Genomic DNA, 52,275 nt, shown 5'->3' with positions numbered 1-52,275 from the left:
CTGACGGCGCAGGATAAGGAATGGGTAGAGCGCATGCTCAGCGCCCTGTTCTGGAAAGAACGCAACAGCCGCAACGGATAATTCCGGGCAGCCGCCTCCCGTGACAGCAGACCTTACATAAGCAAATCAAACTACCCGCGGGAGCCCAGGTCCCTGCGGGTTTTATCTTGGTTTATATGAATCCGGACGGCTAAGCGATTGAATTGGGTTTGGCCAGCCCTCCGAGATTTGCCTGTATCTCCTGGATCCGTTCGTTTTCCTGCCGCAGCTTGTCCTCTATACGTTCCGTCAAATGAGCGATCTGTTCTGCAACACTGTCCGGCACTTCAACTTCGGACAGCGACTTGATAATATACAGCAGACACTGCAGCGTATCTTCCATCACTTCTTTTTTGCGGCTTGCGATTACGACCTCCGCCAGAAAGATAAGGTGCGTCAGTTCATTTTGCAGGACACTCATTCAAGTTCCACTTCCTTCCACTTCCGATTATGACTGAAATTGTCGAATGTGAAAAGTTGCTCTTGACAGTTTGAACTGTAATATTTATTATACTAGATATAGCGTAACTAATTTAGTTACAGTTTAGTCCATCCAGACGGCATCCGTTATGCCCGGATACCCGTCCTTCTGCCGGCGGGCCTGTCAGGTTCTCCATGTTTGCCGGACGGCCGGCAGCCCGCTTTTTTTACTTTTTGACCGGAACATGGTTGGCCTGAAAAAATTGACTACGCGGAATAAGCGGAAACCAGACATGTTTTCCGTAAAACCGCACACATTACCTATAACGTTTCGAACCGCCAAAAGGAGGATATTTATGACCCAGCAGCTTTTTCCCGAAACCTTGAAAATTATTGCGGAGCGCCACTCCGTAAAATCGTACGATCCCGATTTCGTATTCCCCGAGGAGCATAAGGAGCTTATCCTGAACGCGGCCAACCAAGCCCCGTCCTCCTGGAACCTGCAGCACTGGAAATTCCTTGTGATCGACGATCCGGCCGCCAAACAGCGTCTGCTGCCGATCGCAAACAACCAGAAGCAGATCGCGGAAAGCTCCTTTGTCGTCGCCGTCCTGGGCGACCTGCAGGCGAACCTGAACGCCGAGACGATCTACGGAGCGGCTGTAGAAGGCGGATTTTTGACGCCGGAAATCAAGAACACGCTCGTGTCGCAAATTAACGGCGCCTACGCAAGCGGCGGCACTATCCCTCGGGATGAAGCGATCCGCAACGCCTCGTTCGCGTCCATGCAGCTTATGCTCGCGGCTAAAGCGCTAGGCTACGACACGTGCCCGATGGGCGGATTCAATCCGGCCGCGTTCGTGCAGGAGTTTAACGTTCCCGAGCGTTACATCCCCACTCTGCTGATCTCCGTCGGCAAAGCGGCGAAACCGGCTTATGCTTCCGGCCGCTTCCCTCTGGAGCAAGTTGTCGTCAAAAATTCGTTCTGACCTGTTTATCCGGCGGCCCGAACCGTTTAAAGACACACAGATCTAAACCCGCTTGCTCCCATTTGGGGCGGGCGCGCTCTATGGCTTTTCGCATCATCCTTTACGAGCCAGTCAAACCGTCTTACACTCAAAATTTCACACATGGAGGGATTCCTATGTCTTTGCTAAACGTATCCGATCAAACTTTCCAGGAAACGCTGGATAACAACAACCTTGTTCTCGTCGATTTCTGGGCGCCATGGTGCGGTCCCTGCAAAATGCAGAGCCCGATCCTGGACCAGCTCACGGAAGAAGCCGGCGAAGCGGTAACGATCGCGAAAATCAACGTCGACGACAACCCCGAAACGGCTTCGAAATTCGGAGTGATGAGCATTCCTACCTTGAAGCTGTTCAAAAACGGCAGCGAAGTCAAAACGATGGTAGGCGTTCAATCGCTTCAAACTTTGCAAGATCTGGTTAACCAAAACAAGTAATTGTCCGATTGTCCGGCAGCTTTCCCCCCCAAAGCCCGGCACAAACCAAAAAAGAGAGGTCCCTTTCGTCATCCGGCGAAGAGGACCTCTCTTTTTTTAGGGGTAAAACGCGGAACGCGAGCGCCGCGCCGTATGGTTATCAAACCGTAACATTTTCGAACAATAGTTCATCGATCAGCTTGTTGCGGTACAGCATGGACAGATGCAGCGAATCGTAATCCTGCTCCTTGTCCAGCTCCTCCATCAGCAGCCGGGCAATTTCTTGCCTCTGGCGGGAATCGTCGGTTTGCCGGAAATCGATAAATCCGGTCAGCTGATCCTCGCTTACGTCAATAGTGGCCGTTCCGATGGGAATGCCGCCGTACTCCTGCTCGTAAATCTCATAGGTCAGCGTATCGCCGTCGTCCCTTGCCAGAATGATCGAGTATTCGTCTTCTCCACCGTCCAGCTCGCTCAGCTCGTCTGCCTCTTCCAGCGAGATTTCGATCGAATCCACGATTTCCCCGTCAAAGCGGCTGTGGAACAAAAAGTTTTCGGTTTCTTCTTCCTGAAAATCGGCGACAATCAGATTCGCCGCAAGTTCCATCTCTTCCTCAAGCGGATCGAATACCCAGTCGAGCATACAGACGGCTTCGCTGCCGTAGATCCGGCATGACGCTTCCGCCACCAGGCGGGAGCCCGGATCAAAAAGCTGGTATTCCACCCGGCCTCGCATATCCTCCAGAAGCACCAGCTCGTAATCCGGTTCGGTATCGTAGGCGTCCTCTTCCATGGAGATGTCATCGAGTCCTTCTTCCTCGTAGTCTCCGTATACGGAGTCGTCACCGGCCCACTCCGCCGTCGTTTCATCGTCCTCATAGTCCACCGCCGGGGATTTCTCCGGAAGCAGCGGGGTGCCGATAATATGGTCATAGCTGCCATAAGTCAGTACAACGTCGCATTCCCGGATATTCATCGCGTCGACCAGCCATTGAATATGGTTGCGCACGAATGCATCCACTTCTCTTTTGCCGGCGGGAGATAAAGCGGCATCTTCAAGCTGAATACCCCCGGTCATCCGGTCCCCTTCGCGGTACACCAAACTGATAATTCCGGCAAAACGGCCGTCCACCAAGATTTCCGTCACTTCTCCGCCCGCCGTTTTGAGGTCGGGTCTTAGTACTAGCTGGGCCATTCGCTCTGCCTCCCTTATCGGTATTTTCCGGACGATGCAGCAAGTTCTGGCCAGGCCAAAACGGCTTACCCGGAAGATTCTGCTCCTAGCGTACCCGGATTCCCGGAAATATATGTGACAAGCGGGAGGCAAGCCCATAGAAAAAAAGGCCTGCCCGGAGTCTGCAGAAGCAGAGCGGACAAGCCTTTTTGATCTATCTGAGCGGAAGGTGATCTCCTTTCCATCCGTCAGGACTGCCGGGACGGTTCCGCTGCCCCTGACGGCTCCGGCTCGTCTTCGACCTTGAAGCGTTTCGGCAGCAGCAGCGTAAGCACGATACCGATGGCCGCCAGAACGAGCAGGGACCAGAAGATGCGGCTCAAGCTGAACGCGAACAAATCGCGGATGCCCGCCATCGTTTCCGGCGAGAACGCGGAACGTCCGTGGGCGTCCAGCGCTTTGTTGAGGTCGACGCCTCCGACCTTTTCGGGATGGGCCTGCTGATACGAGTGCAGCGAGGTGTTGTAGAGCATCCCGAACACCGCGATCCCCAGCGTCTGGCCCAGCGTACGGATGAACGTATGCGAGGACATGGCGGCTCCGCGCAGCTTCCAGCCCACGGCGGACTGCATCGTGATCGTATACGCCGTGAAAGCGAAGCCGAAGCCGATCCCGAACAGCGCCGTGTACACTTCAAGCGCCCATCCCGGAGTCGCGGACGTCATCAGGGCCAGGGCGACGGAACCCGCCGTGATCGCTCCTACGCCGATCAGGACGGCGGTTTTTACGCCCAGGCGTACGAAGCCTCTTCCCGCCAGAGCCGCGCCGACGGTCCAGCAGATGGACAGCGGGATCAGCGCGAAGCCCGAGCCGGTTGCCCCGCCGCCGTTCACGCTCTGCACCCAGAGAGGCAGGTAAATCGTGACCGCAACGAGAATCGCGCTGAGAATGAAGCCCGACGAGTTGATGAGCGTAAGCAGCCGGTCCTTGAACAGGTCAAGCGGCAGCATCGGCTCCGGTGATTTTTTTTCGACCGCGATAAAAATAAACAGGAAGATGACGGAGACGAGCAGCAGGCCGAGAATGACAGGCGAGCCCCAGGCATACTGGACTCCGCCGCTAAGCAGGGCATAGATCAGAGCCGTCATACTGACCGTGAACGTCACGATGCCCGGATAATCGATCGGCCGCTTCGTTTTTTCCAGATTTTCGTGCAGATAGGCGGAAATAAGCAGCATGGAAATAATGCCGAACGGAATGTTGAAATAGAAAATCCATCTCCACGAAACATAATCGACCATAAGACCGCCCGCGAGGGGCCCGAGTATACCCGAAAGCCCCCAGATGCCGCTGATCCAGCCCTGGATCTTCGCGCGTTCTTCGAACGAATAAATATCCCCGACGATAATCATCGTAACGGGGAGAATGGCTCCGGCGCCGATCCCCTGGACCGCCCGGAAGAAGATCATCATTTCCATTGATTGCGCGATTCCGCACAAAGTCGAGCCGATCAGGAACAAGCCGGTTCCGATCATAAAAATTTTCTTGCGTCCGTACAAATCGGACAACTTGCCGAATATCGGGGTAGAAACCGCAGTCGTGAGCAGGTAAATGGAAATTACCCAGCTCATCAAGTCCAGGCCGCCCAAATCGCCGACGATGCGGGGAATGGCGGTCGACACGATCGTGCCTTCGATGGAAGAAAGGAAGGTCACGACCATGATCGCCAGCAGGACTTTCGTTTTGTCGGTGTTACCGGTCCGAGTCATGGGCAGCACCGCCTTTTCTTTTTTTTAGTAACCGCCACGGGATGTCCGTTCAATCGCTTAATCCCGAGGGACCGCATGCAGGACGTGCGTTTCCAGCGCTTGCGCCACGCCGTCTTCATTGTTGGACGCGGTAATTCCGTCCGCCTGCTCCAGAACGCCGGCCGGAGAATTGGCCATCGCGATTCCGAGACCCGCGAAGGAGATCATCTCCAGGTCGTTATAATAGTTGCCGATGGCAAGCACTTCGTCCGGACGGACGCCAAGGCTTGTGCACAAGCTGCGCAGCGCGTTGCCCTTCGTCGCGTCCGCGTGCATCACGTCGATAAAATGATCCCCGCTGCGGATCATGCGGAGATCGCCGTACAGCCGGGAAATCGACCATTCCCGCTCCACCCGGTCCATGACGGCCGGGTCCGCGCTGTAAAGCGTAAATTTGACAAGCGGGACCGTCAAAGCCGTAACGTCCGCAACGAGATGCGGAGTGACGAAAAACTTTTTGTACATCGCCTCTTCGATCTCGGTCAAACGCTCCAGGTACATGTCAAACGGGGCGCACATGTCGAAGTGGACCCCGTGCTCGCGGCAGTAAGCGATCATAGGGGCAATTTGGCTCACCTGAAAGGCATACTGGTGAATCAGTTCCAGCCCGGGAGATTGAACGGTGGCGCCCCCGTTGTGCGTAATAACCGTTCCTTCCAGTCCCAGCTCCTCCAGAACCGGAATGGCGCTTGCCGGCCCGCGGCCCGTACAGAGCACGATAGAGCTGCCCTGCTCGTGTACACGGCGCACGGTTTCCCGGGTCCGTTCGGTAAGGAGATAGTCGTCATTCAGAAGCGTGCCGTCAACATCCAGGGCGATCAGTTTGTAAGTCATGGGGCAGGTCTCCTTTCCACTCCGTTATCATCTGGTATTATCTCATCTGGTATTACCACTAGCCTATGCCGTGCCTCCCAGCGTCTCCGCTTCGTCTCACTTATGTAGATCGTCGTGGGCACCGGGGGCGGAATCAAGAGAAGGCTTGCCTTGAAGCAGATCCAGCTCCTCCCGGGTCAATTCCCTGTACTCGCCCAGTCCCAAAGCAGGATCGAGCTGAAGGGGTCCCATCGAGATGCGTTTTAAATAAACGACCCGTTTGCCCACTGCCTGGAACATCCGTTTCACCTGATGAAACTTCCCTTCCTGAATGGTCAGCTCAATCTCCGAGCGCACCGGTTCGGCAGTCGTATCGCATCCCAGAATGCGGAGCCGTGCCGGCATCGTCACATACCCGTCATCCAGCTCGACGCCCGCCTCAAAAGCCTGCCTGTCGCTATCTCCGACCGCCCCTTCTACCTTGGCGTAGTACGTTTTCGACACGTGTTTGCGCGGAGAAAGGAGATTATGGGCCAGCTTGCCGTCGTTCGTAAGCAGCAAAAGCCCTTCTGTATCTTTGTCCAGCCTGCCGACGGGAAATACGTCAAAAGGCGCATAAGCATCGCCGAGCAGATCCACTACCGTGCGGTCCCGGTTATCTTCCGTTGCGGAAACGACGCCCTGCGGCTTATTCAGAAGAAGATAAACGAATTCCCGGTAAACGATTTTTTCCCCGCTTACGGTGATTTCGTCCCCCTCCGGGTCCACCTGCATTCCGCTGTCTTTAATCCGGATGCCGTTCACTTCGATGAGGCCGTTTTTGACCGCCTTTTTCAAATCGGACCGTGAACCGTATCCGAGATTGGCCAGCACCTTATCGAGCCGCTGTGTTTTCCTTTTAATCGCCCTTCCGCCTCCTTCCAGGCCATATTTTGATGGAGCCTGCCTATATTTGCTGCTTTTCCGCCCTATGAATAAAAGCCCTCTCGCCTCCTTGAATCCGGGGCCGGGGCATGTTCGGTGGACTTCCTTTTATGCGAATCGGGGTCATCGGTCGAAGCGTTCTGGTAAAGCATACCGGGCGGAATTAGTGCGGCTCCCCGTATTATAGACTATTCCGGGCCTGCTTGCACCTTCGGTCTGACAAAAAAACAGGAAATCTTTCACGATTTTCTCACTTTTTCATGAAGTATAAGCAGGATTTGCGTTCTTTCGTCTCGAAATTATTCTAGCTAAACAAGTAACCTTATAAGGAGTGAATTATGAAAAAATTAGCGATTTACTTAGGCATTATCGTTGTCCTTTTCGCCGCTATCTTCATGGTCACGAAATCTTCCAACAAAGGCAACGACGAAGCGGCCAACAAGCTTTACGGCGTATCCGCCTCCAAGCTGAAGCCGGCCACTCAGAAACTGCTTGAAGATCCGAATTACCAGAACCTGATCAAACCCGAAGAGCTCGACAAACGCATCGCGAACAAAGAAAGCTTCTTCCTGTACTACTACGGCGCGGATTGTCCCCACTGTAAAGTAACGACGCCTGTACTTGTTCCGCTGCAAAAAGAGCTTGGCATCGACGTGAAGCAGTTTAACCTGCTTGAATTCCAGGACGGCTGGAAAAAATATAACATCGAATTTACGCCCACACTCGTATACTACAAAGACGGCGTAGAGGTAGAACGCATGGTCGGCGGCGTGCCGGAAAACGGCGGAACCGAAGGCAACACGCGTGAGAAGTTCAAAGAATTTTTCCTCAAACATAACGGCAAGTAAATCAAAGAAGCAGCGGAGCTTATCCGCTGCTTTTGTTATTTTATTCCCGCTCCCCGGAGCGGCTGTTCAAAAATCTTTCTTTTTCATGATTCCGAGCGAAATCAGATAAGAAACGAAAAATGCAGACACTCCCGCCAACGTGATAACCGTGACTGCCGCCGGGGAAGGAAGCCCCCATTTGTCCGTCGCTCCTACAATGAAGCCCAGCATGGAAGTCGACGCGAACAGCAGAATCATCATGATGACGCTGATTACCTGAAGGTACTTGTCACCCAGCCAGTAATGCAGCGGAAGGTAAATCGCCGCATACATGAGCAGCATAATGCCGAGAAGCCCCGAGGTTCCCCAGTAGAAAGCGGATACGCCGCCCATTCCCCGGATCATCGACGTTGCCGTGCTTACGACAAAACCGATCCCCGCTCCCAGTACACCGAACAGGAGAACGCTCACATACCTGGCGCGCACGATGTCCGAGCGCCGCACGGGAAGGCTGCCCAGCAGGATGAAATTACGGTTCTTCACGTCGTGATTCGCGGAAATAAACAAGAGCATGATGGAGGGAACAAGCTGGACCACTACACCGCCCATCCGGGAACCGGAAAAAGAGACGGCAAAGAAAACGACATAGACGGCCATCCACAAGAGCTCTTTTCTCATCACGCGGAAATCTTTGCTAAGCAGTGCCAGCATGGCTGTTCCCTCCTTTGACCGTGTAGACCATGATATCTTCCAGTGTGGCGGGCTCGATGACCGCGTAGCCTCCGAACAGCTTTTCCGCCTGCGGCCGGTTATAAACCAGGCCTTGGAAGCCTACGGACGTTTCCCGGATGGAAACGAACTGCCTGCGGATGTCCGCATCGAGCAGCTCTGTCCCTCCTTTTACGATGGCATACCGTTCCTGGACGTTATCCTTGCTTTCACTGAATACGAGCTTCCCCCGGTTCATAAAAGCGATGTAATCCGCGACCCGGTCCAAGTCCGTCGTAATGTGCGTGGAGAACAGAATCGTATGCTGTTCATCCTGCATCAGATCGGCCAGCAGATCGAGCAGCTCTCGCCGGAAAACCGGATCGAGCCCCGCGGTCGGTTCGTCCATCACCAGAAGCTTGGCCCCGTGGGATAGAGCCGCGGCCAGGCCGAACTTCATCTTCATACCTTTGGATAAGTCCGAAATCTTCTTGCCGGACGGGAGCTCGAACTGCTCCAAATACGTTTGAAACTGGGCTTCGTCCCATTTCGGGTAAAAGGAAGCGAGAAGCCTGCCGGTCTGCCGGACGGTCAGATGCTCGTAGAAATGGCTCTGATCCGATACAAAACCGATCATTCCCTTGATCTCCTTCTCCCGCTCCGGCATCTCCATTCCTTCTATGAAGACGCGCCCCTGCTCCGGAATAACGAGATGGAGCAAAATTTTGATCAGGGTGCTCTTGCCCGCGCCGTTAGGTCCGATCAGACCCGTAATGTATCCTTTCGGAACTGCAAAGGACAAATCCTGAATGTTGAAATTGGGATACGTTTTGGAAATATGCTGAAATTCCACCGCATTCATCGAATGTCTTCCTCCTCTTCATACAGCGCTTTGACGGTCTCGACCGTTTCTTCCACCGTTATTCCCAGGCGCTTTGCTTCCCGGACGGCTTCCGACAATTTCGCTTCGAACTGCTTCAGCTGCTGTTCCCGGATATATTCCCGGTTAAGACCGGAGACGAAGGAGCCTTTACCGACGACCGAGTCGATCAGCCCTTCCTTCTCCAGCTCCTCGTAGGCTCGCTTCGTCGTGATTACACTGATTTGCAGGTCTTTGGCCAGCTGCCGGATCGACGGCAGACCTTCACCGGGAAGCAGCTCCCCCTGCAGAATTTGGCGCTGAATCTGCTGCCGGATCTGCTCGTAGATCGGCTCGCCTGAACTCTGCGAAAGAATAATGTTCATAGTTCACCCGCTTCGCATTCGATCTGTTTATATTGTATATGTATACTATATACAATATGTACAATAGTGTCAATGTCCTTTTGAGCCTATAAAAAAACGGCAGACCGCTTGGAGCAGTCTCCGTTTTTTGTCTGACGGCCGCCGGTGCAGGAGGCATTAGCGGACTCCGTAACGTCCCAGCTCCTCCATGAGCAGCCGGATCCCTTTGCGGATTTCATCCTCTCCCGCTTGGGAGACATTCAGCTTCAAATAATTGTCGCGCGGAAAACCCGGCAGATAGTGCTTGCCGATCGGTTCGATCACCACCGATTTTTTGCGCAGCCTCTCCGCCAGCTGCGTTTGGGGCACGGACGCGTTCAGCAAAAGGTGCGTATGGACGGGAGACTGCGCCTCCCCTTCCACCATTTCCTGTACTGCATCGCATGCAAGCGGTCTATACTCCTCAAGCATTCGCCGGAGCACCCGCGACCTGGCCGCGTAGGCGGCTTTGATTTTATGCTTGTGACGTTCGAACATACCGCTTCTCAAATAAATTTCCAGCGCACCCTGGGAAATCATCGAGCTGTCGATGTCGGCAATCCGTTTATAGCGGCTGAAAAGGTCCACAAGGCTTGCGGGGATAACTGCCATGCCGATGCGGAGACCGGGGAACATGATTTTGGAAAAGCTTTTCAAATAAATCACGCGCGCCCCTCCATCGTAAGCATGAATCGGATCGGCTTTGCCGTCCGGCTCCAAGTCGGCCAGATAGTCGTCCTCCACCACATAAACATCGTACTTGCGGGCAAGGGCCGCGATTTTCTTCTTTACTTCCGTAGGGTATGAGCTGCCTAGCGGGGCGTGAAACCTCGGCATCGTATAAAAGAACTTGACCGGCTCCGTCTTGAAAAGCCGCTCCAGCTCGTCCAGATCGATGCCTTCCCGCGAACGCCGTATTCCCATGACCGGAACTCCGTGCGTCACGAGCTGTTCGATGAACAGGTGGTAGCCGGGCTGCTCGATCAGCACCTTCGTCTTCCCGTTCGGGAAAGGAAGCGCGGCCAGAATGGCCAGCGCCTGCTGCACGCCGGATACGACAAACAGGCTTCCGACGCTTGTGAACACCTGATAATCCGCAAGCAGCTTCTGCATCCTTACGAGCAGCTCAGGCAGCCCTTGAGGCGTCCCGTACACAAACAAATCGTTTTTGTACGTATCGATCGCTTTGTTTATGCAGTGCTGGAAATCCAGATATGGGAAAAAGGCCGGATCCGGAGCCGAGACGGCAAAGTTGATATCGTCCGCCGGGACCGGAACGGAATCACACGACATTTTAACGACAAAATATCCGCTTCTGGGCATGGAATAAATCAGATGCCGGCTCTCCAGCTCCTCCAGCGCACGGATAACGGTGCTTTTGTTGACCCGGTAGCTTTCGGAAAGCTGCCTGATGGAGGGAAGTTTGCCGCCTTCCTTATAGCGCCGGTCCGCGATCTGCCGCTCCAGATCGGTTAAAATTTCTTCATATTTGTGCATGCTTCCCCTTCTTCATTGAATCTGTACCGGTACAGATCATCTTTTTCACCTATTGTAGCACAGGTACAATCCCCTTAAAATCTAGATAAGGACCTTAATAAACCGCTCTGCATGCAAGCTCTAAGGAATAGATCGCCATGAAAACAGCACCGCTCGCCAAAGCTTATCTGTCCGCCGTACTTTACGCCCTGATCATCGGGTTATCCTTTATATTCGTAAAAACCGCCCTCGTTTCCACGGGGCCGTTCGACCTGCTGGCTCACCGGTTTACGGTTTCCCTGGCCGCCCTGCTTGTGTTCCTTGCGATCAGCGGAAAGCGGCTGAACATCCGGAAGCGGGATTATTTAGCCATCCTCCCGATGGCCGTGCTGTATCCCGTTCTGTTTTTTGCTTTTCAAACCTTCGGCCTGGTACAGACGTCCGCTGCCGAAGCCGGAATCATTCAAGCCGCAGCTCCCGTGTTCACCATGATGCTCGCTTCGGTTATGCTGAAGGAACGAACAACCACCCGGCAGAAGCTGTTCATCGCCCTCTCGGTGGCAGGCGGTGTTTATATTTTCGCCATGAAGGGGCTGGACTTTCGCACACTGAACGGGGCCGGGCTGTTCCTGATCCTGCTGTCCGCTCTTTCTTCCGCCGGATACAGCGTGCTCGCGAGAAAATTAAGCCGCAGCTATTCGCCGCTCGACCTGACGTTCGTATCGCTGCTTTTCGGCTTCATCGCGTTTAACGGATTTGCGGTCATCCGCAGCACCGCCCAAGGCACGCTTCCGCACTATTTCGAGCCTTTCGGCGATCTCACGTTCACCGTCTCGGTCGTTTTTCTGGGCGTGCTGTCCTCGCTGGCGAGTTCATTTCTGTCCAATTACTCCCTCTCCAAAATGGAGGCTTTCAAAATAAGCATTTTCAGCCAGTTGGCCACGATCGTAACCATGGCGGCCGGTGTGCTCATTCTTCATGAGAAACTGGCGTATTTCCACTTGATCGGAGCCGCTCTGATGATAGCCGGAGTGGTCGGCGTATGCCTCCCCGCTTCTCCCCGGAAGATGTCCGGACAGCCGGCAAAAAAATCGGAGGCTTAATTCCGCAGATTCCGCAGATTTCACAGACTCCGCAGACTCTGCAGACTCTACTGACTCGACAAAGTCCGCAGGCAAAACAAAAAGGCCGTGACATTCACGGCCTTTTCTTCGTCTTCCTTGTTCCGGGTTGTCGGCTTCCGGCCGGATGCGAAGTACCGGCTCCTCGTCCCGGACCCCGCCTTAAAGAGAGACGCGCATATGTATGCCCGCCAATCGCTCCCCGTCCGGTCCCGTTTTCTCCGACACGTCATAAAGGCGGAAACCGAGCTTCGTATACAAGAGAAGCGCGGGTGTGTTCGTATTGTGGCAGATGAGGTTAAGATACGGGGCATGGAACTCCCGTTTCGCTTTGTCCATCATCGTCCGAATCAGATAGGAGGACGCTCCTTTACCCCGGTAGCCCGGCGCCACAATCACGTTTCCGAGCCAGCATTCCGCCCCCCGGACACAGTCGTACAAATTGGCGTATGCCGCGATTTCCCCGCCTTCGGCTGTTATAACAGTCGGGCAAAACCGGGTTTTCAGCGTTTCGCGAATCTGCTCCGGCGTTAACGGATACACACCCTTCGGATACATGTAAAACAGCTCTCCCGCATGCCGGGGCAGCCCGCTTATCACATCCAGATCGTCTGGCGACAAGGGCCTGTTTTGATAATCCGCCATACTCCCCCACTCCTTTTCGTATGTAACGTATCACTCCGCGCACCGCATACCGGGTACTGAGTACCACGTAACACGCAGCGAGCACGCGTAACACCTGCCGGAGAACGCCGCTTTCCCGCCCGTTCCGGGTCTCTGTCCCCGCTTGCAAAAAAACCGGCCGGGCCTTGTGCCTGCCGGTTCCTTTTCCGCCGCTTCGTTCAGAATCCGAGCCGCCTCATAAACTGTATCCCGTTTCCGAAACGGGTCGCTGCATGAAAACAGCCCGAAGCGGGAAATCATCATCGTAATTTGCGTATGATGCCAGCCGGGAACCATCACGATTCCTCCCTGTCCGTTTCCGGTCCGGCTTGAAGCTGACTGACGCGCCCCGCAAGCTCCTCACCCACGATGCGAATATCCAGGGGATACGGTTCGAACGGTCTCTCCCGGTTATTCCGGAGCTTGATGAGATAGGCCTCCGCATCCCGCAGCAGCAGGGCGAGATTTATTCCGAGGAGCATGTCCGGGTACCCCTGCAGCTTCGCGATCCCCGATTCCATCAGTTTAACGGCTCCCGACACGTTAGCGTTCTGATGATGATACAGCCCTACGGCAATCTGGAGCAGCCCCTGGTAAAACGGCTTCCTGCCTTCCTCCAGCCAAAGGGTTTCCATCACTTCGTGGCATTCGTAGTAATCCCGGTTCACATTAAACTCGCGCAAAAAAGCGATGTACAAAGGATCGTAGGGACGCAAATCAGCGCTCCCCTTTTTTCGCCCGCTTGATGGCTTCCTGGATTTCATCCTGGAGTTCGCGCATGGCCCGCGTATCGTCCTTTTCGAAAATTTCATTAAACCGCATCTGGAATTGGACCGCTTCCCGAACCCGGTGATAGAAGTACAGCACCTGGATGCAGTTCAGAATGACGGTAACCAGATTCGAATTGTCTTCGAACAGCTTCTGCGCTTCGACGATTTCGCCGCGGATGTTGGACATTTCCTGATCCAGCAGATAAGCGGCTTCGGCCGCCCGGCTTAGTCTTGTGCGGACCTCCTCCGGGAGCATACTTTCCTTGTATTTATAATTCAGGGAATGCTCGATGGTCGCCCAGAAATTCATCGCCAAAGTACGCAGTTGAATTTCGCCAAGCACCTTTTTCATCCCAAGAGAGGTCTGAACCGGATATTCGATAATAATATGAAAGCTGCGATAACCGCTTTCCTTCTTGTTGGCGATATAATCTTTCTCGTAGAGCACTTTCATATCTTTACGCTGGTGAATCAGCTCGCGCATCGTTTCGATGTCTTCCACGAACTGGCACATGATGCGGATGCCCGCGATATCCTCGATGCCGGTTTCGAGTTCGTCCATCGGCACGTTCAGCTTTTTGGCTTTATCCAAAATGCTGGAAATTTTTTTAACCCGCCCGGTCACGAATTCGATCGGAGAATATTCCTCGCGGTTTTTAAGTTCCGCCCGGAGCGTTTTGAATTTAATTTTGAGTTCTTCTACGGTCTGTTCATAAGGAAACAGAAATTTCTTCCAATCTCTTCCATCCATAAGAACTGCCTCCACTTCCGGTCAAAGTCGACGTTGATCTGCCCCGATCGCCTCGGAAATATGGGTAAAGCCGTCTTTTTTAAGCAGGGTCGACAAACCTTCATTCAATTTCTTCAAAAGTCCCGGACCTTCGTATATAAGCGCCGTATATACCTCGACGAGGCTCGCTCCCGCCCGGATTTTGTCATAGGCATCCTGCGCGGTGAAAATCCCGCCGGAACCGATAATCGGGATGCGTCCTTCCGTCATCCGGTACACGCGCGAAATAAGCTCGGTCGACCGGTTTGTCAGCGGACGTCCGCTCAGGCCCCCTGCCTGATCCCGATTGGGATGATTCAAACCGTCGCGTCCAAGCGTCGTATTCGAAACGATAATTCCGGAAACCCCGCTGCCGCCGATGACGGCAATCGTATTTTCCAGTTCGGTGTCGGTCAGGTCGGGCGCGATTTTGACGAGAACAGGCTTGGCCGCGCCGCCGTTACGCTCGTGTTGAATCTTCATCTCGCCCGTAACCGCATGAAGCAATCTCTGCAGATCATTGCCATGCTGCAAATTACGCAGATCGGGCGTATTCGGTGAAGAGATATTAACGACGAAAAAGTCGCCGTGCCCGTACAAAGTCCGGATGCAGGAGCGGTAATCTTCCTCCGCCTGCTCGTTGGGCGTCGTCTTGTTCTTCCCGATGTTGACCGCCACCGGAATCGGACGGCTGCCGAGGCGGCTCATATTTTGCGCCATCGCCTCCGCGCCGATATTGTTGAAGCCCATCCGGTTAATCAGGGCTTCATCTTCCGGAAGCCTGAAAAGCCGCGGCTTGTCGTTGCCGCTCTGCGGCTTGGGGGTAACGGTCCCCACTTCCATAAATCCGAATCCCATTCTGGAGAACCCCTCCACCGCCTGGGCATTCTTATCCAGTCCGGCGGCAAGTCCTACCGGATTAGGGAACGCGATTCCCCACAGCGTGCTGTGCAGTTCCGGAGCATGCCCGAACCCCCAGGCAGCGCCGATAACGGATGACATGCCAGGAATTTTGGCAGCCGTTTTAAGTCCGTTAATCGTCAAATGGTGCGCCTTCTCCGCGTCCAGGCGAAACAGGACCGGCTTGGCGATCTTCTTGTATACCATATAGTTGACACTCCGTTCCTCAGTACTCTCATCTGTCAGTTTATCGCGTTCCACGCGAGAATGCAAAGATTTTTACCCGTACAGAAACCTGTGACGAAGGTGCATAACTCCCTTTAAACCGCATTAAACACGAACGAAATATATTATAACACATAAATCGTTCGTTTTATCACTCGTTCCGTACAAACGTTTGGTTATTTTGAGCGTTAATTGCGGCAGAACCTATTTCTACAAAACGGATCGCTTTAATCAGCTTTAAAAAAGGCGTATTTAAGCGGCGCTCCCCCGTTTCCCGTGCCGCGCAGAATTTGCCTCCCAATGACAAAAAAGCGCCTTCCCCGCACTGGGCAGGGAAGGCGCTCTCGCATCCGCCTTAACGGACGGGATTTAATCCAGCCAGCGGTACACTTTACCCGGATTGGTTTCCTGAACCTCCGAAGGAAGCTTGAATGCTCCCTTCGGGCCGAATCCGGCCCCTGGTGTTCCGCTTCCTTTAGCTGCACCCGCGCCTCCGGGACCGTCTCCAACGAGCCCCGCGGGGAGCAGCCCGCTGCCGATGGTGACCTTCGTCCCTTTCGGCGCCATATCGAAAAGCTCCTCCACGTCTTCCTGTTTCATCCGGATGCAGCCCAGCGATTCGTCCTTGCCGATCGAGGACGGGTGCCTGGTCCCGTGGATCGCATAGTCCGTATCGGACAGCGTCATCCCCCGCGTGCCGAACTCGCCTTTCGTCCGCCCCTTCGGATTGCGGACTTTCTCGGAGACGGCGAATTCGCCGAGCGGCGTCCGAGCGCCTCCGAGACCGACCTCGTAGCTCCGCACGACGGTCCGGCCGCTCACGAGCGCCAGCCGGTGCAGCTTCGTGTCCACGAGGATGGCCAGCGGCTCGCTGAGCGCCGCCTCCGCGGCGGCGGAAGAGGCGGGCGGCTTCGTGCCGGGGCCCGCTTCCGTGCCGGCAGCCCCGGCTGTCCCGCCCGCGGCTCCTCCGCCCGCGGCAGCCGCCTCCCGTACAAGCGGGAACGCTTCCCGCATGTACGGCGTAAGTCCCGACATCACGTTGTCGGGATACGGCCTCAGCAGCTCCTCCGGGCGCTCCGGCAGCTTCCCGCTCGCCGCGCGGTAAGCCTCCATCGCCGAGCGCAGCACGAGGAGCTGCTCCTGGCGCTGCCGCCAGGCTCCCGCAGGCTCCGCGAAGCGGCCGGGGTCGTCCGGGCGGCAGTTGCAGGCGGCGGCGTCGAAATAGGCGATCGCCGCCGCTTCTGCCGGCCCGCCGCTTGCGACCGACAGGAGCGGCTTCAGCGGCCGGTGCCAGGCGATCCAGCCGCCTCCCGGCCCGTCCGCGCCCTGCGCGGACAAGAGGACGGCTTCGCCGCCTGCCCGCCTGTCGCGCAGCAGCATCTGTCCGAGCGATCCGCTCGCGGACTTTTCTGCGGCGGAGGAGCCCTCCGCCGCCAGGTAGACGCGAAGCTCCCCGTCCGCAGCCGGGAGTTCCGCCGATGCGGCGCCGCTTCCGCCGGGGCGCCCGTCTCCCGCGTCCGGTCCCGCCGGGGAAGGCAGCAGCATGATCAGCGCCAGCAGGGCGGCCGTCAGCGCCGCTTTTCTGCGGCGGCTCCGCTTGGCCGCCGTCTTCAGCTCCTGCGGCCAGGGGACGGAGGAATCGAGCGCCGACCAGTCGACGGTTATTTTCCGCTTTTCGAACGCTTCATAGATTTCGCCGGACTGCGCATAACAGTAAGCCGCTTTCCCCCGGTCTCCCCGGGCCGCATACTCCCTGCCGAGCAAGTACCACGCCATCCGCTGGTCCGGATGATCCCGGACATATTCTTTCAGGTAAACCCGGTCTTCAATGGGATTGTGCCTCAAAAATCGGGCCAGTTTCTCGTCCGGTTTTTCTGTGCTCACTTTTTTCACCGCCTGCTTCAAGGATTACCGGTGCTTCTTTTCCTTTTATCGGCAGGAGAACTCCTTCCGTTGAATTTCCTTTTAAAAATGTCTATTATTCTATTTTTTTCTCTCTTTTTGATCTTTTCCGACAATAACAGACAAAAAAGCCCTGTTTCCTATGGGGAAACAAGGCTTTATTTGTATAAAGAAAGAGATCTTACATATTGAAAGGAGTATCGGCCACTTTGATCGAATCGGTCGGGCAGCCGTCTTGCGCATCCTGCAGATCGTCGTACAGATCTTCCGGAATTTCGGTTACGCCGTGGTTACCGTCGTTTTCGTAAATCACTTCCGCAATACCCTCGTCATCGTAGTCGTAAATATCTGGAGCAGTTGCGCCGCAAGCTCCGCACGCAATGCAGGTGTCTTTTTCCACCCATGTATACTTAGCCATATATGAATTCCTCCTCTAATAGTCCTCCATTGTCCACTATAATATAAAGTATTCGAAAGTTCAACGGAAAGTACAAGTGAAAAGCCAGCCGCCGCGCGGTGTCCGGCTCTTCCCCTTTAAGATTTCATTCCGGGCCGGATGTTATTCGGCTTCCGGCTTTTATAACGGGAATGAATCTCCGTCGGGGTCTTTCTGCAAAGAAGTTCCCCTCCGTTTGCGGTTGCGGATATGCGCCGAAGGATTGTCTCCGATCATCCCCGCGGTGAGCACCGCATCTTCGCCGAATTTATCCCGGAGCGCGTCCATGATTTCGCTCAGTTTGTCCTTCTTCGGCTGCTGCTCGTAACTGAACAGATCGAGCTGAATGGCCGCCTCTTCCTTCGGAGTCAGGTTCTGGCCCGTGATGCCGAGGAGGCGGATCGGCTTTTCCGGCTCCCAGTGCCGCTCGAACAGCTCGCACGCGGCCTTGTACAGATCTTCGTGGTGATCGGTCGGGACGTTCAGCGTCACATTCCGCGTGATCGTCTTCATATCGGGGTCCCGGATCGTGATCTGCACAGTCGAAGCCATCAGTTTCTGATGCCTGAGCCGGCGCCCGACCTGGTCCGCCAGATTCAGGAAAACACGAAACACTTCCTTGCGGTCGGTATAATTGTATGGAAGCGTCGTCGTATGTCCGACCGATTTATTCGGCTCGCGCTCCGGGTTTACTTCCGAACGCGAAATGCCGTTGGCGGCCTGCTTGAGAGCGGGTCCGCTTATGCCGAACGACTTGCGTAGAAGCCCTTCGTCGGCGGCCGCCAGTTGGCCGATCGTGTGAATTTGCAGCTTTTGCAGCTTCTCGGCCGTCTTTCTGCCGATGCCGTACAATTCTCCGCACGGCCGGTCCCAGAGAACCTTCGGCACGTCCCGCAGACGAAGGACAAACAACCCGTTCGGCTTTTTCATATCGGAAGCCATCTTGGCCAGAAGCTTGTTGGGCGCCACGCCGACCGAACAGGGCAGTCCGAGCTCTTCGCGTATCCGGGTCTGAATCTCCTCCGCGATCTGAAGCGGGGTTCCGAACTGCTTGGAACCCGTTATGTCCACATAACATTCATCAATGGACATGGTCTCGACCATCGGTGAATAATCATAGACTATACGGCGGAAGCCCCGGGAAAACTGCCGGTACAAATCGAAGTTCGGCTTGATGAGCACCAGCTCCGGACAAAGCCTCATCGCCTGCCGGACAAGCATGCCCGTTTTGACGCCGCGCGCCCTGGCGGGATAGGAGGAGGTTACGATGATGCCTTTGCGCTGCTCGACGCTGCCCGACACCGCGATCGGCTTGCCTCGGTACAACTCGGGCTCCACGACTTCGTGTACGGAACAGTAAAACGCGTTCATATCAATATGTAAAATGACTCGTCCGTTTTTGGGATACCCTTCCTGTACCATCATCCCGGTTTCCTCCTTCCCGCGGGACGCTTAAAGTCCCGAATTATGTATCTAAAGCACGTGCGGCGCACTTTGTCCTCGTTATTTCTTCTCATTCTTAGTCTATTCCTGTCCGCTTTCGGAATCAAGAACGGCTATCGTCCAAAATTTGCGAAAATTCATTCTTTATGGGTGAAATTATGGTATAATCGTGCATTATACATTCGAGAAAACATTCAAAAAATGAACAGCCACACGTTTAGAGGGGGAGCACCGAAATGTCCGATTCAATCAAAATCTTTGACACTACGCTTCGTGACGGAACCCAGGGCGAAGGAATCAGCCTGTCCGTGGAGGACAAACTGAAAATTGCCCAGAAGCTCGACGAGCTGGGCGTTCATTATATAGAAGGCGGCTGGCCCGGAAGCAACGGCAAAGACATTGAATTTTTTAACCGTGTTCAGGAACTGAATCTTAAGCATGCGAAAGTAACGGCATTCGGCAGCACCCGCCGCAAGAACACCAGAGCCGAAGAAGATCCCAATCTGACGACGCTGGTGGCATCCGGCGTTAAAGTCGCGACGATTTTCGGAAAATCGTGGGATTTTCACGTTCACACCGCCATTCAGACGACGCTGGAAGAAAATCTGGCGATGATTTTCGATTCCGTCCGTTATCTGAAAAGCTGCGGTCTTGAAGTGATTTACGACGGCGAGCATTTTTTTGACGGCTACAAAAACAATCCCGACTACGCGATCCAGACGATCCGTCAGGCGCAGGAAGCCGGCGCGGACTGGATCGTGCTTTGCGATACGAACGGCGGATCGATGCCGGAAGAGATTTTCGAGATCGTCACGGAGGTCAAGAAACAGATCACGACTCCCGTAGGCATCCACGCCCACAACGACTGCGAGCTGGGGGTCGCCAACTCCCTGGCAGCCGTAAGGGCCGGCGCCCGACAGGTCCAAGGCACGATGAACGGATACGGCGAGCGCTGCGGCAACGCGAATCTGTGCTCCGTCATTCCGAATCTGCAGCTTAAGCTCGGCTTCGCCTGCATTTCCGATGAGCAGCTGGAATCGCTGGGGCCCGTCGCCCGTTACGTCAGCGAGATCGCGAACATGCACATGCCGATGAACCAGCCGTACGTCGGCAGCGCGGCTTTCGCCCACAAAGGCGGCATCCACGTGTCCGCTATTCTCAAGCACGCGAGCACGTACGAGCATATCGTTCCCGAGAAGGTCGGCAACAAACAGCGCGTTCTCGTTTCGGAGCTCGCGGGACAGAGCAATCTCGTGTCGAAGGCGGCCGAGCTCGGCCTCAATCTGGAGCAGCAGGACGGCAAAGCGAAAGAAATCATTTCGCGCATCAAAGACCTCGAACACGAGGGGTACCAGTTCGAAGGTGCGGATGCTTCGCTGGAACTGATGATGCGTGAAGCTTCCGGCGAGCTTCAGGAGCCGTTCGTGCTGGAATCGTTCAAAATTTTCGTGGAAAAGTCGGCGGAGCGCCCGGTAAGCTCCGAAGCTTTCGTCAAGGTGAACGTGCACGGCGAGTCCATGTACACCGCCGCGGAAGGCGACGGTCCCGTCAACGCGCTCGATAACGCGCTGCGTAAAGCGCTGCTGCCTTTCTACCCGGACATTCACAAGATGCACCTGTCCGACTATAAGGTACGCGTGCTTGACGACAAAGGAGCCACCGCTTCCAAAGTCCGCGTTCTCATCGAATCCCGCAATTTCGAGAACGAATGGAATACCGTCGGCGTTTCCTCCAATATTATCGAAGCCAGCTGGCACGCGCTCGTCGACAGCTTCCGGTATGCTCTGATCGGCAAGTCCTGCGTCGCGAGAGAATCGCTCGATCCAAGACCGGTCGGTCTTGTGAACCATTAATTAGTTTACTTTACAAAAAGATAAGCCCCGTTTCCTCCGTGCAGGCCAGCTTGGCCTGGACACGGACCCGAAACGGGGCTTTTTTGTTTTACGGAAAATCGCGACGGGACTAGACGCCAGAGATCCCCCTACCTTCTAGCTCCCCTTGATCAGAGCTTTAATTTTCTTCTCCCATTCCGCCTTTGGAAGAAGGTTTACCACTTCCCGGACGACTCCGTTCCTGTCTACGAGGAAGCTCGTCGGGATAGCCAGAAACTTGAACGATTCCGAAACTTTACCGGGTTCGTCGAGCAGCACCGGAAAATTGATGCCGTACTCCTTGGCGAACGCCCTCGCCTTTTGCTCGTCATCCTGACTCGTTACATTTATCGCCACCAGGTCCACTTTGTCCCCGTATTTTGTCTGAAGATCAATCAAATCCGGCACTTCCATCTTGCACGGACCGCACCAGGACGCCCAGAAATTCAAAATTAGCGGCTTATCGCGCGCGCCTCCGACCTTGTAAAGCTTACCTTCCAAGTCCGGCAGGCTGAAAGAAGGCACAAGCATGCCGGGCCGGGGGCCCGTTTGGGTAGGCGCAGCCGCTTGTTTTTCGTCTTTTTTGCCCATCTGGACAAGTATAGCCGCGGCCAGAAGAAACACGATGGCCAGAATCGCTGCATTCCGTTTCAATTTCAGCCCTCATTTCCGCATCATTCGCTTTTTATTCTATCACACGGGAAGCTCAAAATCAGGTACATACACTGTCAGTATCTCCATCTTTATCCGATTCCAACATTATGAACGGTTTAAAAAGTATGATCTTCCGACCCGGGGAAACCCTATCCGTACCAAGTCAGAAGAGAGGTCAACCACATGGAAAAATCGAAATCCCGAGGGCTTGACATCATTTTCGAGAGTGACCAGAACGACGATTACCAGTTTACCGCCGAACAGACGGCTGAAGGCGGCAAACAAGAAGGGGGCGGCAAAGGCCGGATTCTTGAATTTATGGCCATCGCGACCGTACCGCTTGTGCTGGTACTCGGCAACTCTATGCTGGTCCCTATTCTCCCCCAACTGGAGACCGAGCTGGGCATCACCCAATTCCAGAGCAGTCTGGTCATCACTCTGTTTTCGATAACCGCAGGACTGATCATCCCTATCTCGGGCTACTTGTCCGACCGGTTTACGAGGAAATCGGTGATCATCCCGTCGCTTATCATCTATGGGGCGGCCGGAGTCTTAGCGGCGTTCGGAGCGATCTGGAAATCCTATACGATCCTGATTATAGCCAGAGCCATTCAAGGAATCGGCGCGGCCGGAACGGCCCCCATCGCGATGGCGCTCGTCGGGGATTTATATAAAGGCGGTACGGAGAGCAAGGCCCTTGGCCTGACGGAAGCATCCAACGGGTTCGGCAAGGTGCTCAGTCCCATCCTCGGTTCCCTGCTTGCCCTTATCGTCTGGTATATGCCTTTTTTCGCCTTTCCCGTCTTTTGCGTTCTGGCCCTGCTGGCTATGATGTTCCTCATTCACGAACCTAAAAGCAAGAAGGAACCGACGAAGCTCAAACCTTATCTTCACAAAATCGGGACCATTCTGAAAAATAAGGGACGCTGGCTGATCACTTCCTTTTTCGCGGGCTCGCTAGCGCTTTTTATCCTGTTCGGCGTCCTGTTTTATCTGTCCAACATACTGGAAGAGCCACCCTACAACATTGATGGCGTCAAAAAAGGGCTCGTCCTGGCCATTCCTCTCCTGGGCATGGTTATTACCTCTTACACAACCGGAGCTCTAATCAAGAAAAACGGCACCCTGATGCGTTGGCTGATCAACATCGGCCTGTTAACGATGACGCTTTCCCTGGCATCCACGATTTTCGCTTTTCAGAACTTGTATTTGTTTATCGGACTGCTTACCTTGAGCGCTATCGGCACCGGATTGCTTCTCCCCTGTCTCAATACGATGATCACCGGATCCGTGGAAAAAAGCGAACGCGGTATGATCACGTCCATTTACAACAGCCTCCGATTCATCGGCGTGGCCTTCGGTCCGCCCATTTTCGGCTGGCTGATGGATAAATCCGACCGGCTCATTTTTATAACCGTCGCCTCTTTGGCGGGTGTGACGCTGCTTCTCGTGTTTTTCCTTGTTAAACCGCAGGGGAAAATAAGCTGATCCGTTGAGTGCGGCACGGGATTTCGCTATAATTAGCGCATGATGAACGCGAATCGGTTAACTGAAATCAAAGTAAGCCCGTCCCTGTATACGGAATGGCTGGAGCGCTTCGGCGGATTTCCCGCCGAAGAAGCGTGCGGGTTCGTCTACGGAAAAATTCGCAAGCAGACCGCATATGTCTCCTCTTTTGCGTGGGTTGCGAATGTTTCGGAGCACCCCACCCGCTCTTTCCGAATGTCTCCATCCGATATTATGATTCATTTGGGCGGCGGAACAACCGGGAATGACCGGCGGGCAGAGGCTTCGGAAGATCCCGTACTGCTGGGACTGTTCCACTCCCACCCCCGCACGCCCGCTTTGCCGTCTCACGAGGACGTTTCGGCCTTTCGGCTGTGGCCGGAGCTGCCCTCCTTCTGGATTGTCTCCCTGGAGCGCTCCGTCCCCCAAACCGCAGTTTACGCTTGGGAGGAGCCGCTGGAGAGCGGCAGCGGTGCTTCACCCGGGCCGTCCGAATCGTCTGTTTCCGCCAATAAGGCCGTGACAACTGTGGATACGGGACAGATCCGCATTGTGAGTCCCTCCGTCAAGGAGTGGAGGACCGATCGGATAGAGCCGGTTGAAGCAACCACTCCGTTTGACCAGTCCGATAAGACTACAAGCCTCTCAAGACTCCGCGTGGGGCCCGGCCGACCACCGCGCAGCGTCGCAGCGCGCGCCTGGGATTCGCGCTTGCTCCGTAAAATCCCGCTTTATATAGAAGCGCCATAAACCAAAAAAAGCAAGCAGATTTCGCGGCTTTCCGCAATCTGCTTGCTTTGTTCGTTCACGAGCCTTTATGGTCGCTTTTCTTTAAGTCCTAAGTTTTGCTGAGAAGGGCATACAGATCGCCAAGCGTATCCACACCCATTTCACGGATGTCTTCCAGAAGCTTCTTCCACAGCTCGGCGGTCATCAGAGAGTCGTCCAATGCGTGATGTCTTCTCAGCACAGGAAGCTTATAAATCTCAAGCAGAGAATCGAGGGTATAGTCTTTGCGCCGGGGCATCAGCCATTTGGCCACCATCATCGAATCCAGCACCCGGTGGGAGAGGCTGACTTTGGAGGTTTTCCAGAGCGCCGCATTCAAGAATGCTCTGTCATGGGCGGAGCCATGCGCCAGCAAAACCCGTGCGCCGACAAACTCGAAAAATTCACGCAGGGCCGTAATCAAGTCCGGCGCTTCGGCCGCCTCTTCCGTCCGGATTCCGGTCAACTCTTCGATATGAGGGGGAATCGGCCGGTTAGGATTCACAAGGGTGTAAAACGTCTTCTCTTCGAGCAGGCTCCCGGCCATCGATACGGCGCCGATCGAAATGATCTCGTCCCCCGACGAGGAGAAGCCCGTTGTTTCCAGATCAAAAACAACCACTTTAAGATTGTGCAGATGTGTGTCCAGCAGCGAGTGTCTGCGCTGATCCTTCAGAAGCTGGCGGATAAACGCCATCTGCTGGGCATTGCGCGGATTAAACACCGATGTAATCGCCGGAGTCAGTCCGCCCATCTTGTAAAGCCTCCACATACCGCCGCCGGGTCCGCTCTCTTTCATCGTTTTACTCCTTTCCCGTCCTATTGTCCGGCATGCCCGCGCGGCTTGGCGTCGGAAGCATCCCGGCCTTTGACGGAACCCCGCACCTGCCGGATAACCTTCCGCTGAAGCGCTCTCCCGAATTTAAGGCCGTTTTTCAGCTCCCTTCTGCATTCGCGGGTCAGCTTCTCGGCGGGCAGTATGCCCGCAGTCGCGAAATGTCCGTTTTTCCTGTAAAAAGGCGTACTCAGCCTCATCTTCAATGAGCTCAGAAACACTTCGCGGCAAGCGGTACCGGTCTCATCCGAAAGAGCCCCATTGTCCATGAGCGCAGCTATTCTTTTGAGAGTAGAGGAATGGGATACTCCGTTCTCCAGGGCCAGCAGACGAACCGCGTTCACGAGCGGGATATAAAGCCCGTATTTGATATCCACGCCTCCCGCGTAAGGTCCGTACCGCTCCGTAACCAGACGCCCCAGCAGGCCCATCGGCACTTTGTGGTGCAGCGTGTTGGCGAGCAGCGGCTGGAGCAGCCGGCGGTTGCGGGATATGGTCTCGTGGAAAGTCTGTTTAAGCCGGTTTGCCAGAGCTTCGCTGCCGTACACACATCTTAAGTCGGCCGCGATCAGCAAATAACGGACATTTTCCCAAACGGGCTCCGCAAACCAGCCGCCGAGCTGATCTTCCCAGCCTGACTCGCTTCTTCTCCACATCGAGTTCTCGGCAAGCACCCTCCCCGTACACGGAGGATATCCTGCCAGCTCCAAGCCTTGACGGATTCGTTGTGCCAGTTTGCTGAAATATCCGTCCGCCGCAGCTTCCATGCCTTCCGGGGGATTTTCATAAACCAGTCCGTTGTCCTGGTCGCTCCACGGCGTCTGTTCCTCACGTCCGCCGCTTCCCATAAGCAGGAACGCGTAAGGGAGCGGGGGTTCTCCCGCTCCTTCCGCCGCCAGGCGTTTTTCCGCCAATAAAATCATCTTCCGGATCATGGTATCGTGTGTGAAATTCAGCTCTTTGTACACTAAAACCGTCGTTCCCTCTCCGGCTTCCTTGCTGAATAAATCCTGCATATCCGCACGGATCAAAGCCAGTTCATCCGAACCTTCGGCACGGTTGATCCGTGTGCGGAGCATCTGCCAGGCCGAGCCAATTGTCAGTTCCATGACCATTATCTCCTTAGATGAGTCGGGTCCGGGACGGACTCGCTCACGAAACCGGCACCGAACGGCCGCCCTCATCGGACTGTTTTACCGGTGTGTGCGCTTCGATAACGTGGTTCATCTGCTCCGGATATCCGTAAGTGCCGTGCTCAGCCAAATCCAGCCCCATGATTTCTTCTTCTTCCGTAACGCGCAGACCCGTTGTCACCTTAATGAGTCCGAGAACGACGAAGGAAATGGCAAGAACGAAAATCAGCGCGCCAGCAACTCCGATAAATTGCACCCACAGCTGGTGAAAACCGCCCCCGTAGAACAAGCCCGCTCCGCCTACGTTGACCGTTTTGGCCAGTTCCGGCGTAGCGAAGAATCCCGTGGACAGCGTGCCCCAAATCCCCGCGATCCCGTGCACGGAAAATGCGTAGACCGGATCATCGATGCCTTTCTTTTCGAACCAGAGCGCCGTAAAAAAAGTGATTCCGCCCGCAATGGCTCCGATAGCGATCGACGCCAGAGGCGTAACGAACGCGCAGGAAGCCGTAATCGCGACAAGTGCCGCGAGCACGCCGTTCAGCATGCTTGGAATATCCGATTTGCCGAAATAAATCCAGGACACCACCATAGCGGCTACGCCGCCCGCCGCCGCCGCGAGGTTCGTCGTCAAGGCGATATAGCCGAAGAACCCGTCTCCCATTGCACTGAGCGTGCTGCCCGGATTAAAGCCGAACCATCCGATCCAGATGATGATGACGCCGAGCACGGAAAGCACCTGATTGTGACCCGGAATTTTATTGGGTGAGCCGTCTTTATTGAATTTTCCGATACGCGGCTTCAGGAGGATGGTTGCCACCAGTGCGGCAGTGGCTCCCTGCAGATGCACAACCGTGGAGCCTGCAAAGTCCTGCATACCGATCTTGGACAGCCAGCCGCCGCCCCAAACCCAGTGGGCCACGATCGGATAAATCACGACAGTGAAAAGCAGGCCGAAAATAAAGTAAACCGGCAGCTTGGCGCGTTCGGCGAAGCCTCCCCACGCGATTGCGAGAGAAACGCCCGCAAAGGCCAGCTGGAACAAAAACTTGATCGTGATCGGAACGTCCGAAGCGCTCAAAGAAACGAATGCATCGGCGTTAACCCCGTCCATGAAGAAACCGGACAGACCGAACAAGTTGTTGTTAAACAATCCGGCCCCGTCTCCAAAGGCAAGCCCGAAACCGAAGGCCCAGAATGCGATCGCGCAGATTCCGAAAGTGAGAATGGTTTTACCCGCCACGTGACCGGCATTTTTCATCCGGGTCGAGCCTGCTTCCAGCAAAGCGAAACCGGCCTGCATAAAAACGACCAGCATAGCGGCGACCAGCACCCAAACCGAGTTGATCGCGGCCTGTAATTGTTCCGGCGTCGGCCCTTCCGCAAATGCCAGAGTCGGAAAAGCCATACTGAGAAGCGCTAACCCGATCAGTGTCTTTTTAATCATAGATACCAGCCCTTTCATGTCAGGTTTATTAACACAATAATTGATTATTGTCATTATACGCGAACGATTCTTATAAATACAATAGGTTTCGTTCACTTTTCGGATGATTTTTTGTTGAAAATCTATTATTTTTCTAAATTTTTCAATATATTTATCATAATGTGTCATGTACATGTAAAGTATATTTATGTTCATCAAAATGTCAAAAGCATTACGTTTGACTGTACGGTTTAGGATCGGGTATCATTAGGCTGAGGTAAATACGTGCGAACAACAAATTTTAAAGGAGGGGCAAATCATGGGGATATGAAGCTTCATAGAATCGGAGAGTTGTCCCGGTTGGCGGGAGTCAGCCCCAGGACGATCGATTATTACACCAAGCTGGGCCTGATTCATCCCGAGAAAAGATCGGACACCAATTACCGCCTGTATTCGGATGAAACCTTGCTGCGGCTCAAACGTATTGAAGAGATGAAAAAAGAGAAATATACGTTGGAAGAAATCCGTACAACGATGCTGAAGCTGGACAAAGCGGCTCACGACGAACATGTGACCGATAAGCTGACATCTTATCAGGTGCTGCTCGGCCAACTGCAGAAAGAAATCAAGGAACTCGATCCTATGATTCAGCAGTTGAAACCGAATCAGCTCAAGAAGATTTATAATCTGATTACTCAGCCTACCGCCGCATGCGTCGAAGCACTGCTCTATCTGCTCGGCAAAGGTCCCTTTACGTAACGGATCCCCGCGATATCTTGACTATGGAGGTCTGCAGCTATGTTTTTTCATCCTATGGATTTTCTTATTTTCATTGCATTCGGCTTATCCATATGGGCTTCGTTCCGGGTACGCGGCACGTTCAACCGGTGGTCTCAAGTACCCGTTCAATCCGGTATGACCGGATACGAAGCGGCCCGCCGCATGCTCGACGCGGAAGGGCTGTACGATGTTCCGATCGAACCGGTTCCCGGAGCTCTTTCGGACCACTACGATCCCATCTCCAGAACGGTGCGTCTTTCCGAACCTGTCTATTACGAAAGCACCATCTCGGCCGTTTCGGTAGCTTGTCACGAAGTCGGCCACGCGATTCAGCACCAGGTGCATTACCCTATGCTGGTTGCGCGCCACAAGATGTTCCCGGTCGTCAACTTCGCTTCCGGCGTAGCTCCGCTTCTGCTTATCGCAGGCCTTATTTTTCAGCAGTTTGATGTTCTGCTTCTTCTGGGTATCATCTTCTTCTCCGCCGCCGTACTTTTCCAGCTCGTGACTCTGCCGGTCGAGTTCAATGCCAGCAACCGGGCACGTGAGCTTATGATCGCAGGCGGTTTTATTACTAACGAAGAAGAGCAGGGCGTAGCCAAAGTGCTTAACGCGGCCGCCTTGACTTATGTGGCTGCGGCCCTTATCTCGCTGCTTGAGCTTGTTAAGTATGTCATGATTTTCAACAGCCGTTCCGACGATTAATGCGGCAATATTATTCCGGCGCACCGAACGCCCGCAAACCTCAAAAAGCTTTCGTCTTCAAGGACGAAAGCTTTTTTTCTTTTATTAAAGGGAAGTCGACCGTCATCCTTACCGGATGCCGTTAACGGGCTAAGTCCCGTTCACCCCGTCCTTGGACCTGTTCGGACTGAGATCCGACGCGGGCTGGAATTCCATCAGAAACCGGCTGAAAAGCTCAGTCACGAGCGGAAGCTTCTCATCCCTCCGGCGGATAACGCCAACGGTACGCGTTACTTTCGGATCGACTTTCACCACACACGGCTCGATATGCGTCGAATAGCGCAGCGCCAGCTCGGGAAGAAGACTGACGCCCATCCCCGCCGCGACGAGCCCGCGGATCGTGTCCGTTTCCTCTCCCTCGAATTCGATCTTCGGCACAAACCCCGCCTTAAGGCAGGCGTTCATCACGATCGGACGAAGCGAATACTGCTCGCCGAACATAACAAACGGCTCCTCCTTCAGCTGCTCCAGCCGGATGCTTTTGAAGCCGGCCAGCGCATGGTTAGGCGGCAGCACAGCCAGCAGCTCCTCCGTAAGCATCACTTCTCCCTTCACAAGCTCGTGCGTCTCCGGACACGGCGATATGATCGCGAGATCGATTTCGCCTTCTGTAACGTCACGAATAAGACTCGTGTAAGTTCCCTGCTTTAAACGGAATTTAACGTTGGGATGTTCTTTCTTGAAGCGGGATATAAACGCGGGAAGAATGGAAACGGATACGCTATGAGGAAAACCGACCCGAATCTCACCGCCCTCGGGATCCAGAAATTCACGGACTTCCCCCACCGCGCGTTCCAAATCGGTCAAAATATGCTCCGCCCGGCCCAGAAACAGCCTTCCCGCCGGAGTCAGCTGCAGATTGCGGCCTTTCTGGACAAACAAGCGTACACCGAGCTCCTCCTCCAACTGGCGGATTTGCCGGCTTACGGCAGACTGGGCCACGCGAAGCTCTTCGGCCGCCTGCGTCATATGCTGTTTTCTGGCCACTTTCACGAAATACTGCAGTTGTCGTAACTCCACATGATCCTCCCCCATAGCAGGTGCTTCCATCTCTACCTATTATAGCCGATTTGGGAGTTGCCGAGAACCGCTCCCGCATGGGCTTTCGCCTCAAGAGGGTTGGACAACCCCTTGAACGCGAGGGTATAATAGGGAGGGCTGGAATTTCCAGTTCTTTTCGTATAATCGATAAGGAGGAATACATATGACACAAGAACGCAAGGGTGCAGCCACATTCAAAGGCAACCCGATCACACTCGTCGGTCCAGAGCTTAAAGCCGGCGATGCAGCACCGGATTTCAAACTGAACAAAGACCTCCTGAACGAAGTTTCCCTTTCGGATTATGCCGGCAAGGTGAAGCTGATCAGCGTGGTACCTTCCATCGATACGGGCGTATGCGACGCTCAAACCCGCCGTTTTAACGAAGAAGCCGCCAAGCTCGGCGATAACGTAGCCGTTCTCACGGTCAGCGTCGATCTTCCTTTCGCGCAAGCCCGCTGGTGCGGTGCGGCAGGCATCGACCAGGTCGTCCTGCTGTCCGACTACAAAGCGAAGTCCTTCGGACAAGCTTACGGCGTTCTGATTCAAGAACTCCAGCTCGACATGCGTTCCATCTTCGTCATTGATGCCAATGACAAGATCCAGTATGTGGAGTACCTCGGCGAAATGACCGAGCACCCGAACTACGAGGCTGCAATCGAAGCGGTTAAGAAGCTCGTATAATTCTCCCGGATAAAAAGAAAACAGCACAGGAATCGATGCGCTCATCGAATCCTCTGCTGTTTTTTTATGCCTGCGAAGCCGCCTCAAGAAGCTTAAGCGTTAGCGGCTGATTTTGTAAGCTGCCAGCTTTTTGTCCAGCTGTTTGTAAATATCCAGGATGGTCCGGTAATTGGAACCGAGGTCCCCCATGTTCCCGCGGGAAGCCGAATAAATATCAATAGCCGTTGTCGTCGGATTAACCTCAAACAAAGTAATCGTAATATCCTGAGTACGTCCGAGAGCCGTACGCTTTTCCACCACAATCTCTCCGACATTCTTTACTTCGTGGAGAAGTTTGTATCCGGGTGTTTTTTTGATCATTCCGACGGTTTCTTCCCACACCTGGTCTTTGGATAATTTGTAGTAACGGGTTTTTAATTCCGGATCTTTGGCTTTCTCACCGGTTGTCTCGAAACTGCGAAGCAAACCGACTAACGTTCGTTTCAAAGTCGTTCCCCCTTCATGAAGCATATCCAGACTGCTTGCCAAACCACACTAAAAACAATCTTACCATTCTTTGCAGGGAAGCAAAAGAGGAGAACGGCAAAAACCGGGCATAAATCCCTGGGCATTTTATTGAACAGCGGCTAAATAACCAATTTCATCCATCCTTACCGCATTTCTATGAATAAAAAGCCTCTCCGCAGAGAGGCTTCTAATTTATACGGGGTCATGTTTCACTTGAATATCCGCCCCTGATTTCTTTAAAAAGTTTTCTGATTGGCGCTTTCCCAGTCTTTCATAAACCGTTCCACTCCGGCATCGGTCAGCGGATGCTTCATCATGGCTTCGATTACTTTGAACGGCACCGTGGCGATATGAGAACCTAAGAGGGCAGCCTCGATCACATGCGTAGAATGACGCACGCTTGCCGCAATAATTTGTGTCGGCAGCTCGTGTACGGTAATAATCTGGCTCACTTCTTCAATCAGATGCATGCCTACCTGGTTAATGTCATCGAGCCGTCCGATGAACGGAGATACATAGGTAGCTCCCGCGCGTGCCGCCAGAAGCGCCTGTGTGGAACTGAAAACAAGGGTCACGTTGGTTTTAATGCCTTGGTCGCTGAAACGCTTCGTCGCCTTAAGACCGTCCGCGGTCATCGGAACCTTAATCACGATCCCGCTGCCGATTTTCGCAAGCTTCTCGCCCTGCTGGACCATTCCTTCCACATCCGTGGCGACAACTTCGGCGCTGATCGGCAGATCGCCTACGATGTCTACGATTTCCTTGAGGGTCTCAAAGAAATCGCGTCCCTCTTTGGCAATCAGAGACGGATTCGTCGTGATTCCGGAAATAACCCCCAGCTCGTGCGCTTCTTTAATCTCGTTTACATTGGCCGTATCAAGAAACAGCTTCATACACGATCCACCACTTTCGGCAAAATTTTTGATCTCTATGTACATTCACATTCCACTTTTTCACCATAGCATAAAAATGGTTCCAATACAAAAAGGGTCCGCTCCTGTAGCTTCTCTTTAAATTACCCTTTTTCGGACAAAATAAAAACAGCCCCGTTTACGAAGCTGTGTCTTTTTTTAAGATTCGCATGTATGAAGACATAAAAAAACCCGCAAATGCCGTCCGGTTTAATAGTTTCAAACCTGCTTTAGCAGGTGGGTGATCGCAGAAGCGTTTTTGAAGTCCCTTTTCGGGGGCATGTCAGCCGCGCTTCAATATGGATCTCCCGAGAAACAATCATTGGTTTAAAACAAAAGAAACCGAAACGTACATCGCAGGATTTTGTTTGTATCCCTATTATAAGACAATCGCGAACCGGATTCAACTGGAATCGACTGTCTTTTGTAAGAATAGGTCTATCGCTTCAGAACGCCGTTGAAAAAGGGACCGGGGCTATAGTTTGTCAGACTCTTTCTTTGTCGAATCGTCAACCCGGACGGCCGCCGTATCCAGCTCGGGCGCCTGCCCGTTCTCTTCCTCCAGCCGCTCGCGTTCAGCCTCTTCCAGCGCCTCCTGCTTGCGTTTGATTTTCTCGAAGCTCCGGTTGAACTGCCAGAACGAGAAAGTCGCGCTGACGCTGCCGGCGAAAAATACGAGCAGGAAACTGAAACGGAAACTGATGATCACGATCGCCACGTTCCCGATAATCGTCATCACGCTTGTCACGGGATTGCCGATCGTCAGCAGGATGGCGTTCTTGATGATTTGCACAATCTTCATATGAAGATGGGACATGATGCAGAAGAAATTGAAAAAAGCGCCGATCAGCAAAATTCCCATGGCCAGGAACATATAGGACAGAAGGGAGAGCGCGCTGTCGAGCCCCGCGTAAAACCGGTAACTCACGAACAGAATCAGGGCGAATAACACGAAGGCGATGCCTCCGATCATGCTCTGAAGAAAGTTTTCTTTGTAGCCGCGGAAGAAGGTTTTGAACAGAGGCACATCTTCATCCCCGGTCACCCACTTACGGGCTACCGTGAACATCGCAGCCGTAGAAGGAAACAGTGTAAACGGTGCCAATATACCCATTAAAACAAGCGATTGCACCATAATATCCGCTTGGCCCGAAGTAAGCCCGGCTAACGCAAAAAAGAAAAACGGAATGCTGCAAAGAATCCACAGCAGATTAATGGCGGACAGCCTCATGATCCATTCGGAAATCCGGTAAAAGCCGCCCATTAGTCCTCTAAATTCCAAACCCTTGTCCCCCTCTGTAGATGTTAATTCTTATTATAGCCTATTTTGTAGAGCATAGGTAGCCGCCCTTTCTTTTCTTCCCCGCAGGCATATTCTGTTAAGGTAATACAGCTTCAAATCATTCACGAGGAGGAGATTACATGTCTGGTGTTGGCGGCGCTTTTACTTCCACAGGTGCGATTCTGGTACTCTTCATTCTGCTGGTTATCATCACTCGTTCTTTCCTCTACTAATCATTCCTGAACAAATCCGTCCGAATTAATTTAACGCGAATCTCCAAAAAAAATGACGACCCGTCGGGGTCGTCATTTTGATATGGGGATCAATTAAGCGTTGGAATCTTCACTGCGGCGGGAGCTGCCGGAACGATTGTAATCGGAACCGCCGCTGCGGGAACCGTATCCGCCACTGGAACGGCTGTCACGGTCACGGTCGCGGTAATCGCGTCCGCCGTCTCTTCCGCGGGAAGAGGAAGAAGAACCGTAGCGCGATCCGCCTTGGCCGGAGCGGGAGCCGTAGCCTCCGCCGGAACGGCCGTCGCCTCTGCGGTCGCTGCCGTAGTTAACTTTACGTCCGGAGCTGCGCACGTCAACACGGCGCTTCTTCGCACGGATCGGATCTTCCGGAGTCAGCTCTACGGATACTTCCTTCTTCTCACCGCCGGTAAGAAGCTGAAGAGCCGCTGCAAGCAGGTTGACGGAATCGTATTCCTCAAGAAGCTGAATAGCTACGCCTTTGAATTCGTTGTGCTTTTCTTCTTGAAGTAGGTTGATGATGCGTTCAGCCGTTACCTTTTGCTTGCCTTCCATAGCCTCGGCCGGGCTCGGCATAGGTTTCTTAGGAATGCGGTGACGGGTTACTTTCTCGATGAAGTGCAGGTGATCGATCTCACGCGGCGTTACGAACGTCCAAGCCGTTCCTTCTTTGCCCGCGCGGCCCGTACGGCCGATCCGGTGAACGTAGCTTTCCGGGTCCTGCGGAAGGTCGAAGTTAACGACGTGAGTTACGCCGGAAACGTCGAGACCGCGCGCCGCCACGTCCGTAGCGACAAGCACTTCGATGCTGCCGTCACGGAATTTGCGCATAACGTTGTCACGCTGGTTCTGGGACAAGTCACCGTGCAGGCCTTCAGCGGCATAACCGCGCTTCTGCAGGGCTTCCGCCAACTCGTCGACACGGCGCTTCGTACGTCCGAATACGATCGCCAGTTCCGGGGACTCCATGTCGATGAGACGGCTGAGCGCTTCGAATTTCTGCTTCTCATGCACTTCGATGTAAGCCTGATCGATAAGCGGAGCGCTTACGTGCTTAGGAATAACCGATACATGCTGAGGATTCGTCAGGAACTGTTGAGCCAGCTTCTGAATGTTAGGAGGCATTGTTGCCGAGAAGAGCATCGTGTGGCGCTCTGCAGGTACAAGGCTCAGGATGGACTGAATGTCATCCATGAAGCCCATGTCGAGCATTTCGTCCGCTTCGTCGAGAACGACGGTTTTAACATCTTCGAGCTTGATCGTTTTACGGTTGATGTGGTCAAGCAGACGTCCCGGCGTACCGATGATGATTTGAGGTCTCTTCTTCAGCGCGCGGATTTGCTTGCCGATATCTTGTCCGCCGTAGATCGGCAGGGAGCGGATGCCTTTGAAGCGTCCGAGTTTGCTGACTTCTTCCGCAACTTGAATGGCAAGTTCGCGGGTCGGGCACATGATAAGTGCAACGATCTTCTCTTCGCTTGGCTCGATTTTGCTTACGAGAGGAATACCGAAAGCGGCCGTTTTACCCGTACCGGTTTGCGCCTGGCCGATCAGATCGTTTCCTGCAATCGCAAGCGGAATCGTTTTTTCCTGAATCGGGGTCGATTCTTCGAAACCCATTTCTGTAATAGCTTTAATTACTTTTGCATCTAAATCAAATTCTGAAAAATTTTTCAATCCGTTCATTCTCCTTTTATCCGATGAAGATTTCTCTTCTTTTATATACCCTTAAGCACGACTTTTCTTCCTTAACATCCGTTCATCCGTGCGGAAACCCTATCCCGAATTGCCCTTATCCTAATTCGTAGAGCCGCCCTTAAGAATATCTCGACTAGTATAACATATTTTACTCAAGCTTTTCCAGTGACTATTTGCCCATGTGCGGGGAGGAAGAGGGTCTGTCATCGAAACCTTAATCGCTTTTCATCGTATATAATGGACAGAAGAACACCAGATTAAACGTAAGGAGCGTCCCTTTATGTCTATATTCAAACGCGTAGGTAACATTATCCGCAGCAACAAGCAGCAGGAACCGGTCAGACAAGCGAATCCTTTCGAGGAATCCCGCGTCGGCGATATCGTCAACGTGGATCTCGAGGAGTACGTCGTTTCCGGGAAAGTCATTTATTTCGACAGGGGTTTCGAGCCTCACCGCTATGCGTATTATCTTCAGAGCGGCAAAGACGTCCGCTGCCTGCTCATCGAGAAAGGCCGTTCTTACGAGTGCTTCCTCTGCGATTTCATGGAAGGGGCGCTCGACGATCCGAACGACGTTCCTTCCCGGCTCGAGCTTGACGGAGAGGACACGTTTGAACTGGAGCATCACCGCAGCGATGTGACCCGTTCGGAAGGCAACACCGATTTCCGCAGCGGCGACGAAGTCATGATCTGGAGATACTTCGGACCTGACGACCGCTATTTCTTCCTGCAATGGCAGGACGGCAAATTCGTCGCCATGCAGGGCGAACGCACGCCGGCCTCGCAGGTCAAGTTTATGCGGGCGACGCTTTAACGTCCCGCGGGCGGCGGAAAACTCGGTTCGTTGTTCCGGCGGCAACCGGCGCTGAGGCTGCAGACGGCCGCACAGACAGCCTGTGCGGCTTCTCCAGTTAAACGGAGGCTTCTGTTTTTTTGATCCCCCTTCAGCCTTCAGGAGGTGCCTTCCGCTTGAACAAATGGACATCATGGATTTCCTGCCTGCTAGTATTTGTTCTGCTCGCGGGCTGCGCCCCCAACGCCAGCGATTTCGTCCGGCAGGAATATAATCTGACCAGCGCCGACGGATCGGGCAGCAATTTATCGAAAGTATACACCGCGGAGAATAAGGACGTACCCGCAGTGGCCAAGGAACTCGCCGACCGGGAGAAGCCGCGCGAGATCAGCAAGGAATCGCAGGATCAGATGTTTTTGCTCTATCCCGACAAGGTCATCAACCTGCAGCGGGACGAGCAAAACCCGGCGAATACCCTGGTGCAGGTGGATACCATCCAATATGCCAGGGAGCATTACTCGCCCTCCTTCCTGCAAACCTTCCTGACCGTTGCCATGCTCCAATCCGTTCTTGGCGGCGGATTTTTCAACAGCCGCGGAATCAGCGATTACCGCGGCTACCGCTCCACCCCGACCTACCGGGGGACACCCGGCGGATATTCCCCCGGCACCGGCACCGGTACGGGCACGACCAAACCGCCCGTAACGTCGGACCGCGAAGGGTCGTTCCGCACTCCTGGCAGCCCGTCCGGTACGACCGGCGGGATCGGAGCCGGAACGGGAGCCGGCGACCGCCGCGGCGAGATCACGAAGCCCGGACGCATCAAGCGCGGAATCGGGACAAGACCCGGAACCAGCGGGCGGTCCGGATCTTTCAAGAGGCGGCGGTAAGACGGCCGCGGCACGATTCCATGCATCCGAAGCCAGCCTTTTCGGGCGCTAGTCCGGGAAAAAGCAAGCCGTGCGGCTGTCCGCTGGACAGCCGCACGGCTTTTTTTGCATGGGAGTGGTTGACCGCCGTTTATGTGAAGACGAGCACCGCGCTGGGAGCTTCGCACTGGTGCAAACCTTCTGGTTAATCCTTCCGCCATTCGGGTAAGAGAACAGCGAGCATGCTATAGAAGCATACCGGAAGGAGGAACGATCATGCCTTGGACCAAAAACGACTATCCGCCCTCAATGAAAAACTTGCCCGAGCGGGTGCGCAAGAAAGCCGTTGAAATCGCCAACGCCCTGCTCGGCGACGGATACGAGGAAGGCCGCGCCATCGCGATTGCTACCGCGAAAGCGGAGGAATGGGAAGACAATCATCCCGACCACCGGAGCGGCGGCGAAAGCGGTACGGAAGGACGGGCTTCTTCCTCTCACTCCTCGCCGCTCCATGTCGTGCCCGACGGTGACGGCTGGGCCGTTAAAGCCGAGGGTGAAGACAAACCTCGTTATGAAGCGGACACGAAAAGCGACGCGGTCAAAAAAGCCGACAAGCTTGCTTCCGATGCCAACACGAGAGCCGTTATCCACAAGAAAGACGGCACCGTCCAGAACTCGCACAATTACTCTTAACTGCACAAACGGACCGGCTGAAAGTAACCTGAGGGGTGCAATTACAGGTTTATTTTCGAAAAGGTCCGTTTTTTTATTAACCTCCGGTCAATTCCTCTTGATGTTTATCCCGGATGAGTGGTACTTTTAATCTGCATACTACTTCTTGAGGTGATCGTGTGGACAAAAAAGGGATTTCCATCGCGGTTGTACTACTCGGCGCGGCGCTTGTCGCGTTCGGCTTTAACATGTTTCTTATTCCGCACGAACTCCTGAGCGGCGGAGTATCCGGTATTGCGATGGTTATCGGATATTTGACGAACATGGATATTTCCATTTTATATTTCGTTCTGAATCTGCCCTTGATCATCTGGGGACTCATCATCATCGGGCGCCGGTTCATTGTGCTCAGCCTCGCGTCCGTTATCGCCACGACCTGGTTCATGCAGCTGATTCCGGTCCGCGGGCTGGTGCAGGAGCCGATTCTCGGGGCCGTATTCGGCGGCGTGCTTGTTGGAATCGGTGCCGGGATCACGATGCGGGCGGGCGGCTCCACGGGCGGGTTCGATATCGTGGGCTCCATTCTGACGCGCAAGCGCGACTTCCCTCTCGGCCAGATGCTGTTCGCTTTGAACGGCGGCGTTATTTTTATGCTCGGGTACGCTAAAAACAACTGGGACCTCGCTCTCTTCTCGATGCTGTCCATTTATATTGCCGGCAAGGTAATCGATACGATTCATATCCGTCATATAAAAGTGACCGCCTTTATCGTGACGAAGCAGAGGGATGCGCTTCTGGAGAAGCTTCTCGTAATTCCGCGCGGGGTGACCGTCATCCGTACCGAAGGGGCTTATACGAATCAGGAACAGAGCCTCCTGATGACGGTGACGACGCGTTACGAACTCGTCGGCCTGCAGAAAATTATCAAAGAAACCGATCCTAAAGCGTTCGTGAACGTGGTCGAAACGGTCGGTGTCCTCGGCGAATTCCGCCGTCAATAGCGCCGGACTTATCCGCAGCTATCCAAGATGTGCCCATGCAACCCGCGGTTCTTTATGGTATAATGAAAGAAGGCTTCAGCTTGGCTTCATTTCGGTTTACGAGTATATTTCCGCTTAGCTTTCTCATCAAATCCGGATAGGAAGGATGATGGAAATGGAAACCGTAAAACTGTCTCATATCGTGAAGACTTACACCCCGGAGCTTTATACGTTTTTAACGCGTACGGAACTCAATTCCGAAATCGTCCTCGTGAACGGACTTCAGTCCCTGGACCAAGAAGATGTGATTGAAATTGTACAGTTTAGCATAAACGAGAACCGCAAAAACACCCTCCTTCAATAAGGGGGGTGTTTTTTTATATATATTCACAAAAAAGTAGCAAATGAACTGGATTGGTGTCCCATTACATGATATGATAAGGGCACGATTGAATAGCCTGGTTGCATGCCGGCATCGAATTGGAGGTGCATGTAATGAATTTTTTCTCTCCATGGCATTTACTGCTCGTTGTTCTAGTTGCCTTACTGCTTTTCGGACCAAGCAAACTGCCTGAACTGGGACGCGGCTTCGGACGTATGTTCAGAGAGTTCAAGGACGCGACTAACGGTCTCGTTTCCGACGAACCGAACCAAGCGGCTCCGGCGCGTAAAGAAGTCAACACTAATTCTTCCGTCGAAGAAGAAGCGCGGAAATAATTGTATACACCCACTTTATACACAGAAGACTCCGCGTGAACGCATGCAGGGTCTTTTTTATTTGAACTTGAATTGTAAAACAAAAAGCAGACCGGCGAGAGAGTTCTCTTGCCGGTCTGTTTTGCGGAAAGCTTATGCTGATTGTAACTCCCGATGAAGCGTTCCCGCGCTGTTCAGCGCAAGCCGGGCCAGTTTCCCTTGGATGCCTGCTGCCAGCGGCCCCTGATTTCGGCGATCGCTTCGATCGGAAGCGGCCCCTTGGAGAGGAATGCCGCATTCTCTTCCCAGCGTCCCGGACGCGTAGTTCCCACTATGGCCGTATGGACACCGGGTACGGAGAGGGTGAACCGGAGCGCATAAGCGACGGCTTCGGGTACGGCTTCATTCAGAAAATGATACCGCAGCTGCTTGAGGCGCTCCCAGTACTCGTGGTGATAGCTGTCGGCAGGCTTCTCCCCCGTCCGCCAGGCGGCGTTAGCAAGAGGCCGCTTCGCGATAACGCCCATCTCCCGCTGCCGGGCTTCGGGAATCGTCAGCTCGATCGCCTCCTGATCCGCTATGCTTAGCGACGTCTGCAGCGTGTCGAACAACCCTGTCCGGACGGCATAGAGAGCGGCCTGCCCGTCTCCGCTGCAGCCGATAAAGCGCGTCTTCCCCTGCTGCTTGAATTTACCAAGAAGCTCGATCACTTCACCCCGGCGCAAAATTTCCTCCGGGCAGCTGTGCAGCTGCAGCAGGTCCACATAGTCGGTGTTCAGCCGCTTCAGACTGCGGTCGATGCTTTTTTCAAGCATCTTCAAATCCCAGTCGTTTTCTTGAAAACCGGACCCGTGGCCGATTTTTGTAAACAGGCTGAATTCGGAGCGCCTGTGTGAGACGGCTTTTCCGATCAATTCCTCGGAATCTTTGTAGCACTCTCCGGTATCGATAACGGTAAGGCCCGCGTCCAGCGCGTCGCCCAGCAGCTTCTCGACCGTGCTCAGATCAATGCCCTGGAACCCGATTTCCGCGCCTCCGAATCCCAGCGTGCTTACCTGCAGGCCGGTCCGGCCCAAAATCCTATTTTCCATCCGGTGTCTGACTCTCCTTTCGATCTTAAACAGATTTACGGAAAGTCTCCGTCATGGACAGGAAGTAAGTGACCGTCCTAAGAATCCGTTCGCGGATTTGGACCGTTTCAGGCTCGCCCTGCTCGTTAAACGCCCGGCCCGCGCCCCCGATAGAAATCCATTCGGGACAGTTAATGCCGTGAAGATTGCGCACAACCGTCTGGAGCTGCTGAAGCGAGCTGACTCCGACCGCTCCGCCTGCGGAACTCATCGAGAGCACGACTTTGCCGTCCACGTACTGGGCATCCATGTGATCAAGCGCGTTTTTCAGCACGCCGCTCATGGCCCCGTGGTATTCCGGCGTCGCCAGAACGATGCCGTCCGCCTCCATGACCGCTTTTTTCATATGTACCAGATTCTCGTCTTCGACTACGCTCGGATCCGGGCTGTAGAGCGGGACAGGCTGTTTGTACAGGTCGACCAGGGTAACTTCCGCCCCTTTCTCCGTCAATACTTGTCCGACATAGGCGCTTAATAACGTCGTGCTGGCCCCTTCACGATTGCTGCCGCTAATAATTACGATTTTCATTTTACGCTTCCCCTTTTCTTAAACCGGACTCTCCACGGCGGATTCGATTATATACCCCGCTCCGTTTCCAACCCGTTTTTTCTCAATGATCGTCGTCTGCACGACTTCAGGCGCCACTGTGAAATGGCGGACAAGATGACCTTCTACCGCATCGAACGCCTTGGCGTCCGTTTCGGCCGCAACAATCAGATACGCCAGGCTCTCTTTAAGCTCAAGTTCTACTTTGTAAAGGAACATCTTCATACCCTCCTTCTCCCACCGATTAACTCGGTATCTCTGCAAGATTCCCTTTATGTTACCAAATTGTCAAGGATTTGCCTAGATGGTCCCCGGTTCGCTTCGGGGCTCTCTCCGGTTTTCTTCTCCATCTTTTTTGTTTAAAATAAAGAAAAGGAGCTGACCGCCAATGCTGAACATAACGGCCTTAACGAAAATGGATTTGACGTATTTGCAGGAGCATCTTCCTGAAGATTTGAAGAATACCGTCTCTCTGAAGCAGTTTCCGACTGCCGAAGAAGCGGGCGACAGGCTCGCTTCCACGGACATTCTCCTCACTTCCGGAGCGTTTCAAGACGACTGGCTCCCTCAGATGCCCAAGCTGCGCTGGTTCCAAACCCTCTCGGCCGGTGTCGACAAGCTGCCCCTTCAGAAGCTGGAAGCGAAAGGCATCCAGGTCACCAACATGAGCGGTGTCCACTCCATCCAAATGAGCGAATATGCGCTGTCGGTCATGCTCGATTTCGTCCGCCGTACGCACACACTGCTGGAAAACCAGAAGCACAAGGAGTGGAACCACCGGATTCGTACCGGTGAGCTTCACGGCCAGACGCTGGGTATTATCGGCACGGGAGCGATCGGTTCCGAGGTTGCCCGCAAGGCGAAAGCTTTCGACATGAAGGTTATCGGCTACAGCCGCTCCGGCCGGGACAAGGACCATTTCGATGAAGTGAGAAAAGGAACGGGCGGGCTTCAGTCTCTCCTCCGTGAATCCGATTTCGTCGTTGTCATCGTTCCCGCTACCTCCGAGACGGAAAACCTGATCGGGGCCGGGGAACTGGCCCTCATGAAGCCGTCGGCGTTTCTCGTCAATATGGCCCGCGGCAGCGTAATCGACGAAACGGCTCTGATCGAAGCGCTGCGGCAGGGAACTCTTGCCGGCGCCGCGCTGGACGTATTCCAGGAAGAGCCGCTTCCCGTGGATTCCCCGCTCTGGGAGATGGAGCAGGTTGCCGTTACGCCTCATATTGCGGGAAATACGCCGAAATATGTGGAGCGCTGTGCGGAAATCTTATTTCCGAACATCCGACTTTTTATCGAAAATAAGCCGCTGATCAACCGGATCGATCCCGGCCACGGCTATTGATAAGCCGCTCAGCGCCGGATCTTCCCGGACAGGCCGGACTTTACGCGGCCATGCATCACAAAAAGCCTTCCTTCCCATATGCCCCTCAGGGCGCTGGAGAAGGAAGGCTTTTGTATAATGGGACGTCCCGGCATGCGGGTCATCCGCATCGTCGGATTACTGCGACAAGCGGAGCGCAAGGTTGTAAAGCTCCATGTTGAACGGGCGTTTCGTGTTCACGACAAGATCGATATCCGTCGCAACGAGCTCGCCCTTGATTACGCCGCAGGATTTGCCGGAATCGCCTTCGATAAGTCTGCGTACGGCGAAATCTCCGAGGCGGCTTGCCAGAATGCGGTCCGTATGGGTCGGCGTTCCGCCGCGCTGAATGTGACCGAGGACGGTCACGCGGGCATCAATGCCGTTATGCTCCATGATCTGGCGGGCGATATCGTCACCTTTGCCTGCGCCTTCCGCAACGAGAATAATGCTGTGACGCTTGCCGTGGGCGAAGTTGTCGCTCATCCGCTTCGCGATTTCCTGGCAGTCGTGGGGCACTTCGGGCACGAGGATGGTCTCGGCGCCGCTCGCCAGGCCCGCGTACAGGGCGATTTCGCCGCAGTGGCGGCCCATAACTTCGACTACCGAAGAGCGCTCATGCGAAGTCATCGTATCGCGGAGCTTGTTAATCGCGTCTACGACGATGCTTACAGCCGTGTCGAACCCGATGGTGAAGTCGGTGAACGCAATGTCATTGTCGATGGTTCCCGGAAGCCCCATTGTTTTGATTCCGAGCTTGCTCAGCTTGTTCGCCCCTTGATAAGAACCGTCTCCGCCGATAACGATAAGACCGTCGATGCCTCTCTTGCGGAGATTTTCCGCCCCGAGCTGCTGGCCTTCCGCCGTCATGAATTCTTTGGAACGGGCCGTCTGCAGGATCGTTCCTCCGCGCTGGATAATGTCTCCTACGCTTCTGAGGTCCATTTCCGTTATATCGTTCTTAATCAGCCCCTGGTAGCCGCGCTGGACCCCGAATACCTTCACACCGTGATAAAGGGCGCTGCGCACGACGGCGCGTACGGCTGCGTTCATCCCTTGGGAGTCGCCGCCGCTTGTAAGAACTGCGATGGATTTAACTGCTGTCATTAAAGTTCCTCCTTGCTTATCTATGAGCAATATAATGAGAGATCAGGACGTTTTGCGGATCACAAGGCTGTTTATCCAGAAAAACAATCGGCTGATCGAACTGTCTTTCATCAAATTCCGGGAAATTTGCCGGACGACCGGCTGGTCTTTCACTTTGGGGTCGGACAAATAAAGGGCAAGCAGCCCTTCGATAACCATCCGGTGGAACGCGGCGTCTTCCAGCTTCGAAGTGCCTTCCTTGGCCTGTTCGGCCACATAAGCGATCCGCCGAATCGTTTCATCCATATCCCCGTAATAGAAGCAGAAATTCAAATCTCCGCCGACACGGTCTTCTTCTTGGTCGATGAGATAATCAAGCAGAATATGAAGTCCGCATACATAAGGAAAATAGGCGCTTTTAATCCCATCCACCCGCTGCCGGTCCAGATTGCGGTCGGAAGCCGCCGCGAACAGCATAAACATGCCGAGCGTCGATCCGGTGGCCGCCGAAAACTCGTTCCACGTCAAATCCGGGTAGTTTGCACTGTGTCCGGACCACCAGTCCAGCAGAGCTTGTTCTCGTAATTCGGGGCGGATGTGCTTGTATACCTGCAAATCGCAATAAAGTCCCACGAGCGAACGGACCGCATCGGCCGCCAGCCCGTAGGAAGGAAGCTCGGCGATCCTTTGCTGGCAGGTCTGCACGAGTTTGACCAGATAGCCGTTGTCTTCTTTCTCAAGGCGATAGGCGTAATAATCGTGAAGGGGAGCCGCCGGGTCAACCGCGTCCAGCATGGATTGATGCAGCATCCGGAAATCCTGCGGGTCCAGCGAAGTGCTGCGGTCGCACAGGTTATCCAGATAATCGCTGATGGTCTGGAACGCGACAATCAGTGAAATGAGCACCTGCCTCATCGGCAAGTTGATTACCGCATAAATGGCGCCGCCCTGGCAGTGAAACTGTTTGGATGTCATGCTGGCAATCGCCTGCGTCCGCAGTTCCTCGTCCGGAATCCGCTCCGCTTCGCGGCGCCAGCCCTCCAATTCCCGTTTAACGCCCGGAAGAACATATTTGTACACCCGGTACATCAGAGCCAAAGGCCCCCGGGGAACGTTTAAAGATGGTTTATTCGGCAAGTTCAACGAGTTCTCCTCCATAACACTGGCGATAGCAGTAAGCAAGCAGCAGTTTGAATTCCAGGTATTGGATATGGGTGAGCCAGGCTTCGATATCCGGATTTTGCAGCAAGGTTACCTGAAGCTCGACAGCATCCGCAAATACGGAGGAATTCCACTCCGGAGAAGTAACAAGAACGTCAATCTTCGCTTTCATCGCTTCATGCTCTATCGCCCGCAGCCCCGGCTGGCGGTCCAGAAAGGACCGGACCTCGTTGACCAGGTCGGTATGAATCGGATGGTTGCCCGCGTCCTGCAGCCAATACTTCGCATTGCTGTAGTCGCCTTCCATCCGGTGCATCAGCCCGTGCCAATAGCTTCCGGTTTCATTTGTAATGGACTGGGAAATTTCATGACTGTTGTCAAGACTCTCATTAAACAAATAGAGTCCCGATTTTAGCGCCAGTGCATAAGGTTCATTATCTGGATTGTCTCCGCATAATGCGGAAACCTGAAGTTTATCGATCCGGACATCGATCAGCGAATCCCATTCTTCGATCGGGTACAGCGAAGGCTGTCTTCCGAGCAGAGGCTTGGCGATCAGTCTGATCCAAGACGGTTTCTCATTTTCTGTTGGCACCTCGAGCACTCCTTCCTGCGGCTCAGACCTGGCGCTTCAGATCCAATCTCAATTTTTCTTTCTATCTTACCAGAATTGCGGAGCTTTTACACCTTGTCTCCTCCCGCAGTCGTGACGCAGCAAGATTCCGCGGTTATCCGAGCAGAGAGAAAATCACCGGAAGGAACTTCTGCCCGTTAACCGTGTATCTTGCTATCCACTTCCTGATTCGTCCGGAACCAGAGATGCAGGTCGTTGATGGCGCTGGCCAGATCGGCAATCTGCGAATTGAGCGTACAGGAGGCCGGAAAATCGTCCTCGATGTTCAGCTTGTTCTGTTTGGCGATAATCTGCCCTTCAAGCTGCTTGATCCGGTCCGGAATCGTTCCGCGTATTTGTTCCCACTCAAGCAGAATCGTTTCTCTTTCCTCCAGAGAATACTCTTCCCACTCCTTGTCGAACTCGGGGACCGCTATTCCCAATCGCTCGTCAAAAATAAAACGGCAGGTCACAAGGCACCCCCTTCAGCTTAATCCGGCGCGTTGTCTAACAATCTTATGTTCTAATGTATCACGAGGCGCCGTGACCTTTCCACTACAAGTTACCGGTAATTTGCCCCCTGCCGTTACCCGCATCCTACTCCAACCCGATTATACCGGATATGACTTTTGTCATGGTTCCGGCAGGCTGAATGTGTCCTTCCGCCTATCATGCGGTTCTTAACGCCTTCTTCCGGGATATCGCACCGGATTTGTTCATATAAGAGCAACCTGCATGAGCAGCCCCCCCTATTCTCCCCGCCACTGCCGTTAGCGGTCGAATGCTCAATTGCGCCTCCGCCTCCTGCGTCCGTATACTGGATGGAAAGAATACGGGACGCCCCCAAGGCGTCCTCTGTTTTTTACAGAACAACGAAGACAGGTGGATGCCTTGAAAAAACAAAATGATTTCGTCCTTCGCGGATTTACTTTTTCCTATTATATGATGATGGCCATTATCGCCTCGTTCTTCCCGCTCTATTTCGATTCGCGGGGCTATTCCAAAGCCGAGATCGGACTGCTGTACTCCATCGGACCGATGGTCAGCATCTTAGCCAACCTCGTCTGGGGATTCGCGAGCGACCGGCTGCAAAAAATCAAGCCGATTATGATCACCCTGTACGTGGGTCAGCTTGTTTTCGTCGTCTCCATGTTCGGGACCGATTCCTTTACCGTTCTTTACGCCCTGATGGCCGGGTTTTACTTCTTCCAGCAGCCCGCCCAATCCCTGAATGACAGCCAGCTTCTGCTGCACGCCAGCCAGACGGGAAAGAGCTATTCCTCCTTCCGGATATTCGGCTCCATCGGCTTCGCTTTCTCGGCGCTTTTTTTCGGGCTCCTTATAAAAGAAACTAATATCGGCCTTACTTCGTCTATTAGTATAGCGGTTATTGTCATCGGGCTGATTTTCACCTTCGGCCTGGTCGATACACGGGTTGCTTACAGCAAGATGGACTTTAAGGGCATGGGAAAAGTGATCGGTTCGCCCCGGCTGCTGATCTTCCTCCTGCTCGTCCTTATCATGTCGATTTCGCATCGGATCAATGACGGCTTTCTGGCTCTGCATCTGCGCGAGCTGGGGGCCTCGGACATGACGGTCGGTACGGCGATGATGATTTCGTCGCTAAGCGAAATTCCGGTGTTTTTTCTGCTGGGCAAATACGGGAACCGCTACAAAGAGCTGCCGCTTCTGGCCATTGCCGGGTTTATGTACGCCATCCGCTTCCTGATCGTCAGCCTGTCGGATCATACCGGCTGGGTTCTGCTCGCACAGGCTATGCACAGCGTGACCTTCGGCATTTTCTTCGTCACGGCGCTGCGCTATCTCGCCCAGATCATCCCGGATGAGTACAGAGCTTCCGGCCAGGCTATTTTCGCCGTTACATGGTCCGGCCTTGCGGGGATCATCAGCGGAAGATTCGGCGGCCTGATCTATGCGGATTACGGAAGCACGGTCCTCTACGGAATAGGATCGGGGCTTGCCGTTGCGGCTGCGGCCGGTTTCCTCGTATTCCATGCCCGTCTGAACGCGCTGGAAGCCAGATTAACTGCTATTTCAACGAAAAAGGAGGATTCGCATGCTTGAGGTAAGCGGGCTTTCGCATACCTTTCAAAGCGGTACGGAACAGTCCCAGGTGTTGAAAGACATCCATTTTACCGTGAACAAAGGAGAAATCGTAGCCCTGCTCGGAAGCTCCGGCTCCGGTAAATCCACGCTGCTCAACCTGATGGCGGGACTTATGAAGCCGACGGAGGGCAGCATTCTCATCGCCGGACAGCCGATCGAGCGCATGAGCGAAAACAAGCTCGCCGAATTCCGGCGCCATCATATCGGATTTATTTTTCAATCCTATGAGCTCATCTCGCATTTGACCGTGCGGGAGAACGTCGAGCTTCCGCTCGTCTTTCAAAGCGTCAAGCCCGGCGAACGGCGCGAGCGCGCCATGAGTCTGCTCACGCAGGTCGGACTGGCGGAGAAGACGGAGCTCTTCCCCTCCCAGCTGTCCGGCGGACAGCAGCAGCGCGTCTCGATCGCGCGTTCGCTGATCACCCGTCCTCCCGTCGTCTTTGCGGACGAGCCTACGGGAAACCTGGACACCAAGACCGAGAAGGAGATCATCGACCTGCTGCTCGAATTGAACCGCACGCTTCAGCTTACGTTTATCATCGTCACGCATGAACGCGAAGTGGCGGCCAGAACGCAGCGGGTCATTCAGCTGAAAGACGGCCGGCTCGCCGAAGACAGCGATTATCTGCACGCCGAAGAAGAAACGGCGGCGGCACTGGCCGGTGAAGTTCCTTCGGCGCTCGCAGAGGGCACCGCTTTCCGTTCAGAGCCGGCCGGAGGTGAGCGGCCATGAAGATACGCGATTACATGGGGCTCGGCTGGGACCAGCTCAAACGGCGGAAGGTCGTCACCGCTCTGTGTGCGCTCGGAATTTCCATCGGTTCCGCCGCTATCGTCGTCGCCCTGGCCGTAGGGGAATCCGCTTCCCACTACAGCGAGCAGCAGATGAAAGCGTACCTGAAGACCGATGAGATTACGATCAGGAACGATCAGAGTCAGGAACAGGGGTCAGGGGACTCCACTCCGGACAAATCCGGATCCGCAGCCGGTTCCATTACAAATCAGAAGCTCGATCTGATCCGGACGCTGCCGCACGTCAAAGCCGTCGCCAGCTTTCAACAGGTCGGCCACTTCTTCTTTAAACTCGACGACGGCAAAATCGGCAGTTTCGAGCTGGTCGCCACAGACCTGGATACGCTCGAAAAGTTCGGGCACGAGTTCCAGCAGGGCGGCCCCTCCGAAATCGAAAACACGATTATTTTGAGCCCCGGCGCCACCATGGGGCTTCTCGACGAAGAAACCATGAAAAACCGGGAGCGTCAAATGCGGGCGAATCAGAACGACCCGTCGGTCTGGGAAACGTTCCGGGAATTCGATAAAATTCCGACATCCCTTTACCAGAAGAAAATTACGCTCACCATGGAACACCCTAGCGCTTCGGCGGGCAAAGCTCAGGCACAAATCCCCGTGCGGGTCGCCGGTGTCCTGAAAAAAGGGGAAAGTGTGCCCAACAACATGGTGATGTATGACAAAAAAGGATACATATCCCACGCTTTAGCCAAACAAATCCGGGAAGCCGTCAAAGCTTCCGCTCCGCCGGACAGCGAGACCGCGAAACGGATGGGCTCAGGCGAATCTTACTCGGAGGTTCTGGTCAAAGTCGAGAATTCGAGCCAGATAGAAACCGTCGACAAACAGATTCAGAAGCTCCGGCTGAATACCCAGAACAATCTTCACCAGGAAGAAAGAATGCAGGGAGAATTTGTGATCATCCGGGTCGTCTTTCTCGGCGTCGGGCTGTTCGTCCTGTTTATCGCCTCCATTTCCATTGTGGTCGCCATGACGATGTCCACGTACCAGAGACGACGGCAGATCGGCATCATGAAGGTGCTTGGAGCAAACCTGAGGCAGATCCGGAATATGTTCATCGTAGAGTCGGCACTTCTCGGGCTGCTGGGCGGAATTCTCGGCATTATGCTGTCCTACTGGGTCGTCTGGGGCATTAACGCCCTCACCTTCATGATGGGCAAAAATTCTGCGGGCGACGACACCCAGATCTTGTTCATCTCCACGTGGATTATTCCCGTCGGTCTATTCTTTGCGATCATGACCGGGGTTCTCTCGGGAATTTATCCAGCAGTCAAAGCGTCCAAAACCGACGCCCTTACGGCAATCAAACGCGAATAGGAGTGGAAACCGTAACGATGAAGAAAAAAGTATGGGCAGTGGCGGCGGCGGTTGTCGTCATAGGAATCAGCGCGTTCTTATACATAAAAAGCCATCCTCAAACAGGTCCCAATCCCGCCGATATGGCAATGAACAATCCCCTGTCTTTCAAGGTCACCCGCGAAGAGCTGGTCGGCTCTATTGAAGTGAAAGGCAAATCGTCTTATGAAAAAGAAACCTGGGTACACGCCCCGTTTAGCGGGGATATCGTGAAGTGGAATGTAACCGACGGCGCCCAGGTCAAAAAGGGCGACTCTCTTTTCGTTCTCGACAGTGCCGCAATCGACGCCGAAATCGTTCAGATGCAGGCCAACCTGAAAAAACAAGACCTGGAAGCGCAGCTTGCCAAATTCCAGGAACGCTCCTCCGATGCTCCCGCAGGTTCCGGCGAATCGGGCGGCATGTCGGAAGCGGACGCCAAGAAACGCTATGTCGATGCCGAAAGCGCCAAAATCCAGGCACAGCTTAATACCATGAACCGCGAGACAGCCCAGAGCCAATTGAGTGAAAAACAGAAAATGCTTGCCAAAGCGAATTTCAAAGCACCGGAGAGCGGCATTTTCCTTTTCGAGGATTCTTCTAAAATTCCGCAGGCACTTCAAGCCAATAACCGGATCGGCAAAATTGTCGATTTGTCCAAGCTGGAGCTGCTCTGCTATGTGGGAGAATTCGATGTTTTCCAAATTAAGCCGGATATGCCCGTTGTGGTCAAGATCGACGCTCTCCCCGACGTTCCGCTGAAAGGCAAAGTCAAGCAAGTGTCCAAATTCGCCAAATCGGGAACGGAAGCCGCCGCCTCGGCGACAGCCCAGTTTGAAGTCACCGTGTCTCTGGAGCCTAACGACAGGCTTATCGCGGGCCTCAGTTTGACGGGAACCATTGAAACGGCCCGCAAGGCCGACGCTCTTGTCGTTCCCACCCTTGCCGTACAGCGTGATAAGGACAAGCATTTCGTTATGCTTGAAACTCCGGGCGGCGTGGAGCGCAAAGAAATTGCCATCGGTATGGAAACCGCCGACAAAACCGAAGTGGTCAGCGGCTTGAACGAAGGAGACACCGTCGTCCTGCAATAACAATCGGGGGCGGAACGGACTGCCTGTCCATCATCGGCTTTCCCTATGCAAACTGCCGGATTTGGACTATAATTAGGAGAAGATATTAGTACCAAGTCTTAAGGACAGTATCCAGGAACCAGCGGAAAGTAGGGACTGTACGCATGAACTATGAAGATTTCAAATCCATCGTGCTCGAAAGACGGAGCGTCCGGAAATTCACGCAAGACCCTGTCTCGGTGGAGGATGTACGCGAACTGATTGACTGCGCCAGATTCGCACCGAGCGATACAAACTCACAAACATGGAAATTTATTGCCGTGATGAACGGCGAACTCATCAAAACTATCGAAGACGTAACATGGGAAGAACTTCACAAACGGGCAGCAGATGCCGAAGAACGCGGTTTATCCCGCGAAGGGCGGCTTCTCGTCAAGTCTTTCGGACCGTATGCGACCGCGTTCTCGGGCGCGCCCGTGCTCATCATTTGCCTGGCCACTCCTTACGAGTCCAAATTCCGTGAGCGCATTTTCGACCCGATCGGACTTGTTGAGAACTCCGTCTGGGACGAAGAAGGCATCAAAAGTTCCTGCCTGGCGGCCCAGAACCTGATGCTGGCGGCTCATGCGCGCGGCTTGGCGACTTGTCCCATGACAGGACCGGTCCTCCTTGCCCAGCACAGGCTCCGCGAGCTTCTCCCGATCCCGCAGGAAGCGCAGGTCAATATGGTCATCGCCCTCGGTCATCCACAGGAGCGTCCGGGCAAGCTGGCCCGTAAAGAAGTGGACGAGATCCTCGAAATTATCAGCTGAACGGACCGAACGCAGCAAAACCTTCCAAGCCTCCCCTTTCCAAGCCGGAAACCGGGAGGCTTTCTTTTCGGCTATTCTTTTCGGCCTTATCCTTATTACGTTTCATTCCATGTTAACGAACTACCGGAGGCGGTCATTATGGCACAATTACCCGTACTTACAGCAGAACTTGCAAAACGTCTGGAACAGGCGGAAACCGCTTTCTGGACTTCACGCATAGAAGCCATCGGCAGCCGTGAAGGCAATCCGATGGGCGTTCATACGGCGCGGTTCGGACAGACAAGCGCGGTTTGCACGGAGGGAATGCCCTGGCCCTTGTTTAACACCGTCAGAGGTCTGGGTCCCGAAGATGTCGGAGAGCTCGGGAAGATTCTTCATTTTTACGCGGACTGCGGCCGCTCCTGCACATTTGAACTAACTCCCGGCAAAACGGATAAGTCCGTTACTTACGCGCTGGCACGGCAAGGTTTTTATCAGGAAGGTTTTCACGCTTACATGTACGGCCTTCCGGAACCTGTCGCTCCCGTACTTCCGCCTCACATCCGGATAGAGCCGATCACGTCGGCCGCCCGGTTCGACCTCTACGGGGAACTGCACTGCGTGGGCACAGGGATGGATGTGAGCGCGAAGCAGCATTTTATCGATAACAACATCGTGCTGCTGAACCGGCCGGGGTGGCATTTGTACCTCGGTTACGTTAACGATGAGCCGGCCGGAGTCAGCATGATGCACATCGACGGCGACATCGCCTCCTTCACCCTGGCCGCGACAGTACCGCAGCACAGAAGCCGCGGCCTGCACAGTGCTATGCTGCAGGTACGCATGCACGAGGCTGCCAAACGGGGCTGCCGGCTCACGGCCGCCCAGGCCGCTTTCGGCAGCGCGAGCCAGAACAACATGGAGCGTGCCGGCATGAGGCTCGCCTACGCGCGCGCCGTCTGGAGCGCTCTGGGCGAGTAGCCCCGCACGGCGGCGGGTCTCGCACGGCGGCGGG

56 protein-coding genes and 1 other RNA gene are annotated in these 52,275 nt (G+C 54.2%); 24 read left to right on the top strand and 33 right to left on the bottom strand.

The window, feature by feature from the left end; all coding sequences use genetic code 11:
• Positions 1-190: 190 nt before the first annotated feature.
• Positions 191-460 carry a hypothetical protein gene (locus C4S74_RS22885; RefSeq protein ID WP_103997648.1) on the bottom strand — a complete coding sequence of 90 codons (270 nt, stop codon included), beginning with the start codon at positions 458-460 and terminating at the stop codon, positions 191-193.
• A 355-nt stretch (positions 461-815) separates the two neighbouring features.
• Here C4S74_RS22885 and C4S74_RS22880 point away from each other — a divergent pair, with 355 nt between their 5' ends.
• Positions 816-1,448 (top strand): nitroreductase family protein, encoded by a 633-nt coding sequence (locus C4S74_RS22880; protein ID WP_103997647.1) that lies wholly within the window; start codon positions 816-818, stop codon positions 1,446-1,448.
• A 155-nt stretch (positions 1,449-1,603) separates the two neighbouring features.
• Positions 1,604-1,921: a thioredoxin gene (trxA, locus tag C4S74_RS22875; RefSeq protein ID WP_103997646.1), complete on the top strand. Its 318-nt coding sequence runs from the start codon at positions 1,604-1,606 to the stop codon at positions 1,919-1,921.
• Positions 1,922-2,060: 139 nt separating this feature from the next.
• Here trxA and C4S74_RS22870 read toward each other — a convergent pair whose 3' ends face one another.
• From C4S74_RS22870 to C4S74_RS22855, 4 genes are all read right to left on the bottom strand, one after another.
• Positions 2,061-3,095: a hypothetical protein gene (locus C4S74_RS22870; RefSeq protein WP_103997645.1), complete on the bottom strand. Its 1,035-nt coding sequence runs from the start codon at positions 3,093-3,095 to the stop codon at positions 2,061-2,063.
• Positions 3,096-3,322: 227 nt separating this feature from the next.
• Complete coding sequence (locus tag C4S74_RS22865; RefSeq protein ID WP_103997644.1) at positions 3,323-4,843, bottom strand: MDR family MFS transporter; 1,521 nt, start codon at positions 4,841-4,843, stop codon at positions 3,323-3,325.
• Positions 4,844-4,900: 57 nt separating this feature from the next.
• The gene (locus C4S74_RS22860; RefSeq protein ID WP_103997643.1) at positions 4,901-5,716 is read right to left on the bottom strand and encodes a Cof-type HAD-IIB family hydrolase; all 816 of its coding nucleotides are present in this window, start codon (positions 5,714-5,716) and stop codon (positions 4,901-4,903) included.
• 96 nt (positions 5,717-5,812) lie between these two features.
• Entirely contained in the window at positions 5,813-6,619 is an 807-nt protein-coding gene (locus C4S74_RS22855; RefSeq protein WP_374755411.1) for a pseudouridine synthase, read from the bottom strand.
• 338 nt (positions 6,620-6,957) lie between these two features.
• Between C4S74_RS22855 and C4S74_RS22850 the strand changes: the two genes are divergently transcribed.
• Positions 6,958-7,467 carry a thioredoxin family protein gene (locus C4S74_RS22850; RefSeq protein ID WP_103997641.1) on the top strand — a complete coding sequence of 170 codons (510 nt, stop codon included), beginning with the start codon at positions 6,958-6,960 and terminating at the stop codon, positions 7,465-7,467.
• A 66-nt stretch (positions 7,468-7,533) separates the two neighbouring features.
• On the opposite strand, the gene C4S74_RS22845 is transcribed toward C4S74_RS22850, so the two are convergent.
• From C4S74_RS22845 to C4S74_RS22830, 4 genes are all read right to left on the bottom strand, one after another.
• Entirely contained in the window at positions 7,534-8,157 is a 624-nt protein-coding gene (locus C4S74_RS22845) for an ABC-2 transporter permease (RefSeq protein ID WP_103997640.1), read from the bottom strand.
• Entirely contained in the window at positions 8,141-9,016 is an 876-nt protein-coding gene (locus C4S74_RS22840) for an ABC transporter ATP-binding protein (protein ID WP_103997639.1), read from the bottom strand. The genes C4S74_RS22845 and C4S74_RS22840 overlap by 17 nt, the downstream gene beginning before the upstream one ends.
• A complete protein-coding gene (locus C4S74_RS22835) occupies positions 9,013-9,399 on the bottom strand; it encodes a GntR family transcriptional regulator (protein ID WP_103997638.1) in 387 nt (128 codons plus the stop codon). Before C4S74_RS22835 ends, C4S74_RS22840 begins: the two co-directional genes overlap by 4 nt.
• A gap of 156 nt (positions 9,400-9,555) precedes the next feature.
• Entirely contained in the window at positions 9,556-10,914 is a 1,359-nt protein-coding gene (locus C4S74_RS22830; protein ID WP_103997637.1) for a PLP-dependent aminotransferase family protein, read from the bottom strand.
• 137 nt (positions 10,915-11,051) lie between these two features.
• Here C4S74_RS22830 and C4S74_RS22825 point away from each other — a divergent pair, with 137 nt between their 5' ends.
• Complete coding sequence (locus C4S74_RS22825) at positions 11,052-11,996, top strand: DMT family transporter (protein WP_103997636.1); 945 nt, start codon at positions 11,052-11,054, stop codon at positions 11,994-11,996.
• 180 nt (positions 11,997-12,176) lie between these two features.
• On the opposite strand, the gene C4S74_RS22820 is transcribed toward C4S74_RS22825, so the two are convergent.
• The 7 genes from C4S74_RS22820 to C4S74_RS22785 all read right to left on the bottom strand — a co-directional run bounded on the left by C4S74_RS22820 (position 12,177) and on the right by C4S74_RS22785 (position 19,101).
• Positions 12,177-12,659, bottom strand: a complete 483-nt coding sequence (locus C4S74_RS22820) for a GNAT family N-acetyltransferase (RefSeq protein ID WP_103997635.1) — start codon at positions 12,657-12,659, stop codon at positions 12,177-12,179.
• A 314-nt stretch (positions 12,660-12,973) separates the two neighbouring features.
• On the bottom strand, positions 12,974-13,393 hold the full coding sequence (locus tag C4S74_RS22810) for a DUF309 domain-containing protein (protein WP_103997633.1): 420 nt from the start codon (positions 13,391-13,393) through the stop codon (positions 12,974-12,976).
• 1 nt (position 13,394) lies between these two features.
• Complete coding sequence (locus C4S74_RS22805) at positions 13,395-14,198, bottom strand: GTP pyrophosphokinase family protein (RefSeq protein ID WP_103997632.1); 804 nt, start codon at positions 14,196-14,198, stop codon at positions 13,395-13,397.
• 21 nt (positions 14,199-14,219) lie between these two features.
• Entirely contained in the window at positions 14,220-15,323 is a 1,104-nt protein-coding gene (locus tag C4S74_RS22800) for a quinone-dependent dihydroorotate dehydrogenase (RefSeq protein WP_103997631.1), read from the bottom strand.
• A gap of 387 nt (positions 15,324-15,710) precedes the next feature.
• Positions 15,711-17,225 carry a L,D-transpeptidase gene (locus C4S74_RS22795; RefSeq protein WP_181024514.1) on the bottom strand — a complete coding sequence of 505 codons (1,515 nt, stop codon included), beginning with the start codon at positions 17,223-17,225 and terminating at the stop codon, positions 15,711-15,713.
• Between the two features lie 199 nt (positions 17,226-17,424).
• On the bottom strand, positions 17,425-17,661 hold the full coding sequence (locus C4S74_RS22790; protein WP_009674781.1) for a ferredoxin: 237 nt from the start codon (positions 17,659-17,661) through the stop codon (positions 17,425-17,427).
• A 159-nt stretch (positions 17,662-17,820) separates the two neighbouring features.
• Entirely contained in the window at positions 17,821-19,101 is a 1,281-nt protein-coding gene (locus tag C4S74_RS22785; protein WP_103997684.1) for a DNA polymerase IV, read from the bottom strand.
• 257 nt (positions 19,102-19,358) lie between these two features.
• On the opposite strand from C4S74_RS22785, the gene cimA reads away from it, so the two are divergent.
• Positions 19,359-20,975: a citramalate synthase gene (gene cimA, locus C4S74_RS22780; protein WP_103997629.1), complete on the top strand. Its 1,617-nt coding sequence runs from the start codon at positions 19,359-19,361 to the stop codon at positions 20,973-20,975.
• A gap of 135 nt (positions 20,976-21,110) precedes the next feature.
• Here the strand turns inward: cimA and C4S74_RS22775 are convergent, their stop codons facing one another.
• The gene (locus tag C4S74_RS22775; RefSeq protein ID WP_103997628.1) at positions 21,111-21,647 is read right to left on the bottom strand and encodes a TlpA disulfide reductase family protein; all 537 of its coding nucleotides are present in this window, start codon (positions 21,645-21,647) and stop codon (positions 21,111-21,113) included.
• A 183-nt stretch (positions 21,648-21,830) separates the two neighbouring features.
• Here C4S74_RS22775 and C4S74_RS22770 point away from each other — a divergent pair, with 183 nt between their 5' ends.
• Positions 21,831-23,135 (top strand): MFS transporter, encoded by a 1,305-nt coding sequence (locus C4S74_RS22770; protein ID WP_103997627.1) that lies wholly within the window; start codon positions 21,831-21,833, stop codon positions 23,133-23,135.
• Between the two features lie 42 nt (positions 23,136-23,177).
• Complete coding sequence (locus tag C4S74_RS22765; protein ID WP_258042580.1) at positions 23,178-23,903, top strand: Mov34/MPN/PAD-1 family protein; 726 nt, start codon at positions 23,178-23,180, stop codon at positions 23,901-23,903.
• Between the two features lie 88 nt (positions 23,904-23,991).
• Here the strand turns inward: C4S74_RS22765 and C4S74_RS22760 are convergent, their stop codons facing one another.
• Genes C4S74_RS22760 through C4S74_RS22750 form a run of 3 tightly spaced genes read right to left on the bottom strand, consistent with a single transcriptional unit; the run spans position 23,992 to position 27,336 of the window.
• Positions 23,992-24,720, bottom strand: coding sequence for an exonuclease domain-containing protein (locus C4S74_RS22760; protein ID WP_103997625.1), 729 nt, complete (start codon positions 24,718-24,720; stop codon positions 23,992-23,994).
• 20 nt (positions 24,721-24,740) lie between these two features.
• Positions 24,741-25,865: a DUF294 nucleotidyltransferase-like domain-containing protein gene (locus C4S74_RS22755; protein WP_103997624.1), complete on the bottom strand. Its 1,125-nt coding sequence runs from the start codon at positions 25,863-25,865 to the stop codon at positions 24,741-24,743.
• Between the two features lie 43 nt (positions 25,866-25,908).
• Positions 25,909-27,336, bottom strand: coding sequence for an ammonium transporter (locus C4S74_RS22750; protein WP_103997623.1), 1,428 nt, complete (start codon positions 27,334-27,336; stop codon positions 25,909-25,911).
• A 306-nt stretch (positions 27,337-27,642) separates the two neighbouring features.
• Here C4S74_RS22750 and C4S74_RS22745 point away from each other — a divergent pair, with 306 nt between their 5' ends.
• Together C4S74_RS22745 and C4S74_RS22740 are read left to right on the top strand one after the other, a co-directional pair.
• On the top strand, positions 27,643-28,074 hold the full coding sequence (locus tag C4S74_RS22745; protein ID WP_009674805.1) for a MerR family transcriptional regulator: 432 nt from the start codon (positions 27,643-27,645) through the stop codon (positions 28,072-28,074).
• A gap of 39 nt (positions 28,075-28,113) precedes the next feature.
• Positions 28,114-28,800 carry a zinc metallopeptidase gene (locus C4S74_RS22740; RefSeq protein ID WP_103997622.1) on the top strand — a complete coding sequence of 229 codons (687 nt, stop codon included), beginning with the start codon at positions 28,114-28,116 and terminating at the stop codon, positions 28,798-28,800.
• A gap of 129 nt (positions 28,801-28,929) precedes the next feature.
• On the opposite strand, the gene C4S74_RS22735 is transcribed toward C4S74_RS22740, so the two are convergent.
• Complete coding sequence (locus tag C4S74_RS22735) at positions 28,930-29,859, bottom strand: LysR family transcriptional regulator (RefSeq protein ID WP_103997683.1); 930 nt, start codon at positions 29,857-29,859, stop codon at positions 28,930-28,932.
• Between the two features lie 184 nt (positions 29,860-30,043).
• Here C4S74_RS22735 and tpx point away from each other — a divergent pair, with 184 nt between their 5' ends.
• A complete protein-coding gene (gene tpx / locus C4S74_RS22730; protein WP_103997621.1) occupies positions 30,044-30,562 on the top strand; it encodes a thiol peroxidase in 519 nt (172 codons plus the stop codon).
• 99 nt (positions 30,563-30,661) lie between these two features.
• On the opposite strand, the gene C4S74_RS22725 is transcribed toward tpx, so the two are convergent.
• The 4 genes from C4S74_RS22725 to C4S74_RS22710 form a co-directional block, all read right to left on the bottom strand.
• Positions 30,662-31,072 (bottom strand): DUF1499 domain-containing protein, encoded by a 411-nt coding sequence (locus tag C4S74_RS22725; RefSeq protein ID WP_103997620.1) that lies wholly within the window; start codon positions 31,070-31,072, stop codon positions 30,662-30,664.
• A gap of 233 nt (positions 31,073-31,305) precedes the next feature.
• On the bottom strand, positions 31,306-31,962 hold the full coding sequence (gene fsa, locus C4S74_RS22720; protein WP_103997619.1) for a fructose-6-phosphate aldolase: 657 nt from the start codon (positions 31,960-31,962) through the stop codon (positions 31,306-31,308).
• Between the two features lie 203 nt (positions 31,963-32,165).
• Positions 32,166-32,346: non-coding RNA, 6S RNA (ssrS, locus tag C4S74_RS22715), on the bottom strand.
• 109 nt (positions 32,347-32,455) lie between these two features.
• Positions 32,456-33,262, bottom strand: a complete 807-nt coding sequence (locus tag C4S74_RS22710; RefSeq protein WP_103997618.1) for a YesL family protein — start codon at positions 33,260-33,262, stop codon at positions 32,456-32,458.
• A 140-nt stretch (positions 33,263-33,402) separates the two neighbouring features.
• Between C4S74_RS22710 and C4S74_RS22705 the strand changes: the two genes are divergently transcribed.
• The gene (locus C4S74_RS22705; RefSeq protein ID WP_103997617.1) at positions 33,403-33,495 is read left to right on the top strand and encodes a sporulation protein YjcZ; all 93 of its coding nucleotides are present in this window, start codon (positions 33,403-33,405) and stop codon (positions 33,493-33,495) included.
• A gap of 93 nt (positions 33,496-33,588) precedes the next feature.
• Here the strand turns inward: C4S74_RS22705 and C4S74_RS22700 are convergent, their stop codons facing one another.
• Complete coding sequence (locus tag C4S74_RS22700; protein WP_103997616.1) at positions 33,589-35,193, bottom strand: DEAD/DEAH box helicase; 1,605 nt, start codon at positions 35,191-35,193, stop codon at positions 33,589-33,591.
• Positions 35,194-35,494: 301 nt separating this feature from the next.
• Between C4S74_RS22700 and C4S74_RS22695 the strand changes: the two genes are divergently transcribed.
• The 6 genes from C4S74_RS22695 to tatA all read left to right on the top strand — a co-directional run bounded on the left by C4S74_RS22695 (position 35,495) and on the right by tatA (position 39,245).
• Complete coding sequence (locus C4S74_RS22695) at positions 35,495-36,028, top strand: DUF4178 domain-containing protein (protein WP_103997615.1); 534 nt, start codon at positions 35,495-35,497, stop codon at positions 36,026-36,028.
• Positions 36,029-36,183: 155 nt separating this feature from the next.
• Positions 36,184-36,897, top strand: a complete 714-nt coding sequence (locus C4S74_RS22690) for a DUF4247 domain-containing protein (RefSeq protein WP_103997614.1) — start codon at positions 36,184-36,186, stop codon at positions 36,895-36,897.
• A 255-nt stretch (positions 36,898-37,152) separates the two neighbouring features.
• On the top strand, positions 37,153-37,569 hold the full coding sequence (locus C4S74_RS22685; RefSeq protein WP_103997613.1) for a DUF2188 domain-containing protein: 417 nt from the start codon (positions 37,153-37,155) through the stop codon (positions 37,567-37,569).
• Between the two features lie 158 nt (positions 37,570-37,727).
• Positions 37,728-38,549, top strand: coding sequence for a YitT family protein (locus C4S74_RS22680; protein ID WP_103997612.1), 822 nt, complete (start codon positions 37,728-37,730; stop codon positions 38,547-38,549).
• A 154-nt stretch (positions 38,550-38,703) separates the two neighbouring features.
• Entirely contained in the window at positions 38,704-38,892 is a 189-nt protein-coding gene (locus C4S74_RS22675) for a hypothetical protein (RefSeq protein WP_374755410.1), read from the top strand.
• Positions 38,893-39,023: 131 nt separating this feature from the next.
• Positions 39,024-39,245: a twin-arginine translocase TatA/TatE family subunit gene (tatA, locus tag C4S74_RS22670; protein WP_103997610.1), complete on the top strand. Its 222-nt coding sequence runs from the start codon at positions 39,024-39,026 to the stop codon at positions 39,243-39,245.
• Between the two features lie 173 nt (positions 39,246-39,418).
• Here tatA and C4S74_RS22665 read toward each other — a convergent pair whose 3' ends face one another.
• Genes C4S74_RS22665 through C4S74_RS22655 form a run of 3 tightly spaced genes read right to left on the bottom strand, consistent with a single transcriptional unit; the run spans position 39,419 to position 41,120 of the window.
• Complete coding sequence (locus C4S74_RS22665) at positions 39,419-40,315, bottom strand: aldo/keto reductase (RefSeq protein ID WP_103997609.1); 897 nt, start codon at positions 40,313-40,315, stop codon at positions 39,419-39,421.
• 25 nt (positions 40,316-40,340) lie between these two features.
• A complete protein-coding gene (locus tag C4S74_RS22660; protein ID WP_103997608.1) occupies positions 40,341-40,883 on the bottom strand; it encodes an NADPH-dependent FMN reductase in 543 nt (180 codons plus the stop codon).
• Positions 40,884-40,901: 18 nt separating this feature from the next.
• Positions 40,902-41,120, bottom strand: a complete 219-nt coding sequence (locus C4S74_RS22655; protein WP_181024513.1) for a DUF3906 family protein — start codon at positions 41,118-41,120, stop codon at positions 40,902-40,904.
• 169 nt (positions 41,121-41,289) lie between these two features.
• Here C4S74_RS22655 and C4S74_RS22650 point away from each other — a divergent pair, with 169 nt between their 5' ends.
• Entirely contained in the window at positions 41,290-42,246 is a 957-nt protein-coding gene (locus tag C4S74_RS22650) for a D-2-hydroxyacid dehydrogenase (protein ID WP_103997606.1), read from the top strand.
• A gap of 156 nt (positions 42,247-42,402) precedes the next feature.
• Here the strand turns inward: C4S74_RS22650 and pfkA are convergent, their stop codons facing one another.
• From pfkA to C4S74_RS22630, 4 genes are all read right to left on the bottom strand, one after another.
• A complete protein-coding gene (pfkA, locus tag C4S74_RS22645) occupies positions 42,403-43,371 on the bottom strand; it encodes a 6-phosphofructokinase (RefSeq protein WP_103997605.1) in 969 nt (322 codons plus the stop codon).
• Between the two features lie 42 nt (positions 43,372-43,413).
• Positions 43,414-44,439 (bottom strand): tetraprenyl-beta-curcumene synthase family protein, encoded by a 1,026-nt coding sequence (locus C4S74_RS22640; RefSeq protein ID WP_181024518.1) that lies wholly within the window; start codon positions 44,437-44,439, stop codon positions 43,414-43,416.
• Positions 44,440-44,476: 37 nt separating this feature from the next.
• Complete coding sequence (locus C4S74_RS22635; RefSeq protein ID WP_103997682.1) at positions 44,477-45,106, bottom strand: hypothetical protein; 630 nt, start codon at positions 45,104-45,106, stop codon at positions 44,477-44,479.
• 176 nt (positions 45,107-45,282) lie between these two features.
• On the bottom strand, positions 45,283-45,597 hold the full coding sequence (locus tag C4S74_RS22630) for a hypothetical protein (RefSeq protein ID WP_103997604.1): 315 nt from the start codon (positions 45,595-45,597) through the stop codon (positions 45,283-45,285).
• Positions 45,598-46,015: 418 nt separating this feature from the next.
• Here C4S74_RS22630 and C4S74_RS22625 point away from each other — a divergent pair, with 418 nt between their 5' ends.
• From C4S74_RS22625 to C4S74_RS22600, 6 genes are all read left to right on the top strand, one after another.
• The gene (locus tag C4S74_RS22625; RefSeq protein WP_103997603.1) at positions 46,016-47,209 is read left to right on the top strand and encodes an MFS transporter; all 1,194 of its coding nucleotides are present in this window, start codon (positions 46,016-46,018) and stop codon (positions 47,207-47,209) included.
• Complete coding sequence (locus C4S74_RS22620) at positions 47,202-47,984, top strand: ABC transporter ATP-binding protein (protein ID WP_103997602.1); 783 nt, start codon at positions 47,202-47,204, stop codon at positions 47,982-47,984. The genes C4S74_RS22625 and C4S74_RS22620 overlap by 8 nt, the downstream gene beginning before the upstream one ends.
• A complete protein-coding gene (locus tag C4S74_RS22615; RefSeq protein ID WP_103997601.1) occupies positions 47,981-49,378 on the top strand; it encodes an ABC transporter permease in 1,398 nt (465 codons plus the stop codon). The genes C4S74_RS22620 and C4S74_RS22615 overlap by 4 nt, the downstream gene beginning before the upstream one ends.
• A gap of 17 nt (positions 49,379-49,395) precedes the next feature.
• Positions 49,396-50,490 (top strand): efflux RND transporter periplasmic adaptor subunit, encoded by a 1,095-nt coding sequence (locus tag C4S74_RS22610; protein WP_103997600.1) that lies wholly within the window; start codon positions 49,396-49,398, stop codon positions 50,488-50,490.
• A 143-nt stretch (positions 50,491-50,633) separates the two neighbouring features.
• Positions 50,634-51,281: a nitroreductase family protein gene (locus C4S74_RS22605; protein ID WP_103997599.1), complete on the top strand. Its 648-nt coding sequence runs from the start codon at positions 50,634-50,636 to the stop codon at positions 51,279-51,281.
• Between the two features lie 138 nt (positions 51,282-51,419).
• Positions 51,420-52,241 carry an N-acetyltransferase gene (locus C4S74_RS22600; RefSeq protein WP_103997598.1) on the top strand — a complete coding sequence of 274 codons (822 nt, stop codon included), beginning with the start codon at positions 51,420-51,422 and terminating at the stop codon, positions 52,239-52,241.
• Positions 52,242-52,275 lie beyond the last annotated feature (34 nt).

It is taken from the genome of Paenibacillus sp. UNC499MF (assembly GCF_900107975.1).
Lineage (GTDB): Bacteria > Bacillota > Bacilli > Paenibacillales > NBRC-103111 > Paenibacillus_F.
The sequence above is the reverse complement of the archived record's forward strand: the minus strand, read 5'-3'. Positions and strand labels throughout refer to the sequence as shown.

Coding starts and splice junctions, on each gene's coding strand:
- C4S74_RS22825 (WP_103997636.1), top strand. CDS start 11,052: ATGAAAACAGCACCGCTCGCCAAAGCTTATCTGTCCGCCGTACTTTAC.
- C4S74_RS22640 (WP_181024518.1), bottom strand. CDS start 44,439: ATGTACCGGGTGTACAAATATGTTCTTCCGGGCGTTAAACGGGAATTG.
- C4S74_RS22765 (WP_258042580.1), top strand. CDS start 23,178: ATGAACGCGAATCGGTTAACTGAAATCAAAGTAAGCCCGTCCCTGTAT.
- C4S74_RS22800 (WP_103997631.1), bottom strand. CDS start 15,323: ATGGTATACAAGAAGATCGCCAAGCCGGTCCTGTTTCGCCTGGACGCG.
- trxA (WP_103997646.1), top strand. CDS start 1,604: ATGTCTTTGCTAAACGTATCCGATCAAACTTTCCAGGAAACGCTGGAT.
- C4S74_RS22750 (WP_103997623.1), bottom strand. CDS start 27,336: ATGATTAAAAAGACACTGATCGGGTTAGCGCTTCTCAGTATGGCTTTT.
- C4S74_RS22665 (WP_103997609.1), bottom strand. CDS start 40,315: ATGGAAAATAGGATTTTGGGCCGGACCGGCCTGCAGGTAAGCACGCTG.
- C4S74_RS22685 (WP_103997613.1), top strand. CDS start 37,153: ATGCCTTGGACCAAAAACGACTATCCGCCCTCAATGAAAAACTTGCCC.
- C4S74_RS22835 (WP_103997638.1), bottom strand. CDS start 9,399: ATGAACATTATTCTTTCGCAGAGTTCAGGCGAGCCGATCTACGAGCAG.
- C4S74_RS22600 (WP_103997598.1), top strand. CDS start 51,420: ATGGCACAATTACCCGTACTTACAGCAGAACTTGCAAAACGTCTGGAA.
- C4S74_RS22830 (WP_103997637.1), bottom strand. CDS start 10,914: ATGCACAAATATGAAGAAATTTTAACCGATCTGGAGCGGCAGATCGCG.
- C4S74_RS22615 (WP_103997601.1), top strand. CDS start 47,981: ATGAAGATACGCGATTACATGGGGCTCGGCTGGGACCAGCTCAAACGG.
- C4S74_RS22850 (WP_103997641.1), top strand. CDS start 6,958: ATGAAAAAATTAGCGATTTACTTAGGCATTATCGTTGTCCTTTTCGCC.
- C4S74_RS22760 (WP_103997625.1), bottom strand. CDS start 24,720: ATGAAAGAGAGCGGACCCGGCGGCGGTATGTGGAGGCTTTACAAGATG.
- C4S74_RS22885 (WP_103997648.1), bottom strand. CDS start 460: ATGAGTGTCCTGCAAAATGAACTGACGCACCTTATCTTTCTGGCGGAG.
- cimA (WP_103997629.1), top strand. CDS start 19,359: ATGTCCGATTCAATCAAAATCTTTGACACTACGCTTCGTGACGGAACC.
- C4S74_RS22880 (WP_103997647.1), top strand. CDS start 816: ATGACCCAGCAGCTTTTTCCCGAAACCTTGAAAATTATTGCGGAGCGC.
- C4S74_RS22740 (WP_103997622.1), top strand. CDS start 28,114: ATGTTTTTTCATCCTATGGATTTTCTTATTTTCATTGCATTCGGCTTA.
- C4S74_RS22805 (WP_103997632.1), bottom strand. CDS start 14,198: ATGGATGGAAGAGATTGGAAGAAATTTCTGTTTCCTTATGAACAGACC.
- C4S74_RS22755 (WP_103997624.1), bottom strand. CDS start 25,865: ATGGAACTGACAATTGGCTCGGCCTGGCAGATGCTCCGCACACGGATC.
- C4S74_RS22705 (WP_103997617.1), top strand. CDS start 33,403: ATGTCTGGTGTTGGCGGCGCTTTTACTTCCACAGGTGCGATTCTGGTA.
- C4S74_RS22870 (WP_103997645.1), bottom strand. CDS start 3,095: ATGGCCCAGCTAGTACTAAGACCCGACCTCAAAACGGCGGGCGGAGAA.
- C4S74_RS22610 (WP_103997600.1), top strand. CDS start 49,396: ATGAAGAAAAAAGTATGGGCAGTGGCGGCGGCGGTTGTCGTCATAGGA.
- C4S74_RS22660 (WP_103997608.1), bottom strand. CDS start 40,883: ATGAAAATCGTAATTATTAGCGGCAGCAATCGTGAAGGGGCCAGCACG.
- C4S74_RS22840 (WP_103997639.1), bottom strand. CDS start 9,016: ATGAATGCGGTGGAATTTCAGCATATTTCCAAAACGTATCCCAATTTC.
- tpx (WP_103997621.1), top strand. CDS start 30,044: ATGACACAAGAACGCAAGGGTGCAGCCACATTCAAAGGCAACCCGATC.
- C4S74_RS22695 (WP_103997615.1), top strand. CDS start 35,495: ATGTCTATATTCAAACGCGTAGGTAACATTATCCGCAGCAACAAGCAG.
- C4S74_RS22845 (WP_103997640.1), bottom strand. CDS start 8,157: ATGCTGGCACTGCTTAGCAAAGATTTCCGCGTGATGAGAAAAGAGCTC.
- C4S74_RS22725 (WP_103997620.1), bottom strand. CDS start 31,072: ATGCTTCATGAAGGGGGAACGACTTTGAAACGAACGTTAGTCGGTTTG.
- C4S74_RS22790 (WP_009674781.1), bottom strand. CDS start 17,661: ATGGCTAAGTATACATGGGTGGAAAAAGACACCTGCATTGCGTGCGGA.
- C4S74_RS22675 (WP_374755410.1), top strand. CDS start 38,704: ATGGAAACCGTAAAACTGTCTCATATCGTGAAGACTTACACCCCGGAG.
- C4S74_RS22620 (WP_103997602.1), top strand. CDS start 47,202: ATGCTTGAGGTAAGCGGGCTTTCGCATACCTTTCAAAGCGGTACGGAA.
- C4S74_RS22865 (WP_103997644.1), bottom strand. CDS start 4,843: ATGACTCGGACCGGTAACACCGACAAAACGAAAGTCCTGCTGGCGATC.
- C4S74_RS22860 (WP_103997643.1), bottom strand. CDS start 5,716: ATGACTTACAAACTGATCGCCCTGGATGTTGACGGCACGCTTCTGAAT.
- C4S74_RS22650 (WP_103997606.1), top strand. CDS start 41,290: ATGCTGAACATAACGGCCTTAACGAAAATGGATTTGACGTATTTGCAG.
- C4S74_RS22745 (WP_009674805.1), top strand. CDS start 27,643: ATGAAGCTTCATAGAATCGGAGAGTTGTCCCGGTTGGCGGGAGTCAGC.
- C4S74_RS22605 (WP_103997599.1), top strand. CDS start 50,634: ATGAACTATGAAGATTTCAAATCCATCGTGCTCGAAAGACGGAGCGTC.
- C4S74_RS22820 (WP_103997635.1), bottom strand. CDS start 12,659: ATGGCGGATTATCAAAACAGGCCCTTGTCGCCAGACGATCTGGATGTG.
- fsa (WP_103997619.1), bottom strand. CDS start 31,962: ATGAAGCTGTTTCTTGATACGGCCAATGTAAACGAGATTAAAGAAGCG.
- C4S74_RS22770 (WP_103997627.1), top strand. CDS start 21,831: ATGGAAAAATCGAAATCCCGAGGGCTTGACATCATTTTCGAGAGTGAC.
- C4S74_RS22655 (WP_181024513.1), bottom strand. CDS start 41,120: ATGTTCCTTTACAAAGTAGAACTTGAGCTTAAAGAGAGCCTGGCGTAT.
- C4S74_RS22785 (WP_103997684.1), bottom strand. CDS start 19,101: ATGGTACAGGAAGGGTATCCCAAAAACGGACGAGTCATTTTACATATT.
- tatA (WP_103997610.1), top strand. CDS start 39,024: ATGAATTTTTTCTCTCCATGGCATTTACTGCTCGTTGTTCTAGTTGCC.
- pfkA (WP_103997605.1), bottom strand. CDS start 43,371: ATGACAGCAGTTAAATCCATCGCAGTTCTTACAAGCGGCGGCGACTCC.